Genomic DNA, 57211 nt, shown 5'->3' with positions numbered 1-57211 from the left:
TGGACCTGCTGCTGGTCGGGCAGGCGCAATACCTGGCCAACCTTCAGCTGGTTGATGTTGTTGCCAATGAAGGCGTCCGGGTTCAGCGCCTGGATCGCGATCATGGTCTGCTGGATCGACCCCCCTTGGGTGTTGCGCGCGGCAATCTGCCACAAGGTGTCACGACGCTGGGTGGTGTAGCTGCTGGCCCCGGTTACCGCCGGTGCGACATTGCCCGCCGCCGGCTTGTCGCCTTGGGCCTGGGCCTGGTCGAGCAGCACGCTGTAGTCGCGCAGCAAGCGGCCCTGCGGCCACATCACCTGAACCAGGAACTTCACCACCGAGCCCGGCAGCGGCTGGCTGGAGGTAACCCGTAACACGCTCTTGCCGTTGGGGTTGATCACCGGCGTAAAGGTGAGGTCTTCGAGGTACGTCGGGAACGCCACCCCGGCCTTGCTGAACTCTTCCGGCGGCGCCAGGCTCGGCGCCACTTCGGCGGCGGTGAGGTCGCGCACGTCGAGCAGTTCGATCTCAGCGTCCAGTGGCTGATTCTGTGCCGACTTAAGGGTCAGCTCCCCCAAACCCAAGGCATTCGCCATGCCCGACGACAGCGCGGAGGCTGCAGCCATGGCCAGAACCAGTTTGCGAATTCGAAGCATGACCTCTTCCCTTGTATGAAGCGTCCTGAAACCTGCATGCGGAGCAGGACAATAGTGCTCGCCAGTATCTTTTACGGCATGTGTTTAATCAACAATTGCGCCACTTGCACCGCATTGAGCGCGGCGCCTTTGCGCACGTTGTCAGTAGTTAGCCAGAGGTTGAGCTGCTGGTCTTCATCAACACCGTGCCGTACACGACCAACATAGACCACGTCTTGGCCGACTGCGTCACCTACCGGGGTCGGATAATCATCACGTTCCACCAGCTCGATGCTGTCGGCCGCCTCGAGGGCCTGGTTGATCGCCTGCAGATCGACCGGGCGACGGCTCTGTACCGCCACACTGAAGCTATCGCCAAAAAACACCGGGACTTGAACGCAGCTCACGGAAATCTTCAGTTCAGGCAGGCCCAGCAGCACACGCAGCTCGCTGACTAGGCGGCGTTCCAGCGCTGTATGGCCTTGTTCATCGGCGGCCCCGACCTGGGCCAGCAGGTTGAACGCCACCTGACGGTCGAAGAAGCGCGGCTCCAGCGGCCGCGCATTGAGCAGCTCGGCGGTTTGCCGGGCCAGCTCGGTGACCGCTTCACGGCCTTGCGCAGACACCGCCAGCGCGGCCATCACCTGCACCCGCTCGATGTCCAGCAGGCCCTTGAGTGGCGCCAATGCGACCGCTAAGGCAACTGCAGCCGAACACGGGCTGACAATGCGTGCCGGCAGCGCCAGGCCGGCCAGGCGCTCGGCGTTGGCTTCAGGCACCAGGGCCAACGCGTCGTCCAGCCCGCCGGACAGATCGATGACCGTGCAACCCGCCTGCAGCGCCTTGCCGGCGAAGCTGCGGCTAACCGCGGCGCCGGTAGCGAAGAAGGCCAGCTTGACCTGGGCGAAGTCGAAACTGTCCACTTCGCGCACCTTCAGTTTCTTGCCGGCGAACATCACGCTGCTGCCCGCCGATTCCATGCTGGCCAGCAGGTGCAGGGTAGCGACCGGAAAATCGAGCTCTTCGAGGATCTGCACCAAGGCTTCACCGACGCTGCCGGTGGCGCCAACGACGGCGATATCCAAAGGGTGTGTCATGGAAGGGGTCCTTTTGCTGAAAACGGCGGGGGCGGCACTTTACTCGGATTGTAGGGTTTTGTCTGTGCTGCCCCAAACCTCGCTGTTGCTGTTGCTGTTGCCGTTGCCGTTGCCGTTGATCTTGATCTTGATCTTGATCTTGATCTTGATCTTCGCGACTTCAGGAGGCTGAACGCAGGTCTTGCGGAGGGAGGTGACGGGCATGGATGCCCGTCAAGCGCTGGGCCCCAGGATGGGGCCTGCAGCGCGGTCCTCCCGGGAGCAAGGCCGGAGAGAGGGGACCCCGGAGCGCAGCGTAGGGGCCGGATGATGGGAGCGCAGCGTTTTTTGGTTACTTTTTGTCGCGTTTGACAAAAAGTGACTCGCCGTAAGGGCGAAAAGGTGAGTTAGCGTCGCCATTGCAGCTGGACTATGCGCAATAGAAAAACCAGCGCTATCCCGCTTTCGTTTTTCGCTTTTCGCTTTTCGCTTTTCGGGCATAGGCTTTGACAACAAGGTCAACATTCATTGCCGAAGGTGGCGCTCAGTCACCCTTCCGCCCTTACGGCGGGTCACTTTTTGTCAAACGCGACAAAAAGTAACCAAAAAACGCTGGCTCCCATCATTCGGCCCCTACGCTGCGCTCCGGGGTCCCCTCGCTACGGGCTTGCTCCCGGGAGTACGCGCTGCAGGCCCCATCCATGGGGCCTCAGCGCTTGACGGGCATCCATGCCCGTCACCTCCCTCCGCAAGCCCTTCGCTCGGCCTCCTGAAGTCGCAATCTGTGTTGCCTGAACTATCGCGCGCTTAGAAGCAAAAGCAACAAGCAACAAGCAACACCGAGTCGAGCTGAGCAAGGGCCGAAAATAAAAAACCCGCGCTGTCGCCAGCACGGGTTTTCAGTCAAACCAGAACGATCAACGCTCCAGCAGAATCCGCAACATGCGGCGCAGCGGCTCGGCAGCGCCCCACAGCAGCTGGTCACCCACGGTGAACGCACCCAGGTACTGCGAACCCATGTTCAGCTTGCGCAGGCGGCCAACCGGGATGTTCAGGGTACCGGTAACCTTGGTTGGGCTCAGCTCCTGCATGCTGATTTCACGCTGGTTAGGCACCAGCTTCACCCAAGGGTTGTGCTGGCTGATCATGCCTTCGATGTCGGCGATCGGCACGTCCTTGTTCAGCTTGATGGTCAGTGCCTGGCTGTGGCAACGCATGGCGCCGATGCGCACACAGATGCCGTCGACCGGGATCGGGCTCTTGAAGCGGCCGAGGATCTTGTTGGTTTCGGCCTGGGCCTTCCACTCTTCACGGCTTTGGCCGTTCGGCAATTCCTTGTCGATCCACGGGATCAGGCTGCCTGCCAGCGGCACGCCGAAGTTCTCGGTCGGGAACGCTTCGCCGCGCATGGCCTCGGCAACCTTGCGGTCGATGTCGAGGATGGCACTGGCCGGGTTGGCCAGGTCATCGGCAACGGCAGCATGGGTAGCCCCCATCTGCTTGATCAGCTCGCGCATGTTCTGCGCGCCGGCCCCCGAGGCCGCCTGGTAGGTCATGGCGCTCATCCACTCGACCAGGCCAGCTTCGAACAGGCCACCCAGGCCCATCAGCATCAGGCTGACGGTGCAGTTGCCGCCGATGTAGTTCTTGGTACCGGCATCCAGCTGCTGGTCGATGACCTTGCGGTTGACCGGGTCGAGAATGATGACCGCATCATCCTGCATGCGCAGGGACGAAGCGGCGTCGATCCAGTAACCCTGCCAGCCGGCTTCACGCAGCTTGGGGAAGACCTCGTTGGTGTAGTCGCCGCCCTGGCAGGTCAGGATCACGTCGAGGGTCTTGAGCTCTTCAATCGAATAAGCGTCCTTGAGCGGAGCAGTATCCTTGCCCACGTTCGGGCCTTGGCCACCGACATTGGAGGTGGTGAAGAACACCGGCTCGATAAGGTCGAAATCCTGCTCCTCCAGCATCCGCTGCATGAGCACGGAACCGACCATACCGCGCCAACCGATCAGACCTACACGTTTCATCGCAACTACACCTTTGCTAAAAGTGGGCCGCCACCGGGAATTGTGGGTGGCGGGCCAGAGAGATTACAGATTCCGCAACGCTGCGACTACTGCGTCGCCCATTTCCTGCGTACCAACTTTGCGGCAGCCTTCCGAGAAGATGTCGCCGGTGCGCAAGCCCTGGTCCAGAACTTGGCTCACAGCCTTCTCGATCGCTTCGGCGGCGGCCGACTGATTGAAGCTGTAACGCAGCATCATCGACACCGACAGGATGGTCGCCAGCGGGTTGGCGATACCCAGGCCAGCGATGTCCGGTGCCGAGCCGTGGCAAGGCTCGTACATGCCCTTGTTGTTGGCATCCAGCGACGCCGAAGGCAGCATGCCGATGGAACCGGTCAGCATGGAAGCCTCATCCGACAGAATGTCACCGAACATGTTGTCGGTCACCATCACGTCGAACTGCTTGGGTGCACGCACCAGCTGCATGGCGGCGTTGTCGACGTACATGTGGCTCAGCTCCACATCCGGGTAATCCTTGGCCACCTCTTCGACCACTTCACGCCACAGCTGGCTGGAGGCCAGCACGTTGGCCTTGTCCACCGAGCACAACTTCTTGCCACGTACGCGGGCCATGTCGAAGCCGACACGGGCAATGCGGCGCACTTCGCTTTCGCTGTACGGCAGGGTGTCGTAGGCCTGGCGCTCGCCGCCTTCCAACTCGCGCTGGCCACGCGGGGCACCGAAGTAAATACCGCCAGTCAGTTCGCGGACGATAAGGATGTCCAGGCCCGAGACAATCTCTGGCTTGAGCGAAGAGGCATCGGCCAATTGCGGGTAGAGGATGGCCGGGCGCAGGTTGGCGAACAGGCCCAGTTGCGAACGGATTTTCAGCAAGCCGCGCTCAGGGCGAATGTCACGCTCGATCTTGTCCCACTTCGGCCCGCCCACGGCGCCCAGCAGCACGGCATCGGCTTGGCGCGCACGCTCCAGGGTTTCATCGGCCAGCGGCACACCGTGCTTGTCGATGGCGGCGCCACCAATCACGTCGTGCTCCAGGTTGAAGCCGAGCTGGAACTTGTCGTTGGCCAGCGCCAGCACCTTGACCGCCTCGGCCATGATTTCCGGGCCGATACCGTCACCTGGGAGAATCAGAATCTGCTTGCTCATGCTTTCCTCTATCCATTCACGCAGCGCGGCCAAGTGGGCCACACTGAAAAGTTCTTAACGCTCGGCCCATAACACCAGCACATCGGTGCTGAACGAGCCATCGGCCTCGATCTGGTAATACTGCCGTACTTCTTCACCCATGGCTTGCTGCAAATGGAGGATGGCCACCCGCATCGGCTCGGGGGTACGCATGCGCTCGACCCAGCTGCCGAACTCCAGGCGCAGCGGCTGGCGGCTGTGGCTGCGCACATGCAGGCCGGCCTCGCTGACCTGGCGCTGCCATTCGGCGGCGGAGTAGTCGCGCACGTGGCTGGTGTCACGCAGCACTTCGACCGTTTGCAGGTAGGTGTCGAGCAACGGGCTGCCCGGCGACATCACGTCGATGAAGGCCGCCACACCACCCGGCTTGAGCACCCGACGCACTTCGCGCAGGGCCAGGCCCAGGTCGCTCCAATGGTGGGCCGAGTAGCGGCTGAAGACATAATCGAACGAAGCGTCGGCGAACGGCAGGCGCTCGGCGGCACCACGCTCGGTCATGATATTGGCCAGGCCGCGTTCGGCGGCGGCACTGGCGACCACGTCGAGCATGGCTTGCGAAAGGTCATAAGCGACCACTTCAGCGACCAGCGGGGCGACATGGAAGCTGACATGACCGGCACCGCAGCCCAGGTCTAGCACGCGAGCATTGCCCTGCCCCGCCAGCGCTGCCTGCAGCAGGGCGAACTCGCTGCCCTGGGCGTGCACGGCGCTGCTGAGGTAGGCGCTGGCCTGTTCGCCGAACTGGCGTTGGACCACGTCGGTGTGCTGGGTGCTGGTCATGTGTCAATCCTTTTGGTTTTTTATTGCCTGTACCGGCCTCTTCGCGGGTAAACCCGCTCCTACAGGAGTACGCAACCCTTGCAAGAGGCCAGCAAACGCGACTACATCACTCAGGCATCACGGAACAGCCAAGGCTGTGCGGCGCGGTGCTTGCCTTCGAAGGCCTTGATTGCGTCGCTGTCCTGCAGGGTCAGGCCGATATCGTCCAGGCCATTGAGCAGGCAGTGCTTGCGAAACGCATCGATCTCGAAGTGCAGCACCTTGCCATCCGGGCGGGTCACCGCCTGCGCCTGCAGGTCGATGGTCAGCTGATAACCGGGGTTGGCCTCGACCTGCTTGAACAGCTCGTCGACTTCTTCATCGCTGAGAATAATCGGCAGCAGGCCGTTCTTGAAGCTGTTGTTGAAGAAGATGTCGGCAAAGCTCGGCGCGATCACGCTGCGGAAGCCGTACTCGTCCAGCGCCCAAGGGGCGTGCTCACGGCTGGAGCCGCAACCAAAGTTTTCCCGCGCCAGCAACACGCTGGCCCCCTGGTAGCGTGGGTGATTGAGCACGAATTCCTGATTCAACGGGCGCTTGCTGTTGTCCTGGTAGGGCTGGCCTACGTCCAGGTAACGCCACTCGTCGAACAGGTTGGGGCCAAAGCCGGTGCGCTTGATCGACTTGAGGAACTGCTTGGGGATGATCTGGTCGGTGTCGACGTTGGCACGGTCCAACGGCGCGACAAGGCCACTGTGCTGGGTAAAGGCTTTCATGCTGCACTCCCTTGGATCAACTCGCGGACATCGATGAAGTGGCCGGTTACCGCAGCGGCGGCGGCCATGGCCGGGCTGACCAGGTGGGTACGGCCACCGGCGCCCTGACGGCCTTCGAAGTTGCGGTTGGAGGTGGACGCGCAGTGCTCGCCACTCTCCAGGCGGTCCGGGTTCATCGCCAGGCACATCGAGCAGCCGGGTTCACGCCATTCAAAACCGGCTTCGAGGAAAATCTTGTCCAGGCCTTCACGCTCGGCCTGAGCCTTGACCAGGCCCGAGCCTGGTACGACGATGGCCTGCTTGACGGTAGCGGCCACTTTGCGGCCCTTGGCGATTTCCGCCGCGGCGCGCAGGTCTTCGATACGCGAGTTGGTGCACGAGCCAATGAACACGCGGTCCAGTTGGATATCGGTGATCGCCTGGTTGGCGGTGAGGCCCATGTACTTCAAGGCGCGCTCGATCGAACCACGCTTGACCAGGTCGGCTTCGGCAGCCGGGTCGGGCACGCGCTGGTCGACGGCCAGCACCATCTCGGGCGAGGTGCCCCAGCTGACCTGCGGCTTGATCTGCGCAGCGTCCAGTTCGACCACGGTGTCGAACACGGCGTCGTCATCCGAGACCAAGTCTTTCCACGATTCGACCGCTTGCTTCCACTGCTCGCCCTTCGGCGCGTACGGGCGGCCTTCGACGTATGCAATGGTAGTGGCGTCGGTGGCCACCAGGCCAACGCGGGCGCCGGCCTCGATGGACATGTTGCAGATGGTCATGCGGCCTTCCATCGACAATTCGCGGATGGCGCTGCCCGCGAACTCCATGGCGTGGCCGTTGCCACCGGCGGTGCCGATTTTGCCGATCACGGCCAGGACGATGTCCTTGGCGGTAACGCCGGCAGGCAATTGGCCTTCCACGCGCACCAGCATGTTCTTCATCTTTTTGGCGACCAGGCACTGGGTGGCAAGCACATGCTCCACCTCCGAAGTGCCGATGCCGTGGGCCAAGGCACCGAAGGCGCCATGGGTGGAGGTGTGCGAGTCGCCGCAGACCACGGTCATGCCCGGCAAGGTGGCACCCTGCTCAGGGCTGATGACGTGGACGATGCCTTGGCGTTCGTCGTTCATCTTGAATTCGACGATGCCGTATTCGTCACAGTTCTCGTCGAGGGTCTGCACCTGCAGGCGCGACACCTGGTCGACGATGGCGTCGATACCGCCCTTGCGCTCTGGCGTGGTCGGCACGTTGTGGTCGGGGGTGGCGATATTGGTGTCGATGCGCCACGGTTTGCGGTTGGCCAGGCGCAGGCCTTCGAAGGCCTGGGGCGACGTCACTTCATGAATGATGTGGCGGTCGATGTAGATCAAGGACGAGCCGTCATCGCGGCGCTTGACCTCATGGGCTTCCCAGAGTTTGTCGTAGAGCGTTTTGCCAGCCATCAGACTGTTCCTCATCAGCGTCTTTCTATGCCAAAGACCCCTTGGCTTGTACGGACGATGCTATGGCGATAGATTGAATAACTCAAATTCATAATTTTCATGCTTTGCATAACCATCAGGAATTCAAGCTATGGACCTGGCCAACCTCAGCGCCTTTATCGCCATCGCCGAAACCGGCAGCTTCTCTGGCGCGGGGGAGCGCCTGCACTTGACCCAGCCGGCCATCAGCAAACGCATCGCCGGCCTGGAGCAGCAACTGGACGTGCGCCTGTTCGACCGCCTGGGCCGCGAGGTGACCTTGACTGAGGCCGGGCGCGCCTTGTTGCCACGGGCCTACCAGATTCTCAATGTGCTTGATGATACCCGCCGGGCGCTGACCAATTTGACCGGGGAAGTGAGTGGTCGCCTAACCCTGGCCACCAGCCATCACATCGGCCTGCACCGCCTGCCCCCGCTATTGCGGGCATTCACCCGTCAATACCCAGCGGTGGCGCTGGATATTCAGTTCATGGATTCGGAACAGGCCTACGACGAGATTCTGCATGGCCGCGCCGAAATTGCCGTGATCACCCTGGCGCCCGAGCCGCACCACCTGGTCCAGGCGGTGCCGGTGTGGGACGACGCCCTGGACTTCGTGGCCGCCCCCGAGCACCCGCTGGCCAACAACCAGGCGGTCAGCCTGGCCGACGTTGCCCGCCACCCGGCGGTGTTCCCCGGCGGCAACACCTTTACCCACCATATTGTCCAGCGCCTGTTCGAAAGCCAGGGCCTGACGCCGAACATCGCCATGAGCACCAACTACCTGGAAACCATCAAGATGATGGTGTCGATCGGCCTGGCCTGGAGCGTACTGCCGCGCACCATGCTCGACGAACAGGTTGCACCCATCGCCTTGCCCGGCATACAGCTGTCGCGCCAGCTAGGCTACATTTTGCACACGGAGCGTACGCTATCGAACGCGGCCAGGGCATTCATGGCCCTGCTCGACAGCCACGCAGGGCCCGCCTGACCGGCTGTCAGCCCGGTATTCCAACTCCAAGGACGCGTCACACGCCAAAGGTCTGGTACCGATGCCCAAATCAGCAAAGCGTTTTTTGCGCCTGCCGCGTATATCAGCGGCCGACCCCCAGGCGTCGGAACAGGCCTGGCAGAACGCCCCGCAACTGCTGGCCGCGCTCAACGGCGCGCGCCTGGGTGCCTGGCTGTGGGATATCGAAAGCGGCCGGGTCAGCTGGTCACGCGGCACCCAGGCGCTATTTGGCTTCGACCCGCAGCGCCCGCTACCCGCCGACGTCGACTACCTCGACCTGCTGCCCGAGGAGGACCGCGCCCGCACGCGCCAGGTATTCCAGGCCGTGGTCAACGGCGAACCGGTAGAACAGGCCATGCGCCACCGCATTCGTTGGCCGGACGGCAGCCTGCACTGGCTGGAGATCAACGGCAGCCTGACCCACGACCCGCATGGCCGGCCGCAGATGATCGGGGTAATCCGTGAGATCACCCGCCAGCGCGAGCGGGAAACGGCGCTGATCAATTCGGAAAAACGCTTCGCTACCCTGTTTCACCTCAGCCCCAACGCCATTTTGCTGACCCGCCGGCATGACGGCATGATTTTCGAGGTCAACCAGCATTTCGAGGATATGTTCGGCTGGCCCGGCAGCCAGGTGATCGGCAAGACCAGCCTGGAGCTGGGCCTGTGGGTCAACCCCGAACAGCGCCACCAACTGATGGAGTCGACCCGGACCAACAGCGGCCCGCTGATCCTGGAAGTGCAGTTTCGCGCCACCAGCGGCAAGGTGCATGACGGCATCCTCTGCACCCAGGGTATCGAACTGGAGGGCGTGACCTTCCTCCTCAGCACCTTTATCGATACCACTGAACGCAAACGCGCCGAGCAGGCCCTGAAGGACAGCCAGGAACGCCTGGACCTGGCCCTGGACTCGGCACAGCTGGGCACCTGGGACTGGCATATCCCCAGCGGCATGCTCTATGGCTCGGCCCGCGCTGCGCAGCTGCACGGCCTGCCGCCCACCCCCTTTCACGAATCGTTCGACGCCTTTTTCGAAGGGGTACCGGAGCAGGAGCGCAACGTGATGCGCCAGGCCTATCGCAGCTTGCGTGAAGGGCCGGCCGGCAACTACCAGATCACCTATCGGGTGCAGCTGGAAAATGGCATCTCGCGCTACATCGAAAGCCGTGCCCGGCTGTACCGCGACGACCAGGGCAACCCGCTGCGCATGGCCGGCACCTTGCTCGACATCACCGACCAAGTGGAGCGCGAACAGCGCCTGAGCGCCTCTGAGGAGAAGTTCGCCAGCCTGTTCCAAGTCAGCCCCGACCCCATTTGCGTCACCCGCCAAGACACCGGCCAGTTCATCGAGATCAACCCGGCCTTCACTCAGACCTTTGGTTGGGGCACCGACCAGGTGATCGGCCGCACCGCTGAGGAAATCGGCTTGTGGGCCGAGTCGATCGAGCGCGCGCAACGCATCGAACGGGTAATCCGCGAGCAAGCCCTGAGCAATGTCGCGGTGGTGGTCAATCACCACAATGGCACCCCGCTGACCTGCGTGATTTCCAGCCGCCTTATCACCGTCGACGACCAGCCTTGTAGCGTTACCACCCTGCGCGACATCACCCAGCAGCAGCGGGCCGAGGCGGCGCTGAAGTCCAGCGAGGAGAAGTTCGCCAAGGCCTTCCACTCCAGCCCCGACGCCATCACCATCACCGAACGCCACAGCGGCCGCTACCTGGAAATCAACGACGGCTTCTGCCGCCTGACCGGCTACAGCGCTGCCGAAGTGGTGGGCCACACAGTGTACGAAATTGGCATCTGGGCCGACGACAAGCAGCGCGGCGCCCTGCTGGCCGAGTTGCGCGAGCGCGGCCGGGTGCACCACCGCGAGATGCTCGGGCGCAATAAACGGGGCGATATCCTCACTGTGGAGGTGTCGGTGGAGCCGATTAACCTCAACGAGGTGGATTGCCTGCTGCTGACCGCCCGGGATGTCAGCCAGCTGAAAAATGCCCAAGCGCAGATTCGCCATCTGGCCTATCACGACCCGCTGACCAACCTGCCCAACCGCGCCCTGCTGATGGACCGCCTGAGCCAGCAGATCGCCCTGCTCAAGCGCCACAACCTGCGCGGCGCCCTGCTGTTCCTTGACCTTGACCATTTCAAACACATCAACGACTCGCTGGGCCACCCGGTGGGCGATACGGTGCTGAAAATCATCACCGCCCGCCTGGAAGCCAGCGTGCGCCTGGAAGACACCGTGGCGCGCCTGGGTGGCGATGAGTTCGTGGTCTTGCTCAGCGGCCTGGAAGGCAGCCGCGAGCTGGTCGAAGAAAAGGTTCGCGAACTGGCCGACACCCTGCGTGAACTGCTGGCCGAGCCGATGTCGCTGGATGGCCAGCGCCTGCAGGTGACGCCCAGCATCGGCGTGGCGCTGATCCCTGACCACGGTGCCACCCCAGCCGACCTGCTCAAGCGCGCCGACATCGCCCTGTACCGGGCCAAGGATTCCGGGCGCAACACCACCCAGCTGTTCCACACCACCATGCAAAAGGCCGCCAGCGAGCGCCTGCGCATGGAAAACGACCTGCGCCTGGCCCTGGCCCGCGGCGAACTGGCGCTGCACTTTCAGCCACAGGTGGACGCCCGCGACAACCGTATCGTCGGGGCCGAGGTGCTGCTGCGCTGGCACCACCCACAGCTGGGCCAGCAACCGCCCGCGCAATTCATCCAAGTGCTGGAAGAAAGCGGCCTGATCCTGGAGGTTGGCAGCTGGATTCTCGACGAAGCTTGTGACGCCTGCGCCCGCATGCTGGGCGACGGGCTGATCGACGCCGATGATTTCAGCCTGTGCGTGAACATCAGCCCGCGGCAATTCCGCCAGAACGACTTTGTCGGGCGGGTGCTGCGCAGCCTGGATGACTACCGCCTGCCACGGCAGATGCTGAAGCTGGAAATCACCGAAGGCATCGTTATCCAGAACCTCGAAGATACCATCAGCAAAATGCGTGAGTTGAAGCGTTACGGGGTAAGTTTTGCCATGGATGACTTCGGCACCGGTTATTCCTCGCTGACCTATTTGAAGCGTTTGCCGGTAGATACGCTGAAAATCGACCAGACGTTCGTGCGCGACGCACCGATTGACCCCAACGACGCCGAGATCGTCCGCGCCATCGTCGCCATGGCCCGTAGCCTGGAGCTGACGGTGATTGCCGAAGGGGTGGAGCTGACTGAGCAGCTGGAGTTTTTGGAGCGGCTGGGCTGCCACTTGTATCAGGGCTATCTGCACAGCCGGCCATTGCCGCTACCGGAGTTTCGGCAGATGTTGCTGGAAGCCCCCGCCGATTACTGACGCGAACCCTTTGTCGGAACCCGTGAAGGGCACAAAAAAGGGCACCCGAGGGTGCCCTTTTTCACTTCCGCGCAATCAGTTCAGCGCTGGTTTGTCACCATTGATCGGGATGCGCTTGGCCTTGGCTTCTTCTGGCACGATGCGCAGCAGGTCGATGCTGAGCAGGCCATTGGCCAGGCCGGCGGCCTTCACTTCGATATGGTCAGCCAAGCGGAACGACAGCTTGAAGGCACGCTGCGCGATACCCTGGTGCAGGTAAGTCACTTCAGCGGCGTCATTTTCGCGCTTGCCACCGATCACAGTCAGAACCCCTTTTTCGACCTGTAGGTCAAGGTCCTGCTCCTGGAAACCGGCTGCGGCAACCACGATGCGGTAGTGGTCATCGCCATGCTTTTCCACGTTGTAGGGCGGGTAGCTGCTACCGGCCTCGTTACGTGCTGCGGATTCGAACAGGTCGTTGAAACGGTCGAAACCAACGGAATGGCGGAACAGTGGAGCAAGAGAGAAAGCGGTAGTCATGGTCATAAACTCCTGAGATTCAGCAAGTAAGTCACTACGCGACCCGACTTCGGCATCGCGTACTCAAGAGATAGGGTTGGAGGAAACGCTTTCAAGAGGGATGCAAAAAAAAAATCCAATTTTTTTGCGCCGGATGTGCGGGCCCTTTTGGTGTGTAGGAGCGGGTTTACCCGCGAAAAGGCCCTATCAGGCAACACAAGCTTCAAGCGCCTGCATCTCAACCCCCAGCAACCGGCTGATCCGCACGCAATCATCTTCCCGGCGCAACTCGGCAAACAGCACCACCGCCTCGGGATAACTGCGAGTCAGCATCGCCAGCCACTGCTTCAACCGCCCCGGCGCATACCGTGGCGACAGCTTGGCCTGAGCCTGGCGCCAAAACTCACGCAACAATGGCAGCAGGTCATCCCAACTCATCGGCTGATAGGCCCGCCCGTCACGCGCCGCAGCAATCTGCAAGCCCAGGTCGGGGCGCGAGACCAGCCCGCGGCCCAGCATGATGTCATCGGCACCACTGACCTCACGGCAGCGTCGCCAGTCGTCCACGGTCCATATTTCGCCATTGGCGAACACCGGCACCTTGACCACATCCTGCACCCGCGCCACCCACTCCCAGTGGGCCGGCGGCTTGTAGCCTTCGACCTTGGTCCGCGCATGCACCACCAGGTGCGCCGAGCCGCCCTCGGCTAGCGCGGTGGCGCAGTCCAGCGCGCCATCGGGGCTGTCGAAGCCCAGCCGCATCTTCGCGGTGACCGGGATATGCGCCGGCACGGCGCGGCGCACTTCACGCACAATTGCGTGCAGCAACTCCGGCTCCTTGAGCAGCACCGCACCACCGCGGGACTTGTTCACAGTCTTGGCCGGGCAACCGAAGTTCAGGTCGATCACCGGCGCCCCCAACTCGCAGGCCAGCGCGGCGTTTTCTGCCAGGCACACCGGGTCCGAACCCAACAACTGCACGCGCATGGGCACCCCAGCAGCTGTGCGCGCGCCCTGGCGCAGTTCAGGCGCCAGCTTGTTGAACGAAGACGGCGGCAACAGGCGGTCGCACACACGAATGAACTCGGTGACGCACCAGTCGATACCGCCCACGCGGGTCAGCACGTCGCGTAGGATGTTGTCGACCAGCCCCTCCATGGGGGCCAGGGCAATTTGCATAGCGGGGTCTCGGCGGAAAAAGCGGCAGTCTAGCAAACATTGCCGGTGTTTCAGGCGCCGATCAGCGCCGGGCCGTAACCGTCGAGGAATTCCGCTGGCATGCGCTTGGGCTTGCCGCTGGACAACTCGATGCAAGCAAAGGTGGTTTGAGCGCGCAGCAAGGTCACACCATCACGCGGGCGCTTGAGCTGAAAGCGCCGGGTCATGCGCAGGCGTTGGTCCCAGTGGATGATCCAAGTAGCCAACTGCAGTTCGTCATCCTCGTAGGCGGCAGCCAAATAGTCGATTTCGTGGCGCACCACGGCCATGGCACGATCCAGCCGGCGATACTCGGCAAGGTCCAGGCCCAGGCGCTGGGAATGGCGCCAGGCGCAACGCTCCAACCAAGTGACGTAGACCGCATTGTTAGCGTGGCCGAGGCCGTCGATGTCCTCACTGCCGACGCACAGGTCGATGACGAAGGGTGTTGCCAGGTCCCAGCTCATGTTCGCTTCCTTGGCACAAAAGGGGATTTAGCAGCGACCTGCGGGGCAATGTCCAGCCCCTGTGCTGGATTTACCGGCCTCATCGCCGGCAAGCCATCAGGCGCTTTGCCATGCCGGCGCAGCAGCACGCGCCAGCAATTCGAGCACTGCTTCGCTCAGCCGCGGGTCAGCCAGCACCCGCTGGTGCCCCCCCTCATCCAGCAGCAGCAGCCGGCTATCGAACCAGGCCTTGTGAATAACCTTGGCCTCGCCGGCCGGCACCAGCGCATCATCGGCGGCATGCACCACCAGCCCCGGCAGCTCCAGCTGGTAGCCACTGACATCCAGCCGCGCAATCTGCATGCCCACATCGCGCTCCACCTGGCGAATGAACGCCGCCCTTGCCCGCGTTGGCAACCCCAGGCGATGGGCAAAACCACGCAACACACCGAGTAACTGCGCCGGTGCAGCAATGCTCACCGCCGCCTCCGCACGCAGCCCCATCTGCAAGGCCAGCAGCACACTGGCCCCACCCATCGAATGGCCAATCACCGCACGCAGCGGCGGCAACTCGGCGGCGGCCTCCAACAACGCCCGGGCAAACAGCACCACATGCGCCTGCGCCCCCGGTGAATGGCCATGCCCCGGCCCTTCCAGCGATACCACGGTATGCCCAGCCTGAACCAACGTCTGGATCAAGGCGGCAAACTGGGTCGGGCGGCCTTCCCAGCCGTGCATCAGCAGCACGGTTGGGCCCTGGCCCCAACGCAGGGCAGACAAACCAAAGCGCAGGGTAATGCGCTCGGCGCTGGCCAGCAGCGGTAACTCCCAGTGCCGCGGCGGCAGGTTGCGCGGGGTCATGAACGCACGGCGCATCTTGCCCGCGACATGCTCGGGGGCCAGGCGGCCCAGGGTGCCGTTGACACCACGAATCCAGTTCAGGGTAGTCATTGCCATGCTCCAGGGTTAAAGCACCGCCGACTTGGCGGCGCGCAGAATACGATCAGACAGCTCGCCGGCACCCAGGGCACGGGCCAGCGCCAGGCCTCCGACCATCAAGGCCAGGTCGGCCAAGGCCTTGTCGGCATCCTCGGGGCGGTCAACCATGGCAGCGGTCATCAGCTCGATGTGCTCGGCCAGTACCTCGCGGAAGGCCTCCGGCAGGCGCTGCATCTCACCCAGCGAGTTGGGCAGCGGGCAGGCGTGCACTTCTGCATCGCGGTGCTTGCGCGACAAGTAGAAGGCACTGGCCAGCGCTCGCCGCCCTGCACCATCGAGGCTGGGGTCGACCTGGGCGAGCAAGGCGCGACGCTCACCCAGCAACTGGCGAAACGCTTCGAGCATCAGTTCGTCCTTGCTGTCGAAGTGGGCGTAGAAGCCACCGACGGTCAGGCCGGCCGCTCCCATCACCTGGCTAACGCTGGGCTCGGCCGGGCCGTGCTGGATCAAAGCACTGCGTGCCGCTTCGAGGATGCGTTCGCGGGTTCTGCTCTTTTTGTCGCTCATCAGGCGCTCGCCAATCAAAATATGATGATCGAAATATTATTCCCATCATATTTTTTGGCAAGCAGAATCTGCGACCGTTTGTCGCTGGCGAAATTTTTCGGAAGGGAGAAAAAACAAAAGGCCCATTCAATAATCGAATGAGCCTTTAAAGTCCCGCAAAACGCGGGTAAAAATGGCGTCCCCTAGGGGACTCGAACCCCTGTTACCGCCGTGAAAGGGCGGTGTCCTAGGCCACTAGACGAAGGGGACATAACCTTCGCAAAGATTCGCTTATGCGAACCCTGGCAGAATTGGTGGAGCTAAGCGGGATCGAACCGCTGACCTCCTGCATGCCATGCAGGCGCTCTCCCAGCTGAGCTATAGCCCCGAAACAAAAGACCCATCAGTAAACGACGAGCCTTTTAAGCCCTGCAAAACGCAGGAAAAAGTGGCGTCCCCTAGGGGACTCGAACCCCTGTTACCGCCGTGAAAGGGCGGTGTCCTAGGCCACTAGACGAAGGGGACGTAACCTTCGTGCCGATCCGCTTACGCGAACCGCGGCAAATTGGTGGAGCTAAGCGGGATCGAACCGCTGACCTCCTGCATGCCATGCAGGCGCTCTCCCAGCTGAGCTATAGCCCCAGATTTTTAGCCTCGCGGCCCAGCGACATCCTGAAACATCGCTTGTGAAAAACTGGCGTCCCCTAGGGGACTCGAACCCCTGTTACCGCCGTGAAAGGGCGGTGTCCTAGGCCACTAGACGAAGGGGACGAACCTTCTTACCTTCAAGACCCGGTTGCTGGACCCGGTCTTGCTTATCAGCCTTGGCTGCTAAGCGGAATTTGGTGGAGCTAAGCGGGATCGAACCGCTGACCTCCTGCATGCCATGCAGGCGCTCTCCCAGCTGAGCTATAGCCCCACAATGTCGCTTTGAACCGAATCGCTGGCTGGGTGCCTGGCGTTTCGTTTTCGTTCATCGCTGTGGACGGGGCGCATATTAAGATCGGATTGCAGGGCTGTCAAACGAAATTTCGAAAATATTCAAAAGTTTTTTCACAGATAACAATCACTTACCGCCCTGCCCCAGCAAAACCTGAATGGCCTGCCCTGTAGGGGCGGGTTTACCCGCGAATACGATGGTGCATGTACCACGGCATTCACGGCTGAACCCGCTCCCACAGGTCCAGCTATTGCTTGGGAAAGCTGTCAGGCAATCGAGGCCAGCAGCTTTTCCCACTCTTTGTTTTCTTTCTTCGATACACCACCCAGCAGGTCGAGGGCCTGGCGCAGACGGTAGCGAGTCAGGTCGGGGCCGAGGATTTCCATGGCATCGAGCACCGACACCGAGCTGGCTTGACCAGTGATGGCGGCAAACATCAGCGGCATGGCGTCACGCAGTTTCAGCTCCAGCGCCTCGACCACGGCCTGGATACAGCCGGTGATGCGCTCTTTTTCCCACTGGCGCAGGCTTTCGAGCTTCCACAGAATCAGCTGGATCACCTGGCGTACCTGGTCGGCCGACAGTTTCTTGCTTTCGAACAGCTTGGCGTCCAGTTTCAGCGCGCCTTCGAAGAAGAACCCGCCCAGCGGGGCAACCTGGCTGAAGGTTTCTACCCGGCCCTGCACGTGCGGGGCAATCTTCATCATGTAGTCACTGTTGAACGCCCACTTCTGCAAGCGCGCAGCGAATTCTTCGACCGGCAGCTCGCGCAGCCACTGGCCGTTGAGCCAGGACAGCTTCTCGATGTCGAAGATCGGGCCACCCAGCGAGATACGCGACAGGTCGAAGTGCTCGACCATTTCCGCCAGGGAGAACTTCTCGCGCTCGTCGGGCATCGACCAGCCCATGCGGCCCAGGTAGTTGAGCATGGCCTCGGGCATGAAGCCCATGCGCTCGTAGAAGGTCACCGAGGTCGGGTTCTTGCGCTTGGACAGCTTGGATTTGTCCGGGTTACGCAGCAGCGGCATGTAGCACAGCTTGGGTTGCTCCCAGCCGAAGTACTCGTACAGCTTGATCAGCTTGGGTGCCGACGGCAGCCACTCTTCGCCACGCAGCACGTGGGTGATGCCCATCAGGTGGTCGTCGACCACGTTGGCCAGGAAGTACGTCGGCAGGCCGTCGTTCTTCATCAGCACCTGCATGTCCATGCGGTCCCACGGGATTTCGACATCGCCACGCAGCATGTCCGGCACCACGCAGATGCCTTCACTCGGCACCTTCATGCGGATCACATGCGGCTCGCCAGCGTCCAGGCGGCGCTGCACTTCCTCGGCGCTCAGCAGCAGCGCGCGGCCGTCGTAACGCGGGGTCTCACCGCGGGCTTGCTGCTCGGCGCGCATCTGCTCCAGCTCTTCGGCGGTGCAGAAGCAGTAGAACGCGTGGCCAGCGTCAACCAGCTGCTTGGCGTACTTGGCGTAGATCTCGCCGCGCTCGCTCTGCCGGTACGGGCCGTGCGGGCCGCCGACGTCAGGCCCTTCGTTCCATTCAATGCCGAGCCAGCGCAGGGCGTCGAAGATCTGCTGCTCCGACTCGCGCGTGGAGCGCAGCTGGTCGGTGTCCTCGATGCGCAAAATGAACTCACCGCCGTGCTGCTTGGCAAAGCAGTAGTTGAACAGGGCGATGTAGGCAGTGCCAACATGGGGGTCGCCGGTAGGCGATGGCGCGATACGCGTGCGTACGGTGGTCATGGAGAGTCTCGAACGAAAGATGAAACAAAGGCGGGATGTTAGCAGGTGGCAGGCACCGGGCTCCAGCAATGGCGCGAACGTCACTTGTCTACCGCCCCAGTGCCGCTGTTAAATTTGTTTACATTTCTGGAACGATAGTGCTCATGCCTGCCCAACTCAAACGCCGCCTGCTGGTGTTCTTTACCCTGGTGGCCATCATCGCCCTCGCCTTCCTGGGCCACTGGTACTTCAAGGGGCGCTTCTACGAGAGCACCGACAACGCCTACGTGCAGGGCGAGATCACGCGCATCTCCAGCCAGCTGGGCGCGCGCATCGACGCGGTAGCGGTGGAGGACAACCAGCATGTGAACAAGGGCGACCTGCTGGTGCGCCTGGAAGCCGCCGACTTCGAGCTGGCCGTGCAACGCGCACGCGCCGCCTTGGCCACCCGCGAAGCCGAGCACGTGCAGGCAGAAAGCCGCCTGACCCAGCAGGCCAGCCTGATCGCCGCCGGCCAGGCCCAGGTGGCGGCCAACCAGGCGACCTTCGACCGCTCGCGACTGGACCTGAGCCGCGCCGAAAAGCTGCGCGAGCCAGGTTTCGTCTCTGAAGAACGGGTGACCACCCTGTCAGCTGATAGCCATGTCGCCGGCTCGCAGGTCGACAAGGCCCGCGCTGACCTGCAAAGCCAACGCCAGCAGATCAACGCGCTGACTGCCGAGCTAAAACGCCTGGACGCGCAAATCAGCAACGCCCGCGCCGACCTGGCCCAGGCCGAACTGAACCTGACCCGCTGTGAAATCCGCGCGCCAATCAGCGGCACCATCGGCCAGCGCAATGCGCGTAATGGCCAAGTGGTGCAAGCCGGCGCCTACCTGCTGTCGATCGTGCCGGACGAAGACATCTGGGTGCAGGCCAACTTCAAGGAAACCCAAATCGGCCGCATGCAGCCTGGTCAGCGCGCCGAACTGCTGTTCGACAGCTACCCCGACACACCGATCGAAGGCCGGGTCGACAGCGTGTTCGCCGCTTCTGGGGCGCAGTTCAGCCTGCTGCCGCCCGACAACGCCACCGGCAATTTCACCAAGGTGGTGCAGCGTATCCCGGTGAAACTGACCTTGCGTGCCGACAACCCGCTGCACGGGCGCATCCGCCCCGGTATGTCGGTGACCGCCACCGTCGACCTGCGCAGTGAAGACCAACGCCGCAATGGCCGGTGACGCGCTACTACGGCCCACCGCAGAGCCGAGCCGGCGCGACTGGATCGCGGTGATGAGCGTGATGCTCGGCGCGTTCATGGCGGTGCTGGACATCCAGATCACCAACTCGTCGCTGAAGGATATCCAGGGCGCGCTGTCGGCAACCCTGGAGGAAGGCTCGTGGATTTCCACCTCGTACCTGGTGGCGGAAATCATCATGATCCCGCTGACCGCCTGGCTGGTGCAGCTACTGTCGGCACGGCGCCTGGCGGTGTGGGTGTCCGGTGGTTTCCTGCTGTCGTCGCTGCTGTGCTCGATGGCCTGGAACCTGGAGAGCATGATCCTGTTCCGCGCCCTGCAGGGTTTTACCGGCGGCGCATTGATCCCGCTGGCCTTCACCCTGACCCTGATCAAGCTGCCCGAGCACCACCGCGCCAAGGGCATGGCCATGTTCGCCATGACCGCCACCTTCGCCCCCTCCATCGGCCCTACCCTGGGCGGCTGGCTGACCGAGAACTGGGGCTGGGAGTACATTTTTTATATCAATATCCCGCCCGGGCTGGTGATGATCGCCGGCCTGTTGTACGGGCTGGAGAAAAAGGACGCGCACTGGGAACTGCTGAAAAGCACCGACTACGCCGGCATCGTCAGCCTGGGCCTGGGGCTGGGTTGCCTGCAGGTGTTTCTGGAGGAAGGCCACCGCAAGGACTGGCTGGAGTCGCAGCTGATCGTCGGCCTGGGCACTGTGGCCGTGGTCAGCCTGATCACCTTCATCATCCTGCAGTTTTCCAAACCGCACCCGCTGATCAACCTGCGCATCCTGGGCAACCGCAACTTCGGCTTGTCGAGCATCGCCAGCCTGGGCATGGGTGTGGGCCTGTATGGGTCGATCTACCTGTTGCCGCTGTACCTGGCACAGGTGCAGGGTTACAACGCCTTGCAGATTGGCGAGGTGATCATGTGGATGGGCATCCCGCAGTTGTTCCTGATTCCACTGGTGCCGCAACTGATGAAAGTTGTGTCGCCCAAGGTGCTGTGCGCTCTGGGGTTTTGCCTGTTCGGCGCCGCCAGCTTTGGTTCGGGGGTGCTCAACCCGGATTTTGCCGGGCCGCAGTTCAACCAGATCCAGATCATCCGCGCCCTCGGCCAACCGATGATCATGGTGACCATTTCGCTGATCGCCACGGCGTATATCCAACCGCAAGACGCAGGGTCGGCGTCGAGCTTGTTCAATATCCTGCGCAATTTGGGCGGGGCGATTGGTATTGCGCTGCTGGCCACGCTACTGGATGCGCGCACCAAGGTGTATTTCGATTACCTGCGCGAGTCGGTGGTGCCGAGCAACCCACAGGTGGCGGAGCGGCTGGCACAATTGGCAGAGCGGCTGGGCAGTGACAACGCGGCGTTGGGCAAGTTGAGCGAGATTACCCACCAGCAGGCGTTGATCATGGCTTACAACGATGCCTTCCACTTTGTCGGGATCGGCTTGGCGGTGAGCATGGTGGCGGTGTTGTTGACCCGCAAGTTGCCGGAAGGGTTGAAAGCGGGAGAAGCGCATTGAGGCTATTTCAAATTGTATGCGGCCTTTGGAGGAGCGGGCGCGCCCGCGAACACCGGCGCAGCCGGTGCCAGCCACCGCGTTGAATTCTTCGCGGGCACACCCGCGCCCACAGAGACCGTGCGCCCGGTTCAGCTGGTAATCAACCGCTCGCGCAGTTGGGTAATTTCGTCGCGCAACTGCGCTGCCGCTTCAAACTCCAGGTCACGCGCAAACTGCATCATCTTCTCTTCCAACTGTTTGATGCGCTTGGTGATTTCGCCCGGCGTACGCAGTTCGGCCTCGTAGCGGGCGCTCTCCTCCGCGGCCTTGGCCATGCCCTTGCGCTTCTTGCTGCGCGCGCCGGGCACGGTGGCGCCTTCCAGGATGTCGGTGATGTCCTTGACCACGCCCTTGGGCACGATGCCGTTGGCTTCGTTGAAAGCGATCTGCTTCTCGCGGCGGCGCTCGGTTTCGTCGATGGCGCGCTGCATGGAGCCGGTTATGTTGTCGGCATACAGGATCGCCCGACCATTGAGGTTACGGGCGGCGCGACCGATGGTCTGAATCAAAGAACGCTCGGAGCGCAGGAAGCCTTCTTTGTCGGCATCCAGAATGGCCACCAGTGACAACTCGGGCATATCCAGGCCCTCGCGCAGCAGGTTGATACCCACCAGCACGTCGAAGGTACCCAGGCGCAAGTCGCGGATGATCTCGACGCGCTCCACGGTGTCGATGTCCGAGTGCAGGTAGCGTACCCGCACGTCGTGATCGGCCAGGTAATCGCTGAGGTCCTCAGCCATGCGCTTGGTCAGGGTTGTCGCCAGCACACGCTCGCCTGCCGCGACACGCTTGCGGATTTCGGACAACAAGTCGTCGACCTGGGTCAGCGCCGGGCGAATCTCAACCTGTGGGTCGACCAGACCGGTCGGGCGCACCACCTGCTCCACCACGCGCCCGGCGTGCTCGCCCTCATAGGGGCCTGGGGTGGCGGAGACGAAGATGGTCTGCGGGCTTACATCTTCCCACTCGTCGAAGCGCATCGGCCGGTTGTCTAGCGCCGACGGCAGACGGAAGCCATATTCGACCAGGGTTTCTTTGCGCGAGCGGTCGCCTTTGTACATGGCGCCGACCTGCGGAACGCTGACGTGGGATTCGTCGATCACCAGCAGTGCATCCGCCGGCAGGTAGTCGTACAGGGTGGGCGGCGGCGCCCCAGCCGGGCGCCCGGACAGGTAGCGCGAGTAGTTCTCGATGCCATTGCAGTAGCCCAGCTCCAGGATCATCTCCAGGTCGAAGCGGGTGCGTTGCTCCAGGCGCTGCGCTTCCACCAGCTTGTTGGCCTTGTGCAGGTACTCCAGGCGCTCCTTGAGCTCTTCCTTGATGCCCTCTACCGCTTCCAGCAAGGTTTCCCGCGGGGTGACGTAGTGGCTCTTGGGGTAGAAGGTGAAACGCGGCAGCTTGCGGAAGACCTCGCCGGTGAGCGGGTCGAAGGCAGCGATGTTCTCTACCTCGTCATCGAACAGCTCGATGCGGATGGCCTCGAGGTCCGATTCGGCCGGGAAGATGTCGATGACATCGCCGCGTACGCGGAAGGTGGCGCGGGCGAAGTCCATCTCGTTGCGGGTGTACTGCAGGTCAGCCAAGCGACGCAGCAGCGCGCGCTGGTCGAGCTTGTCGCCGCGGTCCACGTGCAGGACCATTTTCAGGTACGTTTCGGGGCTGCCCAAGCCGTAGATGCACGACACGGTAGTAACGATGATGGCGTCGCGCCGCTCCAGCAGCGCCTTGGTTGCCGAAAGGCGCATCTGCTCGATGTGGTCGTTGATCGAGGCGTCCTTCTCGATGAAGGTGTCCGACGAAGGGACATAGGCTTCGGGCTGGTAGTAGTCGTAGTAGGAAACGAAGTACTCCACCGCGTTATTGGGGAAGAACGCCTTGAATTCGCCATACAGCTGCGCAGCCAGGGTCTTGTTCGGCGCCAGCACCAGGGTCGGGCGCTGCACCTGCTGAATGACATTGGCGATGCTGAACGTCTTGCCCGAGCCCGTCACCCCGAGCAGCGTCTGGTGCGACAACCCCGCCTCGATGCCTTCGACCATCTGGCGGATAGCCTCGGGCTGGTCGCCGGCCGGCTGAAAACGGGTGACGAGCTGGAACTCGGACATGACGGACCTCGCGGTGCTGCAGTAACTGTAAATTTAGCCAGTAGTCTATACCCAAATGCTGCCCCCAGGGGGCGCTTTCAAGGCACAGCTGTGAGCGCTTGTTACGGTGGACCCGGCAATTAGACCAATGGTCGAAAAAAATTTGCGCAAATGACCGGAAAAGCCGCCCCGGAGTGTCGCCGTGACCGATCGGTATCACTATACTGACTCCCCGTTTGTGCACCGCTTCAGTGCATTCGGGCTGGAGCGTGTACGTCCTATCACTCTCCAATCAGAGCCAAGGTAACAATGAGCCTGTTTTCCGCTGTCGAGCTGGCACCCCGCGACCCTATTCTGGGCCTCAACGAAGCATTCAACGCCGACCCACGTACCGACAAGGTCAACCTGGGTGTGGGCGTGTACTGCAATGAGGAAGGCCGCATTCCGCTGCTGCGCGCCGTGATCGAAGCCGAGACCCAGCGCGCCGCCCAGCACGCCTCGCGCGGCTACCTGCCGATCGATGGCATCGCCACCTACGACCAGGCCGTGCAAAAGCTGCTGTTCGGTAACGAGTCGCCGCTGCTGGCCGCTGGCCGCGTGGTGACCGTGCAGGCCGTCGGCGGCACTGGCGCGCTGAAGATCGGCGCCGACTTCCTCAAGCGCATTTCGCCGAACGCCGTGGTTGCCATCAGCGACCCGAGCTGGGAAAACCACCGCGCACTGTTCGAGTCAGCCGGTTTCCCGGTGCAGACCTACCGTTACTACGACGCAGCGACCCATGACGTCAACCGCGCGGGCATGCTCGAAGACCTGAACAACCTGCCGTCCGGCTCGATCGTGGTGCTGCATGCCTGCTGCCACAACCCGACTGGCGTCGACTTGAGCCTGGACGACTGGAAAAACGTCTTGGAAGTGGTCAAGGCCAAGGGCCATGTGCCGTTCCTCGACATGGCCTACCAGGGCTTTGGTGACGGCATCGCCGAAGATGCCTTCGCTGTGCGCCTGTTCGCCGAGTCGGGCCTGGAGTTCTTCGTTTCCAGCTCGTTCTCCAAGTCGTTCTCGCTGTACGGCGAGCGCGTTGGCGCGCTGTCGATCGTCACCGCCTCCAAGGACGAGAGCACCCGCGTGCTGTCGCAGGTCAAGCGCGTTATCCGCACCACCTACTCCAACCCGCCAACCCACGGTGCAACTATCGTAGCCACCGTGCTGAACAGCGCCGAACTGCGCCAGATGTGGGAAACCGAACTGGCCGAAATGCGCGAGCGCATCCACGGCATGCGCAAGCAGATGGTCGAGCTGCTGGCCCAGTACGGCGCCAACCGCGACTTCAGCTTCGTTGGCCGCCAGGTCGGCATGTTCTCCTACTCGGGCCTGACCGTTGAACAGGTCGCCCGCCTGAAGAACGACTTTGGCATCTACGCCTTGGACACTGGCCGCATTGCCGTGGCCGCCCTGAACCAGAGCAACATCCACGTGGTTACCAAGGCCATTGTCGAAGTGCTGTAACTGATTGATTTGCCAGGGGGACGCTTGACTTTCCCCTGGCAATCAGTAAGATACGCGCAGATTCCGCGATAGCTCAGTCGGTAGAGCAAATGACTGTTAATCATTGGGTCCCTGGTTCGAGTCCAGGTCGCGGAGCCAAACATTGAAAAGCCCCCGGTGCGCAAGCACCGGGGGCTTTTTCGTTTCAGGCTGGAGCGATGCAGCAAAAAGCATCAAACGATGCAGCAAGGGTTTCAGCTACTACGCCCGATCGGGTAAAACTCACCCTGGCTCCACACCCCGAGCCACTCCTCACCCGCGATCTCGCGCGGCACCGCCAGCTCCACCAGTTGGTAGAACACATTGCGATGAATCAGCGCCTCAAGGTTGCTGCGCATCAGCACATACGGCGAGGGCTCTTGCGTCACCGGGTCGATCACCACGCGCAGCGGGTTAGCCGGCCCGGCCTCGACCTGGTCGTCGACGTTGCTGGTGAAGCGCAGTACCTGCTGCTCACCCTCCCCCTCCACGTCCAGCGCCACCGCCACGAATGGCGCATCATCGACGCGGATACCCACCTTCTCCACCGGGGTGATAAGAAAGTAATCAGCGCCGTCGCGGCGAATGATGGTGGAAAACAGCCGCACCATTGGCTTGCGCCCTATTGGCGTACCGAGGTAGTACCACGTGCCGTCACGGGCGATACGCATGTCGATGTCGCCGCAGAAATCCGGGTTCCACAGATGCACCGGCGGCAGGCCCTTGGCCTTGGGGATCTGCGCCAGAAGATCATTGGCCTTGCCGGAATCACTCATCACGCTTGCCTCATTCACTCATACCCAGAAGGCTACGAGCGTACTCGCGCATTGGCGCAGCAAGCAAATCCTCCGGGGTGTTGTCGTGGAACGTCAACAAACCGCCACGGCTTTTGATACGCGCGGTGTCGATCAGGTAACGGGTGTTGGTTTCGATCAACATCATCTGCACGACACCAGTGTCCCAACCCAGGCGGTCGACAGCCTGTTCGTCATACCACTCATCGCCATTGCCGATGCGGTCGTCGGTGCGAGCAAAGCGGGTATACAGCACATAGTCGGCGCCTACCGAACGCGCCTGGGCAAGGGTCTCTTCCAGGCCCTGCGGGCCCTGAGCGCGGCGTACCAGCGGGAAATACTCGACGAAGCTCTTGAAAGCTTGCTCGGCCACCACATTTTGCCGCGGCACCGGCCCCTTGCCCGGTGGTACGAATGCGCCTTGGCCGATGAAGATGAACGAATCGGGCTGCAGGCGGATCGACAGAGTGCGACGGGTATCGCTATGGTCCAGCAATCCAGCATCGCTCATGTGATAACGGACGCCTTCGCCCATATCGCTGACATTCATGCAGCCACCCAGCGCTATCAGCGCCAGCAGCAAGACCAGGCTACGCATCTTTCCTCCAATGGCCGGCGACGAAAAACCGGCGAATAGCCGGCGGATGCAGCTTTTGCGCCAGCTTCAGCCACCAATCACCTTCATCACCATTACACCGCCGGAAAACGCCAGTTCCTGCTTGTCGGCCAAGGCCTTGACCAACAAGCGCTGCAAGGCCGGCAGTGCCAGATGGCGTGGCTTTTCCAGCAATTCGCCGACGAAGTGACGATTACCGGATGACAGGCAGCCATGCAGCCAGCCGGTGGAGGACAGGCGCAGCCGTGAGCAACTGCGGCAGAACGGTACGCTTTCGTTAGCGATCACGCCGAAGTGGCCTTTACCAGGGATTTGATAGCGCAAGGCGGTGGCGTCCAGCGGTGCGTCTACCCGGGCATAGGCATGCTTGCCAGCGATCAAGCCAAGCAACGGGTCAAGGCCAACGAACTGCTGCAGGAAGGTGTTGGGGTCACGGGCGAGGTGGCCCATGCGCATGAGCTCGATGAAGCGCAGTTCAAAACCGCGCTCAAGGCAGTAATCCAGCAGCGGCAGCACCTGGTCAAGATTCTGCCCGCGCATCGGCACCATGTTCACCTTGATGTGCATGCCTAAGGCGCTGGCCTGCTCCATACCCGCCAGTACGCTAGCCAGGTCGCCGCCACGGGCAATCCGGCGGAAGGCCTGAGGGTCGAGGGTGTCGAGGGAAACGTTCAGGCGGCGGATGCCCGCTGCTTGCAGCTGAGGCAACTTGCGCGCCAGCAGCTGGCCATTGGTGGTCAGCGAGATGTCGCCCAGGTCAAGCTTGGCCACGGCGACCAGGAAAGCATCCAGCCGCGGGCTGACCAACGGCTCACCGCCGGTGATGCGCAAACGCTCGACTCCAGCGGTTTCAACCAGGTAGGCGACGCCACGGGCCAAGGCCTCCGCCGACAGTTCGTCCTGCGCCGCCACCAGGCGCTTGCCGTCTGGTACGCAGTAGCTGCAGGCGTAATTACAGGCAGCCGTCAGGCTGACGCGCAGGTTGCGAAAACGCCTGCCTTGACGATCGACGATCATGAATGACTCCGACATGGATGGTGGGGCTGGCAAAACCTGACTCATAAATCAGGTTTTTGCAAGCCCCACCACACATTGCCGAGTTCAGTTCAGTAGCGCGCGCCTCCACTCAGTTCGAGGGTTCCGGGTCGCGCTTGCGTTTGTTGCCCATGCGCACACCAATGTCCATCAGGAACTGGAAGAAGCCTTCCTGGTCCTCAAGCACATTGCTCCAGAACGGCGAGTGGTACAGCGCCACGGCGCCATGCACCAGCGCCCAGGCGGCGCAATAGTGGAAATACGGCGGCACGTCTTCGAGTTTGCCTTCGCTGATACGGCCCTTGATCAGCTGCGTTAGGCGATCGAAGTTGGACGCACGGATGCTGTGCAACTGTTCGACCATTTCCGGTACTTGGTTGCCCTTGACCACCTTTTCTTCCAGGCGGTCGAACAGCCGGTAACGTTGGGGGTCGCGCATGCGGAACTCGAAATAGGCGCGCGACAGGGCTTCCTTGTCGCGGTCGACATCAGCCGAATGCAACAGCGCGTTCAGGTCGCGCTCGTAGTCGAGCATCAGGCGCAGGTAGATTTCCGCCTTGGACTTGAAGTGCTTGTAGATCGTGCCTTTGCCGATGCCTACGGCGTCAGCGATCATCTCGACGGTGACGCTGTCTTCGCCCTGTTCCAGGAACAGTTTAAGTGCGGTGTCGAGGATTTCCTGTTCGCGACGGCGAAACTCACGGACCTTACGAGGTTCTTTCTGCATAGGAAGGACTGGATGACAATCGAAGCGGTTTATTATGCCTAACTTGCTGGAAATTGCACGGATCATCCGAGCATGTGTGTGTTTCACGATGCATACAGCCATACGCTGCGGAAGGAATGAAACCTCGGCGTATTCCAAATTTGTTTAAAAAACGACCAATATGCACTGGCACCGCGCCAAACCTGACCAATACTTGAAGTGTTGGCGCGGCGCATCCCCCCGAGTGGCGCGCCGATAAAGGTGCTCAGGGACCGCGTACCTTTGTTTTACTCCTAATGGTCTTAACCCGGATTCCCCCCCCAGAACCCGGGTTTTTTTTGGGCGATAGCAAGGGGCATGGTGCTAAAAATCAAGCTACCCGCGCCAACGGGAACAAGCGCTTGAAGTTGGCGGTGGTCTGCTCAGCCAACTGCTCATAACTGGCCCCGCGCAACGAAGCCACATACTCCGCCACCTCCCGCACATACTGCGGCAAATTCGGCTTGCCTCGGTGCGGAATCGGCGCCAGATACGGCGCATCCGTCTCCACCAGTAAGCGATCGACTGGCACCTGCCGCGCGACTTCACGCAAAGCATCGGCATTGCGGAAGGTCACGATGCCAGACAACGAAATGTAATAGCCCAGGTCGAGCGCTGCCTTAGCCATATCCCAGTCTTCGGTGAAGCAATGCAGCACCCCAGCCTGCGCCAAGTTGGCCTCGCGTAGCAGCGCCAGGGTGTCGGCGCGCGCCGCTCGGGTATGCACGATCACCGGCTTGCCGGTTTGCCGCGACGCCTCGAGGTGCAAGCGGAACGAAGCCTGCTGCAGCTCGGCTGCCTCTGGCTCGTAGTGGTAATCCAACCCCGTCTCTCCAATCGCCACGACATGCGGGTGGGCCAGTTCGTGCAGCAGCCATTCCAGTGCTGGCGCTTCACCCGGGGCCAGGTCCAGCGGGTGCACGCCCACCGAACAGTCAACATCGGCGTACTGCTCGCTCAGCGCCTTCACTGCGCCGGCATTCTCGGCACTGACGCCAATACACAGGAAATGCCCAACCCCGCGCTCGCGCGCCGCCTGCAGGGCAGCATCGAGGGAGCCTTGGTGGGCGCTCAGGTCAAGACGATCAAGGTGGCAATGGGAATCTACGAGCATGGGATAACAGCACACATGAAAAAATGAGGATCAGCGGGCACCGGGCAATTGCAGCCAATGGGCCAGCAGCGATTCAAGCAGTAGGGCGCGGTTGAGGTTAGCCTTGCCCAGCACCTTCTGGCGCTGTTCCAGGATCCACGCCTGCACCTCCAACACCTTGGCTTGGCGGCTTTTCTGTGCAAGGTATTGCACCACCTTGCGCATATCGGCCAAGCCTAGCCCGTCCTCGTCCTGGGTCAATTGGTAGCGCAAAATCAGGTGCGCCCAATCGCAGAACCAGTCGAACAGCAACAACAACGGCACGCCGTTCCAGGCATCGGCCAGTTGGCTGGGCGATTGCTGCTGCTTGAGCAGCTTCTTCACCCCGTCAGTAACCAGTGCGCGCTGCTCGCGCACGCCTTGCGCCTGCAGGCTGACTGCCATCAACGGCGAACCAGCCGCCAATGTCAGCAACTCGTCGCGCTCGGTTTGGTCGCTGTCGGCCAACGCGTCGGCCAGCCAGGCCTGGCTCTGGGCCAGGCTGGGCTGCGGGCAGGCGACCTGCTGGCAGCGGCTCTTGATGGTCGGCAAAAGGCGACTGGGCTGGTGGCTGACCAGCAGCAATACCGTATCGCCGGAAGGTTCTTCGAGGCTTTTCAGCAGGGCGTTGGAAGCATTGACGTTCATCGCCTCCACCGGCTCGATCAGTACCACCTTACGCCCGCCCAGCTGTGCGGTCTGCACCACGAAAGCGACCAGCTCGCGCACCTGGTCGACCTTGATTGGCTTGTCGGCCTCCTCGGGCTCAAGGATGAAGTTGTCCGGGTGGCTGCCGGCCTTGAGCAGCAGGCACGACTTGCACCCGCCGCAGGCCTCCAGGCCTTGCGGCTGCTGGCACAACAGGCGGGCCATCAAGCGCTCGGCCAAGGCTCGCTTGCCGATCCCCTGCGGCCCATGCAGCAAGTAGGCGTGGGCGTGCTGGCCGCGACCGGCCAGTTGCTGCCAAAGGGCCTGCTGCCAGGGGTAGGCCTCAGCCACGGCAACGCTCCACGATGCCGGGCAGCAGTGCATCGATGGCGCGCTGCACGGCTTCCAGGGACTGTGCGGCATCCAGCAGGCTGTAACGCTGCGGCGCGCGCTGGGCACGCTGCAAGTACGCCTGGCGCACGGCCTCGAAGAACGCCTGGCCTTCCTGCTCGAAACGGTCCAGGCGACCGCGGGCAGCGGCGCGAGCCAGGCCCACTTCGACCGGCAGGTCGAAGACCAACGTCAGGTCTGGGCGCAAATCACCCTGGACGAACTGCTCCAGGGTGGCGATACGCTCGACTGGCAAACCGCGCCCGCCGCCTTGATAGGCATAGGTGGCATCGGTAAAACGGTCGCACAACACCACTGCCCCACGGGCCAGCGCCGGTCGGATGACCTGCGCCAGGTGCTGGGCGCGTGCGGCGAACACCAACAGTAGCTCGGTATCGGCCGCCATGCTTTCATCGCTGGGCGCCAGCAGCAGTTCACGCACCTTTTCGGCCAACGGCGTGCCACCGGGTTCACGGGTCAGCACCACGTCCAGGCCTTGCTCGCGCAGGCGCGCGGCCAGGTAGTCGCGGTTGGTGCTCTTGCCCGCGCCTTCCGGCCCTTCCAAAGTAATAAACAAGCCGCTCACAGGCAGTCCTTAATGTTGTTCGTCAGGCATCGGCCGCTCGGCCGCTTGCGCGCCGCCGGCAGGGGCGCCCTGCTCAGGCGCCCCATCGGCCGAGGGCTGTTCGGCAGGCTCGTCTGCCGCAGGCCCCTGGGGCGGGTCGGCCTCTTCGGCCGCCGGCGCCTCTGGCTGCGACTGCGGCGCAGGGCTGGAGCGGTAGTCGGCTCGGCGCTTGAGCTGGAATTCACGCACCGCTGAGTTGTGATCGTCCAGGTCGTCGGAAAACACATGGCTACCATCGCCGCGGGCGACGAAATAAAGGCTGGAGCCGTCGGACGGGTTGAGTGCCGCGTGAATCGCCTCGCGGCCAACCATGGCGATGGGCGTCGGAGGCAAGCCGGTTATGGTGTAGGTGTTGTAGGGCGTCGGTTCGCGCAGGTCGGCGCGGGTAATTTTGCCGTTGTAGCGCTCACCCATGCCGTAGATCACTGTCGGGTCGGTCTGCAGCATCATGCCCAAGCGCAAGCGCCGCACGAAGACGCCGGCAATCTGCCCGCGCTCCTGAGGAATACCGGTTTCCTTTTCCACCAGCGAGGCCATGATCAACGCCTGATACGGGTCGCGGTATGGCAGGTCGGTGGTACGTTCTGCCCACTCTTTGGCCAGCACTTCATCCAGGCGCATGTACGCCTGTTGCAGCAGCTCGACGTCGCTCATGCCGCGCACGAAACGGTAAGTGTCCGGGAAGAAGCGCCCCTCGGGGAACACGCCGGTATGGCCCAGCTTGTCCATCACTTCGGAATCCGACAGGCCGTCCAGGGTGTGCTTGATCTTTTCATGCTTGGCCACGGCCGAGCGCACCTGGCGGAACGTCCAGCCTTCGACCAGGGTCAGGTTGTACTGCACCACATCGGCCCGGCGCCACGCATCGAACAGCTGTTCGACGGTCATGCCGGGGGTCAGGCGGTACTCGCCGGTGTGCAGGGGCGTACCGGCCATGTTAAAGCGCCAGTACAGGCGCAACCAGACGGCGTCGTCGAGCAACCCTTCGCTCTGCATGCGATAGAACATGCGGTTGGGGTTGGTGCCATTGGGCACGTCGAGCAGGCGCTCCTGCGTGACGTGCAGGGGCTGCTCCAGTACCGAGTTGACCTTCCAGGCCGACCAACCCACGGCCAGGCCGGCGAGGATCAAGGCCATTTCCAGCAGCAGCAGGAATTTGCGTCTCACGAATTCAGGTTTCCAGTAACGTACGGGCAACGGCCTGCAGTTTATGGGTGAGCGGGCCCGGCGACCAGTTTAGCGCGGCTATGCCACGCACGGGCCAGATACCGTAGACGCTATTGCAAACAAATACTTCGTCTGCCTGTTCCAGCGCATCGTACGGCAGGTCGCGGACCTGCACCGGGATACCCAGCAACGCTGCCTGTTCCAGCAATGCCGCGCGCATCACACCGGCCACGCCGCAGCGGCTGAGGTCGGCCGTGAGCAACGCACCATCGCGCACCAGGAACAGATTGCTGTACACCCCTTCGATCACCCTGCCCTGCCCGTCACGCATCAGGCCTTCGGCATGTTCGCTGTCCTGCCATTCGGCTCGGGCCAGTACCTGCTCCAGGCGGTTGAGGTGTTTGAGGCCGGCTAGCAGCGGTTGTTCCCCAAGCCGGGTTTGGCAAGGGTACAGCCGCACACCTTGCTCGGCATGCTCGACAGGATAGCTGGGCAATGGGCTGCCCTGCAGGATACGCCGTGGCGCGACACCGGCTAACGGTGCATAGCCGCGCTGGCTGTCGCCACGGGTAAGGATGAGTTTGGCGACGCCATTACCCAGCTGGTTGGCATAGCGCTGTAGCTCGTCGCGCACCAGCCCTAGATCAGCACTGATCGCCAGGCGCTGGCAGCCCAGCGCCAGGCGTGCGAGGTGGCCGTCCAGCAGGCTGGGCCGGCCGCCGCGCACAGCGATGGTCTCGAACAGGCCATCGCCGTAGGCCAGGCCGCGGTTCTGCAGGTTAACTGCAGCCGCCGGCTGGCCATCGACCCAGCTGGGCATCAACCGGCGAACCGGCGGAATACCAGCGAGCCGTTGGTGCCGCCAAAGCCGAACGAGTTGGACAGCACCACGTCAATCGGCATGCTGCGTGCCTGGTGCGGCACGAAGTCGAGGTCGCAACCGTCGTCCGGCTCGTCCAGGTTGATGGTGGGCGGGGCCATCTGGCTGTTGATTGCCAGCACGCTGAAGATCGCTTCCACGGCACCGGCGGCGCCCAGCAGGTGGCCTGTCATCGACTTGGTCGAGCTAACCGCCAGCTTGTAGGCATGCTCACCGAACACGCGCTTGATCGCTGCCACTTCGGCAATGTCGCCAGCGGGGGTCGAGGTGCCGTGGGCGTTGATGTAGCTGACCTCTTCCGGCTGGATACCTGCGTCCCGCAGGGCGTTGGCCATGCAGCGGGCAGCACCTTCACCGGAGTCAGGTGGCGACGTCATATGGTAAGCGTCACCGCTCATGCCGAAACCGACCAACTCGGCATAAATGGTCGCGCCGCGCGCCTTGGCGTGCTCCAGCTCTTCGAGCACCAGGGCCCCAGCACCGTCGGACAGCACGAAGCCGTCACGGCCCTTGTCCCATGGGCGGCTGGCCCGGCTTGGCTCATCATTGCGGGTAGACAGTGCCCGCGAGGCACCGAAACCGCCCATGCCCAGGCCGCAGGCGGCCATTTCGGCGCCACCGGCGATCATCACGTCGGCTTCACCGTAGGCGATGTTGCGCGCGGCCATGCCGATGCAGTGGGTGCCAGTGGTGCAGGCCGTGGCAATGGCGTAGTTCGGCCCTTGCAGGCCTAGGTGGATCGACAGGAACCCGGAGATCATGTTGATGATCGAGCCCGGCACGAAGAACGGCGAGATGCGACGCGGCCCCGCATCGTGCAGGGTGCGGCTGGTTTCTTCGATGTTGGTCAGGCCACCGATACCCGAGCCCATGGCCACACCGATACGCTCACGGTTGGCGTCAGTCACCTCCAGGCCGGCATTACGCACTGCCTGGAAACCGGCCGCCAGGCCGTACTGGATGAACAGGTCAAGCTTGCGGGCCTCTTTGGCCGACAGGTATTGCTCAACCTCGAAGCCTTTCACCGAGCCGCCAAAACGGGTGGAGTAGGCAGACAGGTCCGTGTGTTCAATCGGACCAATGCCACTGCGGCCAGCCAGAATGCCCTGCCAAGTGCTCGGTACATCGGTACCCAGTGGCGACAGCATGCCCATACCGGTGACCACGACGCGTCTACGCGACACAGTACTCTCCTTTTCTAATGACAGAGTTTCTTGCCATTGCACTCAACGCAATGGAATGAAATGGCAACAAGCTCTAGATGCTCGGGGGACGACGCAGACGCCTCGCAAAGAAAAAACCGCACGCCAGCAAAGGCAGTGCGGTTTTTCCCGACAAGTAGCGTCGACTGAAACGTCTTAGGCCTTGTGGCTGTTGACGTAGTCGATAGCGGCTTGAACGGTAGTGATCTTCTCGGCTTCTTCGTCAGGGATTTCGGTCTCGAATTCCTCTTCCAGAGCCATCACCAGCTCAACGGTGTCAAGCGAATCGGCACCCAGGTCATCGACGAAGGACTTCTCAACAGTCACTTCTTCTTCTTTAACGCCCAGTTGCTCGGCGACGATTTTCTTGACGCGTTCTTCGATGGTGCTCATACCTAGTTTTCACTCCTAATGGACATATGTCAGGCAGCTGGCCGGTGGCTAATTTTATAGAAAGACGTTGGCTTTTCAAGCTAAACGCACCTTCCGACTAGCCACCCTACCCGCTGCCTGGAATCTGGTTGCAGCTTTATAACGGATTTTAGGCTCGCAGTATGACTCTTTTTTTACGAAATCCGTCACATTGAGTTGCAGTATTACATGTACATCCCGCCGTTGACCGGCACGGTAGCACCGGTTACGTAGGCTGCGCCGTCTGAGGCTAGGAACGAAACCACCTTGGCAATTTCGTCGGCCTGACCCAGGCGGCCCAGCGGGATCTGGGTCTGCAGGGCTTCGCGCTGCGCTTCTGGCAGCTCGCGGGTCATGTCGGTGTCGATGAAGCCCGGGGTCACCGAGTTGACGGTGATGCCGCGCGAGCCCACTTCACGCGCCAGGGCGCGGCTGAAGCCTTCCAGGCCGGCCTTGGCGGCCGCATAGTTGGCCTGGCCAGCGTTACCCATGGCACCGACGACCGAGCCGATGCTGATGATACGACCCCAACGTGCCTTGGTCATGCCACGCAGCACGCCCTTGGACAGACGGTAGAGGCTGTTCAGGTTGGTGTCGATCACGTCGAACCACTCGTCGTCCTTCATGCGCAGCATGAGGTTGTCGCGCGTGATGCCAGCATTGTTGACCAGGATGGCAGGCGCGCCAAACTGCGCGCCGATGGCAGCCAGAACAGCCTCAACCGATTCCGCGCTGGTCACGTTCAGCTCCATGCCGGTACCGGTGATGCCATGCTCTTTGAGGGTGGCAGCGATCCGCTCGGCACCGGAGGCCGACGTGGCAGTGCCGATCACGGTCGCGCCCTGGCGGCCCAGCTCGAGGGCGATGGCCTGGCCAATACCACGGCTAGCGCCGGTGACCAGTGCAACTTTACCTTGCAGGCTCATGCAAGCTTCTCCAAATCAGGCCAGTGCCGCGCGGGTGGCGGCAACGGCGTCAGGGGTATTGAGGTTGTAGGTGGTCACGCCGTCGGCGCAACGCTTGTTCAGGCCAGCCAGGACCTTGCCAGGGCCGCACTCGACCAGGTTGACCGCGCCGTTCGCCGCCAGGGTCTGCACACACTCGACCCAGCGCACCGGCTGGTACAACTGCGCCAGCAGGTCATGCTTGAGGGCATCAAGGCCAGCGGCAACGGCAGCGCTGACGTTCTGCACCAGCGGAATTTGCGGGGCGTGCCATTCGATGGCATTGACCGCCTCGGCAAAGCGCTCGGCAGCCGGCTTCATCAAGGCGCAGTGCGACGGCACGCTGACTGCCAGCGGCAGGGCACGCTTGGCACCTTTGGCCTTGCACAGCTCCATGGCGCGGTCTACCGCAGCCTTGTTACCGGCGATGACCACCTGGCCTGGCGAGTTGAAGTTGACAGCGCTGACCACTTGGTCTTCAGCCGCTTCGGCGCAGATTTCCACGACCACAGCGTCATCCAGGCCGAGAATGGCGGCCATGGCACCGTGACCGGCAGGCACCGCTTCTTGCATCAGTTGGCCGCGGCGCTCGACCAGGCGAACGGCGTCTTTCAGGCTGATGCTGCCAGCGGCAACCAGGGCGCTGTATTCACCCAGGCTGTGCCCCGAAACGAAGGCGGGCTTGGCACCGCCCTCTTCCAGCCACAAACGCCACAGCGCGATCGACGCGGTGAGGATCGCCGGCTGGGTCTTGTCGGTCTGGTTGAGTTGCTCTTCCGGGCCTTCCTGAACCAACTTCCACAGGTCGTAGCCGAGTGCTGCGGAGGCTTCCTTGAAGGTCTCGATGATCACTGGCTTCTCGGCGCCGAGCTCGGCGAGCATGCCCAGCGACTGGGAACCTTGACCGGGAAAGACGAATGCGAGAGATGCAGACATTGAACAAGCCCTTATGATCTTGTCGTCGGATAGGGTGCGCCAGACCCAGGGCCAGGCGCGGAATCTGAAAGCTTGGATGAAGACGCAGACCAAGCGGTCACATTTAAGCACTTCATCGGCGATATGCCTAAGTTCTTTGTGTGCCTGTGCCGGCCTCTTCGCGGGCAAGCCCGCTCCTACAGGATTGCCACAGGCTAAAGCAGCAGGTCCTCCAAGCGCCCATGCAAACGCTGCGGCAGGTTTTCCTGAATCTCGATTAACGCCCGCTGGATGGCACTCTGAAAGCCCTGCGCCCCCGCCGAGCCATGGCTCTTGATGACGATGCCCTGCAACCCCAGAAAGCTAGCGCCATTGTGCCGCGCCGGCGCCAGGTCGGCCTGCAGGCGCTTGAGCAAGGGCATGGCCACGGCCCCTGCCGCCCGCGCCAATATCCCCCCTTTGAACAACTGCTCGATGCGCGTGCCGATCATGGTCGCCAACCCCTCGCTCGACTTGAGCAGGATGTTGCCGACAAACCCGTCACACACCACTACGTCAGCCTCACCGCGGTACAACCCGTCGCCCTCGACAAAGCCCACGTAATTGAGCCCTCGAGCGTTCTGCAACAGGCTGGCTGCCAGCTTGACCTGCTGGTTACCCTTGATGTCTTCGGTGCCGATGTTCAGCAGCGCCACGCGCGGCCGATGCACGCCCAAGGCCTGGGCAGCCACCGAACCCATCACGGCGAACTGGTAGAGGTTTTCGGCACTGCAGTCGACATTAGCGCCCAAGTCGAGCAACTGGCAGTAGCCAGCCTGGGTCGGAATCGCCGCCACCATGGCTGGCCGATCGATACCCGGCAAGGTCTTGAGCACGAAACGCGACAGCGCCATCAACGCCCCGGTATTCCCGGCACTGACGCAGGCCTGAGCCTTGCCGTCGCGCACCAGTTCGAGCGCAATGCGCATCGACGAGTCCGGCTTGCCACGCAACGCCTGTGATGGCCGCTCGTCCATGCCGATCACCTCGCTGGCAGCCACAATGTGCAGGCGCGCGCGATCCGCAGCCGAAAGGCCACTGACAAGATCTTCAAGGAGGGAGGGTTGACCGACGAGGGTCAGGTGAAGCGAGGGTGTAGCCGAAAGGCAGGCAATGCTAGCCTGGACAATGCTGCGGGGACCGAAGTCCCCGCCCATTGCGTCGATCGCGATGACCTGAGCGGACAAGGATTACTCGTCAGCGCCCTTGTCGACCACTTTGCGACCACGGTATACGCCTTCTGGCGAAACGTGGTGGCGCAGGTGAACTTCACCAGTAGTTTTCTCTACCGACAGCGCGTTTTCCGACAGGGCGTCGTGCGAACGGCGCATGTCACGGGCAGAGCGGGATTTTTTGTTCTGCTGAACAGCCATAATTGATTAACTCCTAAACGTTTGGGTCACGCTTTAACTGCGCCAAAACACTGAACGGGTTGGACCGCGATACCTCGTCCTTGCTCGATTCGGGCTCGTCTGCGCCCGCCGGCTGCTGGCATTCTTCCGGATGGTGAGCAGGCACGATTGGCAAGGCGAGCAGAAGCTCCTCCTCGGCCAGTGCCTGCAGATCCAAAGGATCTTCGCCCAGTTCCAGCACGTCATAGCCTTTCGGCAACGACTGGGTATTCGCACCCTCCTTCACCACAGCGTATGTACATTCGCTATGGATTGGCAGGGTGACCAGCTCAAGACAACGCTGGCAAACCATTTTGACCTCGACGTCAAGCTCGCTGTGGATAACCACCACGTGCTGTTCATCTCGTTCAAAATCGAACTTCGCCTGCACCGTACCGACATTGTCGGAAAGCGGGTCGCAGAGTCTTTCCAAATCAGCGAGTTGCAACGAACCATTAATGGTTACGCCACGATCGGCTAATTTGCGCGGGTCAACGTGAGGTGGAATCGGGTCATTCAACATAGGCGCAGCATTCTAGGGATGCCCCCCGCCCCTGTCAAAGGAAATTCGGCGGCATCGTGCGTGATAGAATTGGTTCAACCGAACCCGGAGTCTATCATGCTTCCTTTGCTACTGGCTTCCAGCTCTGCTTATCGCCGCGAACTGCTCACGCGTCTGCGCCTGCCTTTCACCTGGGCAAGCCCCGATATAGACGAGCGGCGCCTGGATGACGAACCCGCCGTAGAGCTGGTGCGCCGGCTTGCCAGGCAAAAGGCCGAGGCACTGGCAGGCAGCCATCGTGGGCATTTGATCATCGGTTCGGACCAGGTCGCCGTACTGGGTGAGCAGGTGCTGGGCAAGCCGCATACCTTCGAGCGGGCCTGCGAACAACTACTGGAATGCAGTGGCCAGCAGGTGAGCTTTTTGACCGGCCTGGCACTGCTGAACAGCACCACTGGGCAATGCCAGGTGGACTGCGTGCCATTTACCGTGACCCTGCGCGAGCTGAGCCGCGAGCGCGTGGAGCGCTATGTGGCTGCAGAACAACCGCTGGATTGCGCCGGGAGCTTCAAGGCGGAAGGGCTGGGGGTAAGTTTGTTCCAGAGCACCCACGGGTGCGATGCGACCAGCCTGATAGGGCTGCCATTGATTCGACTGGTGGATATGCTGACCAAGGAAGGGGTGGTAATCCCCTAGCCTGGCTAACGATTTGTGCCACTCGTGAGATCCAGCGCCGCGCAGGCGACGCTCGATCTCACAGGCACCACACAACGCGCGACGCCCCTCAGCGCAACTGAGGCCCCTGGAACCCCATCCACATCGCCAGGCGCTCGGCCACACTGGCCCCTACGCGCTTGGAGAAGCGATCCAGCGGTGATTCCTGCACAGTGAAATCCACCAACTCCTTCTCGCCAACGATCTCACGCGCCACATAGCTGGCACTGCCCAGCCCATCCACCAGGCCCAGCTCCTTGGCCTGCTCACCCGACCACACCAAGCCGCTGAACAGCTCCGGATGCTCCTTGTCCTTCAGGCGCTCGCCACGCCCCTGCTTGACCATGGCGATGAATTGGTTGTGCGTGGTATCCAGCACCCCCTGCCAGAACCGCGTCTCTTCCGGCTTTTCTGGCGAGAACGGATCAAGGAAGGCCTTGTGCTCGCCCGAGGTGTACAAGCGGCGCTCCACGCCTAGCTTCTGCATGGAGCCGACAAAGCCATAACCGGCAGCCGTTACCCCAATCGAGCCCACCAGGCTAGCCTTGTCGGCATAGATTTCGTCCGCCGCACTGGCAATGTAGTAGGCGCCAGAAGCACCCAGGTCGGCGATCACCGCATACAGCTTGATGGCCGGGTACTCGGCACGCAGGCGGCGGATTTCGTCGTACACGTAACCTGACTGCACCGGGCTGCCGCCCGGGCTGTTGATGCGCATCACCACAGCCTTGGTCTTGCTGTCCTTGAACGCCTCGCGCAGGCTCTTGACGATGTTGTCGGCGCTGGCGGGCTCCTGGTCAGCAATCACCCCGCGCACCTCGACCAGCGCGGTATGGCTGGCGCTGCGCGATGCCGCCTTGTCCATGTCCATCAGCGGGGTGAACAACGCCAGGATGCCAAACAGGTAGATAAAGGTCAGCAGCTTGAAAAAGATCCCCCAGCGTCGCGCCCGGCGCTGCTCCTGCACACCCGCCAGCAAGGTCTTCTCCAACAGCCTCCAGCTTTTGCGCTCTTCGCGCTCCTCCGGTTCGGCCTCAGGGGCTTTCCATTCGTCTGCCATGCTCACCTACCTTGGAAATGGAATTGCAGAACCGCCCAGCCACTCGCGCAACTGGGAAAAATGATCGATGCACACCTGCGGACCAAACTCGGCCAGCGCTTGCAGCGACATGGCACCATAGCCCACAGCCACCGAATGCATGCCAGCATTACTGGCCATCTGCAGGTCGAAGGCCGAATCCCCAACCATCAGCGCACGCCCCGCCTCGACACCGCAATGGCCGAGGATTTCCTCGAGCATCAACGGGTGCGGCTTGCCGCGGGTCTCGTCGGCGGCGCGAGTGATGTCGAAGAACTGCTCCCAGCCATTGGCTTTGAGCACCCGATCCAACCCCCGACGCGCCTTGCCGGTAGCGACCGCCAGGCGATATCCCTGGGCACGAAAGGCATCCAGCGACTCGACCACACCCTCGAACAACGGCGAGGGCTGCTGGTCCAGGGCCATGTAGATATCGGCATAGTGCTGACGAAAACGCTCGACCTGTGCAGGCGCCAAGTGCGGGTACAAGGTATGGATCGCCTCACCTAGAGCCAGGCCAATGATGCCCTTGACCGCACTCTCGCTGCTTTGCGCCTCACCCGCACGCTCTGCCGCAGCATTCATGGCCTCGACAATACGCCCGATGGAGTCGGCCAGGGTGCCATCCCAGTCGAAAATCAACAGCTCATAGCCTTTTTTCATCACTCAGGACGCACTCAGCCGTTCAATGGTTTTCGCCCACACCTCATCCACAGGCGCCTCGAGCTTAAGCTCGCCACCGTCCGGCAACGGCACGGTCAGGGCATAGGCATGCAAAAACAGCCGCTTGCCACCCAGGTCGCGAATTTCGCGACTGAAGTCTTCGTCACCGTATTTGCTATCGCCGGCAATCATGTGCCCGGCATGCAGGGTGTGCACACGAATCTGGTGGGTACGACCAGTGATCGGCCGCGCCTCGACAATGGTGGCGAACTCGCCAAAGCGGCGCAGTACGCGGAACAGGGTTAGTGCCTCCTTGCCCTCGTCGTTCACTTCGACCATGCGCTCACCGGAACGCAGGTTGCTCTTGAGCAACGGGGCGTTAACCTGCTTCTTCGCGGTCGGCCAGTGGCCACGCACCAGCGCCATGTAGCGTTTGTCGACACCATCGCCACGCAGGGCGGCATGCAAGTGGCGCAGCATGCTGCGCTTCTTGGCGATCATCAGCAGGCCGGAGGTGTCGCGGTCCAGGCGGTGCACCAGCTCCAGCTCCTTGGCGTCCGGGCGCAGTTGGCGCAGCGCCTCGATCACCCCAAAGCTAAGGCCGCTACCACCATGCACGGCGATGCCGGCTGGCTTGTTCATCACGATCAGCGCCTTGTCTTCGTAGACAATCGCGGCCTCAAGGCGCTGCAGCAGGCCCTGGGCCACCGGCGCCGGCGCGTCACGCTCGGGCAGGCGGACGGGCGGTACCCGCACGATGTCGCCGGCCTGGATCTTGTATTCCGGCTTGACGCGCCCCTTGTTGACCCGTACTTCACCCTTGCGCAGGATGCGGTAGACCAAGGTCTTGGGCACGCCCTTGAGGGCCGTGATGAGGAAATTATCGATGCGTTGGCCGGCAAGCTCCGGCGCGACTTCGATCAGCTGTACGCCGGAAGTCGGAGGGGTATTGGTCGTCATGGCGGGATCATAACAATTTTTTATGGAATTGAAGCACTTAATCATTGCTGCTATAGTCGCGAACGCCGCCAAAAGCGGCAGGCCAGCGAAACCAGGCTCTGAGCCGGTCCCTGACCTTCGCAATTCTCCAGGACGCGAGGCCGTCCTACGGGGTTTTCGCCAGTTTACCGAATTGCCTGGAATCGCCACCAGCGCCGTGTAGAGAAGACCGAAAAAAAACGACAAGTGCGGTGTTTCACCTGCTTACCCGATTCTTTTCGCTGCACCTCTGCCCGCCCCGTCGCTTCCACGCAACGCCCGGCGAATGCTTCGGAAATACCTGCCTTGGACATGAATGGCGCCAGCGCCGAACCTGCGCTGGCGAAAAATGCAACCCGTTGCGGATTCAGCGCGCGGCAGCACCCGAATTATCAGGGATACGTGCAGGGTGGAGATGCACAGCCCTCGGACCGTGTAGCACCGCGTCCGGCCACCAGCCCACTGACGGCTGGCGAGCGGATAAGGTCCTGAACAGATGCCTCCGGGCGTCCACGGCTGACGGTTGATTCCTCCTCCTGACTGAGTGCACAAGGCCCGCTTGGTTGATTCGGATTCCAATTCGAAGCCACCGGGGCCTTGTTGGCACCGCAGCAAACAGGACGCGTCGTCGCGACAACGGCAGGCTGGGCAACCGGCTGGTGCCGAACGTCGCTCGACACGGGGGTGGCCCAGCCACCCTTTGCGCACCTTGGCACCGACCATGAGACGTCGTGTGTGCCGAACGCCGTTTCCGGCAGCCCGGAAACCGACGGTACAACATGAAAAGAATGCTGATTAACGCAACTCAACCCGAAGAGTTGCGTGTAGCCCTGGTGGACGGCCAACGTCTCTACGACCTGGACATCGAGTCCGGCGCGCGCGAGCAGAAAAAGGCCAACATCTACAAAGGCAAGATCACCCGCATCGAACCCAGCCTCGAAGCCGCCTTCGTCGACTTCGGTTCCGAACGTCACGGCTTCCTGCCGCTGAAAGAAATTTCCCGCGAGTACTTCAAGAAGGCTCCTGAAGGCCGGGTCAACATCAAGGAAGTGCTGAGCGAAGGCCAGGAAGTCATCGTTCAGGTCGAGAAGGAAGAGCGCGGCAACAAAGGCGCCGCCCTCACCACCTTCATCAGCCTGGCCGGCCGCTACCTGGTGCTGATGCCCAACAACCCACGTGCCGGTGGCATCTCGCGCCGCATCGAAGGCGAAGAGCGCAACGAACTGCGCGAAGCCCTCAACGGCCTGACCGTACCGGGCGACATGGGCCTGATCGTGCGCACTGCCGGCCTTGGCCGCAGCAGCGAAGAAATGCAGTGGGACCTCGACTACCTGCTGCAGCTGTGGACCGCCATCAAGGAAGCGTCCCTGGACCGCGCCGCGCCCTTCCTGATCTACCAGGAAAGCAACGTCATCATCCGCGCCATCCGCGACTACCTGCGCCAGGACATCGGCGAAGTGCTGATCGACAGCATCGACGCCCAGGAAGAAGCCCTGACCTTCATCCGCCAGGTGATGCCGCAGTACGCCAGCAAGGTCAAGCTGTACGAAGACAGCGTACCGCTGTTCAACCGCTTCCAGATCGAAAGCCAGATCGAAACCGCCTTCCAGCGCGTGGTCGACCTGCCGTCCGGCGGCTCGATCGTAATCGACCCGACCGAAGCCCTGGTGTCCATCGACATCAACTCGGCGCGCGCCACCAAGGGCAGCGACATCGAAGAAACCGCCCTGCAGACCAACCTGGAAGCGGCCGAGGAAATCGCCCGCCAGCTGCGCCTGCGTGACATCGGTGGCCTGATCGTCATCGACTTCATCGACATGACCCCGGCAAAAAACCAGCGTGCCGTTGAAGAGCGCGTGCGCGAGTGCCTGGAAGCCGACCGTGCCCGCGTTCAAGTCGGCCGCATCTCGCGTTTCGGCCTGCTGGAAATGTCCCGTCAGCGCCTGCGCCCCTCGCTGGGTGAAAGCAGCGGCATCGTCTGCCCACGCTGCTCTGGCACCGGCATCATCCGTGACGTCGAGTCGCTGTCGCTGGCCATCCTGCGCCTGATCGAAGAAGAAGCCCTGAAGGACCGCACCGCCGAGGTACGCGCTCAGGTGCCAATCCCGGTAGCGGCATTCCTGCTGAACGAAAAGCGCAACTCGATCACCAAGATCGAAATGCGCACCCGTGCGCGCATCATCATCCTGCCGAACGATCACCTGGAAACCCCGCACTTCGAAGTCCAGCGCCTGCGCGACGATAACCCGGAAGTGCTGAACAACCAGTCCAGCTACGAAATTGCTGCCACTGAGACCGAAGAAGCGCCGCAGCCGACCGCTACCCGCACCCTGGTTCGCCAAGAAGCCGCGGTCAAGACCGCCCCGGCCCGCGCGAACGCGCCAGTGCCGGCTACCGTTGAAGAGCCGCAACCCGCCGCACCGGTTGCCCCAGCCCCGAGCGCCCCGGAGCCAAGCCTGTTCAAGGGCTTGGTGAAGTCGCTGGTCAGCCTGTTCGCAGGCAAAGAAGAACCTGTCGCCGCGCCGGTCGCCCCGGCTGCCGAAAAACCGGCCGCCGAGCGCAGCCCGCGTAACGAAGAGCGCCGTAACGGCCGCCAGCAGAGCCGCAACCGCAACGGCCGCCGTGACGAAGAACGCAAGCCGCGTGAAGAGCGTGCCGAGCGCGCCCCACGCGAAGAGCGCCAGCCACGCGAGGAACGTGCGCCACGTGAAGAACGCGCACCACGCGAAGAGCGTGCACCGCGGGAAGAGCGTGCACCGCGCGAAGAGCGCGCACCTCGCCCGCCACGCGAAGACCGTCGCGGCAACCGTGGCGAAGAGCGCGTGCGCGAACTGCGCGAGCCACTGGACGCCACCCCTGCCGAGCGTGAAGAGCGTCAACCGCGTGAGGAACGTGTAGCCCGTGAAGAACGCGCGCCACGTGAAGAACGTGCACCGCGCGAAGAGCGCGCACCTCGCGAAGAACGCGCGCCACGTGAAGAGCGCGCTCCGCGCGAAGAACGTGCACCGCGTGAAGAGCGCGCCCCTCGCGAAGAGCGTGCCCCACGTGAAGAGCGTGCTCCACGCGAAGAACGCGCCCCTCGCCCAGCACGCGAAGAGCGCCAGCCACGCCCAGCCGAAGAAGCGGCCGAACAGGCTGCCGAACTGACCGAAGAGCAACTGCCAAACGATGAGCTGCTGCAGGACGATCAGGAAGGCACCGATGGCGAGCGCCCTCGCCGCCGCTCCCGCGGCCAGCGTCGTCGCAGCAACCGTCGTGAGCGCCAGCGCAACGCCAATGGCGAGCTGATCGATGGCAGCGAAGAAGATGGCAACGACGAGCAGCCACAACAGCACCAGGCCACCGAGCTGGGTGCCGAACTGGCCGCCGGCCTGGCTGTGACTGCCGCTGTCGCCAGCAGCAACATCAGTGCCGATGCCGAGGCCCAAGCCAACCAGCAAGCCGAACTTGCTACCGCCGAAGTCGCCGCTGTAGAAACCGACAACAGCGAAGCCGCCCAGCCGGTCGAGCAGGTTGAAGCTTTCGCCAAGGCTGAAGCAGTGGCCGTGGCGCCAGTAGTCGAGCAGCCGGTCAGCGAGCCTGTGGCCGTGGTCGAGGCTACTGCCGAGCCAGTGGCCGAAGTCGCTTCGCAACCTGTAGTCGCAGAGGCATCTGCTGCCGAACCGGCTGTGCTGGCAGAAGCGCTGGTTACCGAAGCACCGGTAGAAGCACCTGCCGTCGAGGCCGGTGAAATCGAGCAGGCTCCGGCCGTGGTCGAAGCCGCACCGGCTGCCGAGCAAGCTGCTCCGGTTGTCGAAGCCCAGCCCGAAGTAGTGGCCGAGCCTGCCCCTGTGGTCGTCGAGCCGGCAGCGGTCGAAGCCCCGGTAGCCGAAGAGCCTGCCACGGTCATGCTGGCCAACGGCCGCGCACCGAACGACCCGCGTGAAGTGCGCCGCCGCAAGCGTGAAGCCGAGGCTGCCGCCAAAGCTGCACAGGAAGCTGCCGCAGCCACCGAGGAGCCCGCCCTGGCAACCGCCGATGAGCACAAGCCTCATCACGGTTGATAGCCAAGGCTGAATGAAAAAGCCCCGCCAGTGCAAACTGGCGGGGCTTTTTCTTGGTTGCCTTCAAATGCTGGCAGTGCTGTTGCTGTTGTGGGAGCGGGCGTGCCCGCGAACACCGGCGTAGCCGGTGCCAGCTACCGCGCTAGGTTCTTCGCGAGCCAGCCCGCTCCCACAGGTACCGCATGAGCGTGATGAATCAGTAGAGGTTCGGCTCCATCTCCAGCTCAACCCCGAACCGCGCGAGGATATCAGCCTGGATCTGCCGCGCCAGCGCATGCATCTGCGCCCCGCTCGCCTGGCCATAATTGACCAGCACCAGCGACTGTAAACGATGCACCCCGGCGTCACCCTCCCGATGGCCCTTCCAGCCCGCCTGCTCGATCAACCAGCCCGCCGCCAGTTTCACCTGGCCATTGGCCTGCGGATAAGCCACCAGCCCAGGGTATTGCGCACGAATACCCTCAACCTGTTCAGCCGACACCACCGGGTTCTTGAAGAAGCTCCCGGCATTGCCGAGCTCCGCCGGGTCTGGCAGTTTTTCGCGCCGAATACTGCAGATCGCCGCGCTGATCGCCTGCGCGGTCGGCTCGGTCACCCCCTGCTCCAACAGGCGCTGACGCACCGGGCCGTAGTCCAGGTGAGCCTGCAGGGTATGGTTCAGAGCGAAGCGCACACGCAAGATCAACCAACGGCCGGGGTTGCGTTTGAACACGCTGTCGCGGTAACCGAAGGCACACTCGGCTAGGCTGAAATCACGCAGCGCGCCGGTTTCGCGGTCGAGGGCGGTCAGGCCAGCGAACACGTCCTTGATCTCCACCCCATACGCGCCCACGTTCTGCATCGGCGCGGCGCCCACGGTACCAGGGATCAGGCTGAGGTTCTCCAGCCCGCAGTAGCCTTGCGCCAGTGCCCACTGCACGAACGGGTGCCAGGGCTCACCGGCCTCGGCCTCGACCACAATGCGTTCACCGTCGTCGCTAAGCACACGCCGGCCACGGCTGGCCATGTGCAGCACCAGTGCGTCGATATCGCGGGTTAGCAGCAGGTTGCTGCCGCCGCCAATCACCAACACCGGCAGGCCGCGCTGCTGAGCCTTGGCCAGCGCCTGGCGCACCTCCTGGTCATCATGCGCCTGGCTGAAATAGCGCGCCTTCACCTCGATGCCGAAGGTGTTGTAAGGCTTGAGCGATACCTGTTCCTGCCACTGCCCTGTCATAGCCGCCCCTTGATTTCCAGCACCAGCGCCTGGCACGCCGCCTCGACCAAGTCGAGCACCTGCTCGAAACCGTCGGCACCGCCGTAGTACGGGTCTGGCACTTCATCCAGCGCCGCACCGTAGCGGCGCAGGAACAAGTCGAGCTCCCCCACTGCCGTATGCGGGCGCAAGGCGCGCAGGTGGCTGAGGTTACTCTCGTCCATGGCCAGGATCAGGTCGTACTCGGCAAAATGCGCCGCCTTGACCTGCTGAGCGCGCTGCTGCGACAGGTCGTAACCGCGCGCCAGCGCTGCCTTGCAGGTGCGGCTGTCAGGCGCCTTGCCGATGTGCCAGTCGCCGGTACCGGCCGACGCCACCTGCACGCGGTCGGCAAGCCCGGCAGCCTGCAACTGCTGGCGCAGCACGCCTTCGGCGGTGGGCGAGCGACAAATATTGCCCAGGCACACGAACAGGACGCGCATCAGGCCTCCAGCAAGCGCCGTACGCGCTCCAGGTCTTCAGGGGTATCAACGCCCACCGCAGGCGCCTCGATGGCATCTTCGACGTGAATGCGCACGCCGTGCCACAGGGCCCGCAGTTGCTCCAGGGCTTCAGTCTGCTCGAGCCAGCACGGCCCCCAACTGACGAAGTCGTGGAGGAAACCGACGCGGTAGGCGTACATGCCGATGTGGCGGCGGTAAGGCACGCCTTGCGGCAGCTGGCTGCGGTCGTTGGCGAAGCTATCGCGGGCCCATGGCAACGGCGCACGGCTGAAGGTCAGGGCCAGGCCATTGTTGTCACTGACGACTTTTACCGCATTGGGGTTGAACACGGTTTCCGGCTCATGGATAAGCTCGGCCAGGGTCGCGATGCCAGCTTCCGGGTGGGCAGCCAGGTTAGCGGCCACTTGGTCGATGATCACCGGTGGAATCAGCGGTTCGTCACCCTGCACATTGACCACGATGGCATCGGCAGGCAGGTCGAGTTGAGCCGCCACCTCGGCCAGGCGATCGGTGCCCGACTCGTGATCGACACGGGTCATCAGCACTTCAGCGCCAAATGCCTGGCAAGCCTCGAAGATGCTGACATCGTCGGTGGCAATGACCACCCGGCCGGCGCCGCTTTTGCGCGCCTGCTCCCAAACATGCTGGACCATCGGCTTGCCGGCAATCGTCAGCAGCGGCTTGCCCGGCAAGCGCGTGGAACGCAGGCGGGCGGGGATCACCACGGTGTAGTTCAGGTTCATTTGTCCAGGCGCTCGTCGTCGGTCAGGGTGCGTGCCTCGCTTTCCAGCATGACCGGGATACCATCACGGATCGGGTACGCCAGGCCTGCGCCCTTGCTGATCAGCTCGGTCTTGTCGGCACTGAGCTTGAGAGGGCCCTTGGTGATCGGGCACGCCAGGATGTCGAGCAGTTTGGTGTCCATGGAAGCTTCCTTGAGGCCGGTTGGCCAAAAATTGAAAGTGCGCTCAGGGCTTTGCGCGCCCCGGCAGCAAGCGTTGCAGCTGGCTGTCGAACCAGGCGCTAAAGGCCGGCGATGGCTGCGCCTCGACGGCCAGGTACCACCAGTCGGCGGCGGCGAAGGCACGGCATTTGACCGCATCCTTTTCTGTCATCACCAACGGCAATGGCGGGTTGAACGTAAGGTGCTCGGCGCTGAACTGGGCATGGTCGGCGAAGGGATGCGGCACCGGCTGCCAGTTTAGCCCCTGCAGCGTATTGAAGAAACGTTGCGGGTTACCGATACCGGCCACCGCATGCAGGCGCTGGCCTGAAGGGAATAGGTCCAGGCTACGGCGTTCGCCGCTGCGCAAATTGACCAGCGCGGACGGCTGCAGGCGAAAGCCGAAGCCATCGGCGCCGTCTTCGCTGGCGCCATTGAACAGCACCGCGTCAGCGTCGTGCAGGCGCTCGGCGGGTTCGCGCAAGGGCCCGGCCGGCAGGCAGCGCCGATTGCCCAGGCCGCGGGCGGCGTCGATCAGCACCAGCTCCAGGTCGCGGGCCAGGCGATAGTGCTGCATACCGTCGTCGCACAGGATCAAGTCGAGGGGTTCGCTGGCCAGTAGCGCCTGCACGGCACGGGAGCGGTCGGGGTCGATCATCAGCGGCACACCGGTGCGTTGCACGATCAGCAGCGGCTCGTCGCCCGCCTGCTCGGCACGCTGGTCGGCCTGCACCCGCCAGGGCAGCTGCGCAGGCCGGGCGCCGTAGCCACGGCTCACCACGCCCACCTTCAGCCCCTGCTGGCGGCAGTGCTCAATCAGCCAGAGAATCATCGGCGTCTTGCCGGTGCCGCCCACAGTAATGTTACCCACCACGATGACCGGTACTGGGGCCCGGTAGCTGGCGCTTTCGCCCGAGAGAAAACGCGCCCGCTTGCGCATCACCACGCGGCGGTACAGCGCCTCCAGCGGGCGCAGCAGCGCCAGGGCCGGGTGCCCGGCGTACCAGGCAGCGAGCAAGCGGTCGGCGAAGGCCATCAAGGCGTGCCCTGGGCCGCCTCGACGGTGGTCATGCGCAACTGGCTGAAACCGAGCTTGCCGGCGGCATCCATTGCGGTGACCACCGCCTGGTGCGGGGTCTTGCCATCGGCACTGATGGCCAGCGGCAGCTTGTTGTCGCCGCCCGACTCCCGTTCGATCGCTTCGCTCAGGGTGGCCAGGTCACTTTTAGGCAGCAGGTGGTTGTTCACCGAGTACACGCCTTCGGCACTGATGGTGATTTCCACCAGCTTGCCCTGGTCGGCCGGTGCCGGCTCGGCGCTGGCGGCCTCGGGCAGCTCGACGCGCAGCTGGGTCTCGCGGGTGAAGGTGGTGGTGACCACGAAGAACAGCAGCAGGACGAACACCACGTCAATCAGCGACGCCAGGTTGATGTCGACGTTTTCCCGCTGGCGATTGCGCCGGAACTTCACGCCTTGCCTCCGGCCACTTCCACTTCACGGTCGCCCTGGATCACTTCCACCAGCTTGATCGCTTCCTGCTCCATGCCCACCACCAGCTCATCGATGCGGCGCAGCAGGAAGCGGTGGAAGAACACCGCCGGGATACCAATCATCAGGCCGGCTGCGGTGGTGACCAGGGCCTTGGAGATACCCCCGGCCAGCACCGCGGCGTTGGCGGTCATCTGCGACCCCATGAAGGCACTGAAGATGTCGATCATGCCCAGCACGGTACCCAGCAAGCCCAGCAACGGGGCCATGGCGGCGATGGTGCCGAGGGTGCTGATGTAGCGCTCCAGTTCGTGGATCACGCGCGAGGCGGCCTCCTCGATGCACTCTTTCATGATTTCGCGGCCATGGCGCGAGTTGGCAAGGCCAGCAGCGAGGATTTCGCCCAGTGGCGAATCGGCGCGCAGGGCCTTGAGCTTGTCACTGGTCAGCTGTTTGTCCTTGATCCACATCCATACCTGGCCTAGCAGGTGCGGCGGGGTGACACGACTGGCGCGCAGGGTCCACAGGCGCTCGACGACGATAGCCATGGCAACGATGGAACTCAGAATGATCGGCAGCATCATCCAACCACCGGACTTGACCAATTCCCACACAGTAAACGCCCCTTCGGAAAAAGGCCGCCACTCTACCATAGGCGCGCCGGGGGCTCATCTGCCGGAGGTCAGGGAATTGGCGTTGGGGGCGGACGGGTATGGCTTGGATTGGTATCGGGGCTGGCAGGGGTATGCCCTGGATGCATCAAGGCCTACAGGTGCATGCCTTGGTTGGCATCAAGGCCTACAGGTGCATGCCTTGGATGCATCAAGGCCTACAGGTGCATGCCTTGGTTGGCATCAAGGCCTACAGGTGCATGCCTTGGGTTTTGCAGGGCCTGTGAGATCGAGCGCCGCCCGCGCGGCGCTTCGCGGCACAAGGCCGCTCCCACATCTGTTTCGGGCCAGTCTCTCCTGGGCCTTCACCGCTGTCCGCCTTGTTTGTTCCCTTCGATATCAAGGGTTGTACATCAGCACCTCTGTTACCTGCCATGCACCAAGGGGCGCGCGCCTCAGTCACAGGAATAACTGGCCCGAAGTTTCGGGCCAGTCTCTCCTGGGCCTTCACCGCTGTCCGCCTTGTTTGTTCCCTTCGATATCAAGGGTTGTACATCAGCACCTCTGTTACCTGCCATGCACCAAGGGGCGCGCGCCTCAGTCACAGGAATAACTGGCCCGAAGTTTCGGGCCAGTCTCTCCTGGGCCTTCACCGCTGTCCGCCTTGTTTGTTCCCTTCGATATCAAGGGTTGTACATCAGCACCTCTGTTACCTGCCATGCACCAAGGGGCGCGCGCCTCAGTCACAGGAATAACTGGCCCGAAGTTTCGGGCCAGTCTCTCCTGGGCCTTCACCGCTGTCCGCCTTGTTTGTTCCCTTCGATATCAAGGGTTGTACATCAGCACCTCTGTTACCTGCCATGCACCAAGGGGCGCGCGCCTCAGTCACAGGAATAACTGGCCCGAAGTTTCGGGCCAGTCTCTCCTGGGCCTTCACCGCTGTCCGCCTTGTTTGTTCCCTTCGATATCAAGGGTTGTACATCAGCACCTCTGTTACCTGCCATGCACCAAGGGGCGCGCGCCTCAGTCACAGGAATAACTGGCCCGAAGTTTCGGGCCAGTCTCTCCTGGGCCTTCACCGCTGTCCGCCTTGTTTGTTCCCTTCGATATCAAGGGTTGTACATCAGCACCTCTGTTACCTGCCATGCACCAAGGGGCGCGCGCCTCAGTCACAGGAATAACTGGCCCGAAGTTTCGGGCCAGTCTCTCCTGGGCCTTCACCGCTGTCCGCCTTGTTTGTTCCCTTCGATATCAAGGGTTGTACATCAGCACCTCTGTTACCTGCCATGCACCAAGGGGCGCGCGCCTCAGTCACAGGAATAACTGGCCCGAAGTTTCGGGCCAGTCTCTCCTGGGCCTTCACCGCTGTCCGCCTTGTTTGTTCCCTTCGATATCAAGGGTTGTACATCAGCACCTCTGTTACCTGCCATGCACCAAGGGGCGCGCGCCTCAGTCACAGGAATAACTGGCCCGAAGTTTCGGGCCAGTCTCTCCTGGGCCTTCACCGCTGTCCGCCTTGTTTGTTCCCTTCGATATCAAGGGTTGTACATCAGCACCTCTGTTACCTGCCATGCACCAAGGGGCGCGCGCCTCAGTCACAGGAATAACTGGCCCGAAACAGATGTGGGAGCGGCCTTGTGCCGCGAAGCGCCGCGCGGGCGGCGCTCGATCTCACAGGCGCTGAAAATGCAGTGGCGAGCACCTTTCAGCCGCCCTACCTCAATCCGCACCCACCCGCCAAAACCGCCGCTGCCCCCGCACACCCTCTACGTCCCCATAACGCCCCAACACCAACCGCAGCGCCCCCTGCTCCGCCGTGTCATGCATCACCACCCCATGCCGCCGATAACGCTCGACCACCTGCGCATGCGGGTGCCCGAAGCTGTTATTGCGCCCCCGCGATACCAGTACCCCGCGCGGCGCCGTGGCGCGAATAAAGGCCTCGGTGGAGGAACTGCGGCTGCCATGGTGCGGCGCCTGCAGCCAATCGACACGCGGCATTTCAGTGGCCGCCAACCAAGCCCGCTCGGCCCCGGCTTCCATATCACCCGCCAGCAGCAACCGCTCACCCTGCGCCTCGACCAGCAGCACGCAGGAACGGTCATTGCTGCTCTGCCCATCGGCCCAGCGCCACAGCGAAAAACGCACGCCATCCCACATCCATCGCTCGTCACTGGCACACGGCTGAAGCTGGACATCATCCAACGCCTCACCACCCAACACCCGCCCGACCGGCAAGCCACGCTGGATGGCCGCAGCACCACCGGCATGATCAGCATGAGCATGGCTAACCACCATCAGGTCCAGGCCACTCACCCCAAGCTTGCGCAGGGTTGGCAGCACCACCCGCTCGCCCAGGTCAGTGTCACCCTTCGCCGGCCCAGCGTCGTACAGCACGTTGTGATGCCGGGTGCGCAACAGCACCGCCAGCCCCTGGCCGACATCCAGCTGCCAGACCTCGACCTGCCCGTAAGGCACCGGCTCCCTGGGTGCCCACAAGGCCAGCAGCATTACACCACCTAACCCGCGCAGCGGCACGCCGCGGGGTAGCAGCACCAGCAGCGCGCCCAGGCAGACCAGCAACCAGGCCCACAGGGGCAGCGCCGACGGCAGCCACGCCGGGCGCTGTTGCGCTACCAGCGCCAAACCTCGGAACAAAACTTCCAGCAGCCCGCCCGCCAGCCACAACAGCACCTCCCCTGCACCGCCCAGCGGCAACAGCAATGTCCCCAACAGCGCCAACGGCAGCACCGCCAGGCTGATCCACGGCACTGCCACCAGGTTGGCCAGCGGCGCGCTCAGGCTCACCGGCAGGCCTGTGGCCAGCAACACCGGTAACAAACCGGTAGCCATCACCCATTGCGCCCGCGTCCAGGCCTGCCACGGCCGCCAGCCGCCCAAGCGGGCCCTGAAGCAATAGATAAGCGTGGCCACGGCAGTAAACGACAGCCAGAAACCCGGTAGCAGTGCCGCCAACGGCTCGACCAGCAACACGGCGACCAGCGCCAGCAGCAGGGGTAGAAAGGCGCCCAGATGGCGAAAGCGCAGGCGCCAAAGCAACACCACAGCCAGCATCAGGCAGGCCCGTTGCACCGGCACGCCGGCACCGGCCAGCCAGCCGTAAGCCAGCGCGGCACTCATGCCCAGAGCGCAAGCCCAAGGCAACCACGGCAGCCGGGCCGGCCACAGCCCCCAGCGCGCCAGCCCGGCGACCAGGCCATACAGCAAACCCGCCACCAAGCCGATGTGCTGCCCAGAAATCACCAGCAGGTGCACCGTACCGGTGGCCTGCAAGGTCTGCCAGTCCTCCCGGGCCAGGCCCGCGCCGTCGCCAAGCACCAGTGCCACCAGTGCTGCCTGCCGGCCATGGGCCTCGACTGCCAGCAAACGCTGACGCAGCGCATCGCGCCAACCCGCAGTTACCGGTGCCAGCAATTGCCCGGCCTTGACCGTACCGCTGGCGCCCACCCGCCGCGCCAGCAGTTGTGCTTCCCGGTCGGGGCCATGGGGGTTAAGCAACCCGGCCGGGCGCTGCAAGGTCACCGCCAGGCGCCACTGCTCACCCGCGCGTAGCGGCGGCCCACCGAACCAGCTTAGTTGCAGGCGCTGCGGCAGTTCGCCGCGCCGCGAGCGCGCCTCTTGCAGCTCGAAGCGCACCCCTTGCGCCGTACGGGTCGGCAAGCCAACCACCCGGCCCTCCAGCCATAAGGTACGGCCATCCAGCCCGGCAGCCAGGCGATCATCCAGGGCCCACTGCGCAGAGGTGCAGGCCCAGCACAAGCCCAGCAGAAAACAGCCCAGCGGCCACAGCCGGGTGAATAGGCAGACGCAACCGGCTACCGCCAGCAGCACCAGCCATCCGACCGATGGCAATGCAGGTAGCCAGCCCAGGCACAACAGCCCGAGCGCGAGCGCAAACATCCCTGTGCGCATAAGGTAGAGCTCCAGAAGCGAAATCACCTTCTGAGGCATAGCCCAATTGCCGGCAGCGCTTGCTCAACAATTGTCACAAACTCTAAACGAGGCTGAACCGGAATAAGGGCATACTGCCAGGATCAACGCCCGGGGAGCCTACATGCCGCGCCGACTTTTCAAACGCTACATGCCGGATCCGACCAGCATTCGCGAACACAAGTCCTTACGCTTTTTCGGCAAACTGCTACACGACCCGAACCTCTGGCACCTCAACCGCCATTCGGTGGCACGCGCCATGGGCGTGGGCCTATTCGCGGCGCTGATTCCCATCCCCATGCAAATGCTGCTGGCGGCGGCGCTGGCAATCCCGGTACGCGGCAACCTGCCGATCGCCGTCAGCCTGGTATGGTTGACCAACCCGCTGACCATGCCGCCAGTGTTCTTCGTTACCTACATGACCGGCGCCTGGCTGATGCAGGTCCCACCGCGCACCCTCCCCGACGAACTGACCTTCGCATGGATCAGCGACCAGCTGGCCACGCTGTGGCAGCCATTTTTGCTGGGGTCGGTGGTGTGCGGGGTGGTGCTCGGCATCGTCGCCTACTTCACCACCCTGCTGTACTGGCGCTGGTGGATTGGCCGGCAGTGGCGCCGGCGCAAGCTCCGCTGTTCATGCACGCATGCCGCGGCCGCTGACCAGCAGGCGAACGCACAGCAGGTAGAGCACCGCAGTGGCAACCAGCATGAAGGTGATCGCCGTACCAATACTGATATCCGACACCCCTAGGATGCCGTAGCGGAACGAGTTGACCATGTGCAGCACCGGGTTGGCCAACGATACGGTCTGCCAAAACGGCGGCAGCAGGTTGATCGAGTAGAACACCCCGCCCAAGTAGGTCAGCGGCGTCAGCACGAAGGTCGGGATGATCGATATATCGTCGAAGTTGCGCGCGAACACCGCGTTGACGAAGCCCAGCAGCGAAAAGATGGTGGCGGTCAGCAGCACCACCACCACGGTCACGCCCAGGTGGTGCACCTGCAAGTGGGTGAAGAACATCGACAGGATGGTCACGATCACCCCCACCATCAGGCCGCGCAACACACCGCCCAGCACATAGCCGACCAGAATGATGTGTGGCGATACCGGCGACACCATCAGCTCCTCGATCGAGCGCTGGAACTTGCTACCGAAGAAGCTCGACACCACGTTGCCATAGGAGTTGGTGATCACCGACATCATGATCAGCCCCGGCACGATGTACTCCATGTAGGTGAAGCCGCCCATGTCGCCGATCTGCCGGCCAATCAGGTTACCGAAGATGACGAAGTACAGGACCATGGTGATGGCCGGCGGCAGCAGGGTCTGCGGCCAAATGCGCAAAAAACGCCGCACTTCGCGGTAGACGATGGTGTTCAGGGCGACCCAGTTGGTGCGCAGTTCCACACTCATACGGCCACCTTCGACAGGTTTTTTTCCACCAGGGACACGAACAGCTCCTCGAGTCGGTTGGTTTTGTTGCGCAGGCTCTGCACCTCGATGTTCTGCAGCGCCAGCTGGCCGAACAGCGCGGTAATGCCGACGTCCTTGTCCACTTGCACTTCCAGGGTGTGCGGGGTCAGCAGCCGGCACGGGTAACCTTGCAATACCGGCGCCGTGGCCAGGTCCTGCTTGAGGTCGAGGACGAAGGTTTCGACGTGCAGCTTGCCCAGCAACTGGCGCATGCTGGTGTTCTCTACGATGGTGCCGTGGTCGATGATGCCGATGTTACGGCACAGCTGCTCAGCCTCTTCCAGGTAGTGGGTGGTGAGGATGATGGTGATGCCCTTCTGGTTCAGCTCGGTGAGAAAACTCCACATCGAACGGCGCAGCTCGATGTCCACGCCGGCGGTGGGCTCGTCGAGGATCAGCAGGCGCGGCTCGTGGATCAGTGCGCGGGCAATCATCAGGCGGCGTTTCATGCCACCGGACAGCGAACGTGACGGCACATCGCGCTTGTCCCACAGGCCTAGCTGGGTCAGGTACTGCTCGGCGCGCGCCTTGGCGATCTTCGGCGGGATGCCGTAGTAACCGGCCTGGGTCACGACAATGTCGAAGCACTTCTCGAACTGGTTGAAGTTGAACTCCTGCGGCACCACGCCCAGGCAGCGCTTGAGCGCCGCCGGCTCGCGGTCCAGGTCATGGCCGAACACATTGACCGTGCCGCTGGTCTTGTTCACCAAGGTGGAGAGGATACCGATGGTGGTGGACTTGCCGGCACCGTTGGGGCCGAGCAAGGCGAAAAAGTCACCTTCAGCCACGTCCAGGTCGATGCCCTTGAGGGCCTGGAAGCCGTTGCCGTAGGTCTTGGTCAGCTGTCGGATGGACAGGGCGGAACTCATAGCGGGTCACTTACCGAGGAAAATGGTGCGGGACACGCCAGGCATAGTCACTGGCGCAGTGAGTGCGGCCAATGGTGCAAGGCCAGGCCGCACAAGTACAGTCATGTGTATTGATAATGACTATCGAAGTAGCCGTGGTGTTCGATCAGGTCAGCGCGGTCATCACCGCTGCCTGGTAGGCCGGGCGGGCCTTGAGGCGCTGGTACCAGGCTTCCAGGTGGCGCATGGCCGGGCGCTCGATGGGCATTTCGAACCAGGCATAGATAAAGCTACCCAGTGGGATGTCGCCCATGCCGATCTGGTCACCGGACAGGTACGGCTGTTT

53 protein-coding genes and 7 tRNA genes (2 of these 60 cut by a window edge) are annotated in these 57211 nt (G+C 62.8%); 9 read left to right on the top strand and 51 right to left on the bottom strand.

The features are described 5' to 3' along the window. From DV532_RS07505 to leuC, 8 genes are all read right to left on the bottom strand, one after another. Positions 1–638: the 5' portion of a FimV/HubP family polar landmark protein gene (locus tag DV532_RS07505; RefSeq protein WP_056806216.1), read on the bottom strand. Its footprint begins 2080 nt before the window's first position; the window shows 638 of its 2718 coding nt (coding positions 1–638); it begins with the start codon at positions 636–638; its stop codon lies beyond the left edge, outside the window. Between the two features lie 71 nt (positions 639–709). After that, positions 710–1714, bottom strand: coding sequence for an aspartate-semialdehyde dehydrogenase (locus DV532_RS07500; RefSeq protein ID WP_056806213.1), 1005 nt, complete (start codon positions 1712–1714; stop codon positions 710–712). 39 nt (positions 1715–1753) lie between these two features. Continuing rightward, positions 1754–1918, bottom strand: a complete 165-nt coding sequence (locus DV532_RS30190) for a hypothetical protein (RefSeq protein ID WP_156676012.1) — start codon at positions 1916–1918, stop codon at positions 1754–1756. 692 nt (positions 1919–2610) lie between these two features. Continuing rightward, positions 2611–3723, bottom strand: coding sequence for an aspartate-semialdehyde dehydrogenase (gene asd / locus DV532_RS07485; protein WP_056797343.1), 1113 nt, complete (start codon positions 3721–3723; stop codon positions 2611–2613). Between the two features lie 63 nt (positions 3724–3786). Then, entirely contained in the window at positions 3787–4869 is a 1083-nt protein-coding gene (gene leuB, locus DV532_RS07480) for a 3-isopropylmalate dehydrogenase (protein WP_056797339.1), read from the bottom strand. Positions 4870–4923: 54 nt separating this feature from the next. Beyond that, entirely contained in the window at positions 4924–5688 is a 765-nt protein-coding gene (locus DV532_RS07475; protein WP_056797335.1) for a class I SAM-dependent methyltransferase, read from the bottom strand. A gap of 110 nt (positions 5689–5798) precedes the next feature. Further along, positions 5799–6443 carry a 3-isopropylmalate dehydratase small subunit gene (gene leuD, locus DV532_RS07470; protein ID WP_056797332.1) on the bottom strand — a complete coding sequence of 215 codons (645 nt, stop codon included), beginning with the start codon at positions 6441–6443 and terminating at the stop codon, positions 5799–5801. Further along, the gene (leuC, locus tag DV532_RS07465) at positions 6440–7873 is read right to left on the bottom strand and encodes a 3-isopropylmalate dehydratase large subunit (RefSeq protein ID WP_056797330.1); all 1434 of its coding nucleotides are present in this window, start codon (positions 7871–7873) and stop codon (positions 6440–6442) included. The genes leuD and leuC overlap by 4 nt, the downstream gene beginning before the upstream one ends. Positions 7874–8003: 130 nt before the next feature. On the opposite strand from leuC, the gene DV532_RS07460 reads away from it, so the two are divergent. Both DV532_RS07460 and DV532_RS07455 read left to right on the top strand, forming a co-directional pair. Continuing rightward, entirely contained in the window at positions 8004–8882 is an 879-nt protein-coding gene (locus tag DV532_RS07460) for a LysR family transcriptional regulator (protein WP_056797322.1), read from the top strand. A 61-nt stretch (positions 8883–8943) separates the two neighbouring features. Beyond that, positions 8944–12240, top strand: coding sequence for a PAS domain S-box protein (locus DV532_RS07455; protein WP_056797319.1), 3297 nt, complete (start codon positions 8944–8946; stop codon positions 12238–12240). Between the two features lie 75 nt (positions 12241–12315). On the opposite strand, the gene DV532_RS07450 is transcribed toward DV532_RS07455, so the two are convergent. The 12 genes from DV532_RS07450 to gltX form a co-directional block, all read right to left on the bottom strand. After that, positions 12316–12759, bottom strand: a complete 444-nt coding sequence (locus DV532_RS07450; protein WP_056797316.1) for an Hsp20 family protein — start codon at positions 12757–12759, stop codon at positions 12316–12318. A gap of 186 nt (positions 12760–12945) precedes the next feature. After that, positions 12946–13917, bottom strand: coding sequence for a tRNA-dihydrouridine synthase (locus tag DV532_RS07445; protein WP_056797312.1), 972 nt, complete (start codon positions 13915–13917; stop codon positions 12946–12948). A 50-nt stretch (positions 13918–13967) separates the two neighbouring features. Further along, positions 13968–14402, bottom strand: coding sequence for a thioesterase family protein (locus DV532_RS07440; protein ID WP_056797309.1), 435 nt, complete (start codon positions 14400–14402; stop codon positions 13968–13970). A 96-nt stretch (positions 14403–14498) separates the two neighbouring features. Beyond that, positions 14499–15332 carry an alpha/beta fold hydrolase gene (locus tag DV532_RS07435; protein ID WP_056797306.1) on the bottom strand — a complete coding sequence of 278 codons (834 nt, stop codon included), beginning with the start codon at positions 15330–15332 and terminating at the stop codon, positions 14499–14501. Between the two features lie 15 nt (positions 15333–15347). Continuing rightward, positions 15348–15887, bottom strand: a complete 540-nt coding sequence (locus DV532_RS07430; RefSeq protein WP_056797303.1) for a TetR/AcrR family transcriptional regulator — start codon at positions 15885–15887, stop codon at positions 15348–15350. A 173-nt stretch (positions 15888–16060) separates the two neighbouring features. Continuing rightward, positions 16061–16136 (bottom strand) — tRNA-Glu (locus DV532_RS07425). Positions 16137–16178: 42 nt separating this feature from the next. Then, positions 16179–16254 (bottom strand) — tRNA-Ala (locus tag DV532_RS07420). Positions 16255–16315: 61 nt separating this feature from the next. Further along, positions 16316–16391 (bottom strand) — tRNA-Glu (locus tag DV532_RS07415). A 41-nt stretch (positions 16392–16432) separates the two neighbouring features. Next, positions 16433–16508, bottom strand: a tRNA-Ala gene (locus DV532_RS07410). A gap of 53 nt (positions 16509–16561) precedes the next feature. After that, a tRNA-Glu gene (locus DV532_RS07405) sits at positions 16562–16637 on the bottom strand. A 72-nt stretch (positions 16638–16709) separates the two neighbouring features. Then, positions 16710–16785 (bottom strand) — tRNA-Ala (locus DV532_RS07400). Positions 16786–17072: 287 nt separating this feature from the next. Beyond that, positions 17073–18554 carry a glutamate--tRNA ligase gene (gltX, locus tag DV532_RS07395; protein ID WP_056797299.1) on the bottom strand — a complete coding sequence of 494 codons (1482 nt, stop codon included), beginning with the start codon at positions 18552–18554 and terminating at the stop codon, positions 17073–17075. 143 nt (positions 18555–18697) lie between these two features. Between gltX and DV532_RS07390 the strand changes: the two genes are divergently transcribed. Beyond that, entirely contained in the window at positions 18698–19753 is a 1056-nt protein-coding gene (locus tag DV532_RS07390) for an HlyD family secretion protein (protein ID WP_056797298.1), read from the top strand. Positions 19754–19802: 49 nt separating this feature from the next. After that, the gene (locus DV532_RS07385) at positions 19803–21293 is read left to right on the top strand and encodes an MDR family MFS transporter (protein WP_177339525.1); all 1491 of its coding nucleotides are present in this window, start codon (positions 19803–19805) and stop codon (positions 21291–21293) included. 128 nt (positions 21294–21421) lie between these two features. On the opposite strand, the gene uvrB is transcribed toward DV532_RS07385, so the two are convergent. Further along, entirely contained in the window at positions 21422–23437 is a 2016-nt protein-coding gene (gene uvrB, locus DV532_RS07380) for an excinuclease ABC subunit UvrB (RefSeq protein WP_056797290.1), read from the bottom strand. Between the two features lie 288 nt (positions 23438–23725). Between uvrB and DV532_RS07375 the strand changes: the two genes are divergently transcribed. Beyond that, positions 23726–24922: an amino acid aminotransferase gene (locus DV532_RS07375; protein WP_056797288.1), complete on the top strand. Its 1197-nt coding sequence runs from the start codon at positions 23726–23728 to the stop codon at positions 24920–24922. A gap of 62 nt (positions 24923–24984) precedes the next feature. Continuing rightward, a tRNA-Asn gene (locus DV532_RS07370) sits at positions 24985–25060 on the top strand. Positions 25061–25155: 95 nt separating this feature from the next. Here the strand turns inward: DV532_RS07370 and DV532_RS07365 are convergent. The 16 genes from DV532_RS07365 to DV532_RS07290 form a co-directional block, all read right to left on the bottom strand. Further along, positions 25156–25716, bottom strand: coding sequence for a DUF1285 domain-containing protein (locus DV532_RS07365; protein ID WP_056797285.1), 561 nt, complete (start codon positions 25714–25716; stop codon positions 25156–25158). A 10-nt stretch (positions 25717–25726) separates the two neighbouring features. Further along, complete coding sequence (locus DV532_RS07360; RefSeq protein ID WP_056797282.1) at positions 25727–26332, bottom strand: DUF4823 domain-containing protein; 606 nt, start codon at positions 26330–26332, stop codon at positions 25727–25729. 66 nt (positions 26333–26398) lie between these two features. Next, complete coding sequence (locus DV532_RS07355; RefSeq protein WP_056797279.1) at positions 26399–27367, bottom strand: GTP 3',8-cyclase MoaA; 969 nt, start codon at positions 27365–27367, stop codon at positions 26399–26401. A 109-nt stretch (positions 27368–27476) separates the two neighbouring features. Next, a complete protein-coding gene (locus tag DV532_RS07350; protein WP_003260720.1) occupies positions 27477–28112 on the bottom strand; it encodes a TetR/AcrR family transcriptional regulator in 636 nt (211 codons plus the stop codon). Between the two features lie 349 nt (positions 28113–28461). After that, positions 28462–29244 carry a TatD family hydrolase gene (locus DV532_RS07345; RefSeq protein ID WP_056797277.1) on the bottom strand — a complete coding sequence of 261 codons (783 nt, stop codon included), beginning with the start codon at positions 29242–29244 and terminating at the stop codon, positions 28462–28464. Positions 29245–29274: 30 nt separating this feature from the next. Next, on the bottom strand, positions 29275–30261 hold the full coding sequence (locus DV532_RS07340) for a DNA polymerase III subunit delta' (RefSeq protein WP_056797274.1): 987 nt from the start codon (positions 30259–30261) through the stop codon (positions 29275–29277). Continuing rightward, positions 30254–30886 (bottom strand): dTMP kinase, encoded by a 633-nt coding sequence (tmk, locus tag DV532_RS07335; protein WP_056797271.1) that lies wholly within the window; start codon positions 30884–30886, stop codon positions 30254–30256. Before tmk ends, DV532_RS07340 begins: the two co-directional genes overlap by 8 nt. Positions 30887–30895: 9 nt before the next feature. Continuing rightward, positions 30896–32092, bottom strand: a complete 1197-nt coding sequence (mltG, locus tag DV532_RS07330) for an endolytic transglycosylase MltG (RefSeq protein WP_056797268.1) — start codon at positions 32090–32092, stop codon at positions 30896–30898. Positions 32093–32096: 4 nt separating this feature from the next. Then, complete coding sequence (gene pabC / locus DV532_RS07325; protein ID WP_056797265.1) at positions 32097–32912, bottom strand: aminodeoxychorismate lyase; 816 nt, start codon at positions 32910–32912, stop codon at positions 32097–32099. Next, positions 32912–34156 carry a beta-ketoacyl-ACP synthase II gene (gene fabF / locus DV532_RS07320; protein ID WP_056797262.1) on the bottom strand — a complete coding sequence of 415 codons (1245 nt, stop codon included), beginning with the start codon at positions 34154–34156 and terminating at the stop codon, positions 32912–32914. Before fabF ends, pabC begins: the two co-directional genes overlap by 1 nt. 174 nt (positions 34157–34330) lie before the next feature. Beyond that, positions 34331–34567, bottom strand: a complete 237-nt coding sequence (gene acpP, locus DV532_RS07315; RefSeq protein WP_056797258.1) for an acyl carrier protein — start codon at positions 34565–34567, stop codon at positions 34331–34333. 203 nt (positions 34568–34770) lie between these two features. Then, the gene (gene fabG / locus DV532_RS07310) at positions 34771–35511 is read right to left on the bottom strand and encodes a 3-oxoacyl-ACP reductase FabG (protein ID WP_056797255.1); all 741 of its coding nucleotides are present in this window, start codon (positions 35509–35511) and stop codon (positions 34771–34773) included. 15 nt (positions 35512–35526) lie between these two features. Next, positions 35527–36465, bottom strand: coding sequence for an ACP S-malonyltransferase (fabD, locus tag DV532_RS07305; RefSeq protein WP_082476769.1), 939 nt, complete (start codon positions 36463–36465; stop codon positions 35527–35529). Between the two features lie 194 nt (positions 36466–36659). Beyond that, positions 36660–37670, bottom strand: a complete 1011-nt coding sequence (gene plsX / locus DV532_RS07300; protein ID WP_082476768.1) for a phosphate acyltransferase PlsX — start codon at positions 37668–37670, stop codon at positions 36660–36662. Between the two features lie 3 nt (positions 37671–37673). Beyond that, entirely contained in the window at positions 37674–37856 is a 183-nt protein-coding gene (rpmF, locus tag DV532_RS07295) for a 50S ribosomal protein L32 (protein WP_003247154.1), read from the bottom strand. 13 nt (positions 37857–37869) lie between these two features. Further along, entirely contained in the window at positions 37870–38397 is a 528-nt protein-coding gene (locus tag DV532_RS07290; RefSeq protein WP_082476767.1) for a YceD family protein, read from the bottom strand. 96 nt (positions 38398–38493) lie between these two features. Here DV532_RS07290 and DV532_RS07285 point away from each other — a divergent pair, with 96 nt between their 5' ends. Beyond that, positions 38494–39072 (top strand): nucleoside triphosphate pyrophosphatase, encoded by a 579-nt coding sequence (locus DV532_RS07285; RefSeq protein ID WP_056797244.1) that lies wholly within the window; start codon positions 38494–38496, stop codon positions 39070–39072. Between the two features lie 88 nt (positions 39073–39160). Here the strand turns inward: DV532_RS07285 and DV532_RS07280 are convergent, their stop codons facing one another. From DV532_RS07280 to rluC, 3 genes are read right to left on the bottom strand one after another with little or no spacing between them, the layout of a single operon-like run. Continuing rightward, positions 39161–40150 carry a S49 family peptidase gene (locus tag DV532_RS07280; RefSeq protein WP_056797241.1) on the bottom strand — a complete coding sequence of 330 codons (990 nt, stop codon included), beginning with the start codon at positions 40148–40150 and terminating at the stop codon, positions 39161–39163. A gap of 6 nt (positions 40151–40156) precedes the next feature. Then, complete coding sequence (locus tag DV532_RS07275) at positions 40157–40831, bottom strand: HAD family hydrolase (RefSeq protein WP_056797240.1); 675 nt, start codon at positions 40829–40831, stop codon at positions 40157–40159. 3 nt (positions 40832–40834) lie between these two features. Continuing rightward, on the bottom strand, positions 40835–41791 hold the full coding sequence (gene rluC, locus DV532_RS07270) for a 23S rRNA pseudouridine(955/2504/2580) synthase RluC (RefSeq protein WP_056797237.1): 957 nt from the start codon (positions 41789–41791) through the stop codon (positions 40835–40837). Between the two features lie 797 nt (positions 41792–42588). On the opposite strand from rluC, the gene rne reads away from it, so the two are divergent. Further along, complete coding sequence (gene rne, locus DV532_RS07260; RefSeq protein ID WP_056797234.1) at positions 42589–45852, top strand: ribonuclease E; 3264 nt, start codon at positions 42589–42591, stop codon at positions 45850–45852. 196 nt (positions 45853–46048) lie between these two features. On the opposite strand, the gene murB is transcribed toward rne, so the two are convergent. The 8 genes from murB to DV532_RS07215 all read right to left on the bottom strand — a co-directional run bounded on the left by murB (position 46049) and on the right by DV532_RS07215 (position 54525). Next, entirely contained in the window at positions 46049–47068 is a 1020-nt protein-coding gene (gene murB, locus DV532_RS07250) for a UDP-N-acetylmuramate dehydrogenase (protein ID WP_056797231.1), read from the bottom strand. Then, positions 47065–47529 (bottom strand): low molecular weight protein-tyrosine-phosphatase, encoded by a 465-nt coding sequence (locus tag DV532_RS07245; RefSeq protein ID WP_056797228.1) that lies wholly within the window; start codon positions 47527–47529, stop codon positions 47065–47067. Before DV532_RS07245 ends, murB begins: the two co-directional genes overlap by 4 nt. Continuing rightward, positions 47529–48293, bottom strand: coding sequence for a 3-deoxy-manno-octulosonate cytidylyltransferase (kdsB, locus tag DV532_RS07240; RefSeq protein WP_056797225.1), 765 nt, complete (start codon positions 48291–48293; stop codon positions 47529–47531). Before kdsB ends, DV532_RS07245 begins: the two co-directional genes overlap by 1 nt. Next, complete coding sequence (locus DV532_RS07235) at positions 48290–48475, bottom strand: Trm112 family protein (protein WP_003247142.1); 186 nt, start codon at positions 48473–48475, stop codon at positions 48290–48292. Before DV532_RS07235 ends, kdsB begins: the two co-directional genes overlap by 4 nt. Positions 48476–48518: 43 nt before the next feature. Continuing rightward, the gene (gene lpxK, locus DV532_RS07230; RefSeq protein ID WP_056797222.1) at positions 48519–49529 is read right to left on the bottom strand and encodes a tetraacyldisaccharide 4'-kinase; all 1011 of its coding nucleotides are present in this window, start codon (positions 49527–49529) and stop codon (positions 48519–48521) included. Beyond that, positions 49529–49963: a biopolymer transporter ExbD gene (locus DV532_RS07225; RefSeq protein ID WP_056797219.1), complete on the bottom strand. Its 435-nt coding sequence runs from the start codon at positions 49961–49963 to the stop codon at positions 49529–49531. Before DV532_RS07225 ends, lpxK begins: the two co-directional genes overlap by 1 nt. Beyond that, positions 49960–50595 carry a MotA/TolQ/ExbB proton channel family protein gene (locus DV532_RS07220; protein ID WP_027596066.1) on the bottom strand — a complete coding sequence of 212 codons (636 nt, stop codon included), beginning with the start codon at positions 50593–50595 and terminating at the stop codon, positions 49960–49962. The genes DV532_RS07225 and DV532_RS07220 overlap by 4 nt, the downstream gene beginning before the upstream one ends. Before the next feature lie 1716 nt (positions 50596–52311). Further along, positions 52312–54525: a DNA internalization-related competence protein ComEC/Rec2 gene (locus DV532_RS07215; RefSeq protein WP_056797346.1), complete on the bottom strand. Its 2214-nt coding sequence runs from the start codon at positions 54523–54525 to the stop codon at positions 52312–52314. 142 nt (positions 54526–54667) lie between these two features. Here DV532_RS07215 and DV532_RS07210 point away from each other — a divergent pair, with 142 nt between their 5' ends. Next, positions 54668–55294, top strand: a complete 627-nt coding sequence (locus DV532_RS07210; protein ID WP_120715315.1) for a DUF2062 domain-containing protein — start codon at positions 54668–54670, stop codon at positions 55292–55294. On the opposite strand, the gene DV532_RS07205 is transcribed toward DV532_RS07210, so the two are convergent. The 3 genes from DV532_RS07205 to DV532_RS07195 form a co-directional block, all read right to left on the bottom strand. Then, positions 55178–55957, bottom strand: coding sequence for an ABC transporter permease (locus DV532_RS07205; RefSeq protein ID WP_056797348.1), 780 nt, complete (start codon positions 55955–55957; stop codon positions 55178–55180). The two genes, DV532_RS07210 and DV532_RS07205, sit on opposite strands and share 117 nt — an antisense overlap. Further along, on the bottom strand, positions 55954–56886 hold the full coding sequence (locus DV532_RS07200; protein ID WP_056797350.1) for an ABC transporter ATP-binding protein: 933 nt from the start codon (positions 56884–56886) through the stop codon (positions 55954–55956). The genes DV532_RS07205 and DV532_RS07200 overlap by 4 nt, the downstream gene beginning before the upstream one ends. Before the next feature lie 145 nt (positions 56887–57031). After that, positions 57032–57211 carry the 3' end of a glutathione S-transferase gene (locus DV532_RS07195; RefSeq protein WP_056797353.1) on the bottom strand. It continues 444 nt past the right edge of the window, so the window shows 180 of its 624 coding nt (coding positions 445–624); its start codon lies beyond the right edge, outside the window; it ends in the stop codon at positions 57032–57034.

Source organism: Pseudomonas sp. Leaf58, from assembly GCF_003627215.1.
In the GTDB taxonomy this organism is placed as follows: domain Bacteria; phylum Pseudomonadota; class Gammaproteobacteria; order Pseudomonadales; family Pseudomonadaceae; genus Aquipseudomonas.
Note: the sequence above shows the minus strand (reverse complement) of the source record. Positions and strands in the feature narration are given on the sequence as shown.

Bases quoted from the DNA above. Each gene is read 5' to 3' on its own strand.
- gltX (WP_056797299.1), bottom strand. From the start codon at position 18,554: ATGACCACCGTACGCACGCGTATCGCGCCATCGCCTACCGGCGACCCC.
- DV532_RS07460 (WP_056797322.1), top strand. From the start codon at position 8,004: ATGGACCTGGCCAACCTCAGCGCCTTTATCGCCATCGCCGAAACCGGC.
- murB (WP_056797231.1), bottom strand. From the start codon at position 47,068: ATGACAGGGCAGTGGCAGGAACAGGTATCGCTCAAGCCTTACAACACC.
- DV532_RS07350 (WP_003260720.1), bottom strand. From the start codon at position 28,112: ATGCAGAAAGAACCTCGTAAGGTCCGTGAGTTTCGCCGTCGCGAACAG.
- lpxK (WP_056797222.1), bottom strand. From the start codon at position 49,529: ATGGCCTTCGCCGACCGCTTGCTCGCTGCCTGGTACGCCGGGCACCCG.
- DV532_RS07500 (WP_056806213.1), bottom strand. From the start codon at position 1,714: ATGACACACCCTTTGGATATCGCCGTCGTTGGCGCCACCGGCAGCGTC.
- pabC (WP_056797265.1), bottom strand. From the start codon at position 32,912: ATGCCCAGCTGGGTCGATGGCCAGCCGGCGGCTGCAGTTAACCTGCAG.
- leuD (WP_056797332.1), bottom strand. From the start codon at position 6,443: ATGAAAGCCTTTACCCAGCACAGTGGCCTTGTCGCGCCGTTGGACCGT.
- DV532_RS07450 (WP_056797316.1), bottom strand. From the start codon at position 12,759: ATGACTACCGCTTTCTCTCTTGCTCCACTGTTCCGCCATTCCGTTGGT.
- DV532_RS07235 (WP_003247142.1), bottom strand. From the start codon at position 48,475: ATGGACACCAAACTGCTCGACATCCTGGCGTGCCCGATCACCAAGGGC.
- DV532_RS07455 (WP_056797319.1), top strand. From the start codon at position 8,944: ATGCCCAAATCAGCAAAGCGTTTTTTGCGCCTGCCGCGTATATCAGCG.
- DV532_RS07200 (WP_056797350.1), bottom strand. From the start codon at position 56,886: ATGAGTTCCGCCCTGTCCATCCGACAGCTGACCAAGACCTACGGCAAC.
- DV532_RS30190 (WP_156676012.1), bottom strand. From the start codon at position 1,918: ATGCCCGTCACCTCCCTCCGCAAGACCTGCGTTCAGCCTCCTGAAGTC.
- leuB (WP_056797339.1), bottom strand. From the start codon at position 4,869: ATGAGCAAGCAGATTCTGATTCTCCCAGGTGACGGTATCGGCCCGGAA.
- uvrB (WP_056797290.1), bottom strand. From the start codon at position 23,437: ATGTCCGAGTTCCAGCTCGTCACCCGTTTTCAGCCGGCCGGCGACCAG.
- DV532_RS07275 (WP_056797240.1), bottom strand. From the start codon at position 40,831: ATGAAAAAAGGCTATGAGCTGTTGATTTTCGACTGGGATGGCACCCTG.
- DV532_RS07345 (WP_056797277.1), bottom strand. From the start codon at position 29,244: ATGCTCGTAGATTCCCATTGCCACCTTGATCGTCTTGACCTGAGCGCC.
- leuC (WP_056797330.1), bottom strand. From the start codon at position 7,873: ATGGCTGGCAAAACGCTCTACGACAAACTCTGGGAAGCCCATGAGGTC.
- DV532_RS07475 (WP_056797335.1), bottom strand. From the start codon at position 5,688: ATGACCAGCACCCAGCACACCGACGTGGTCCAACGCCAGTTCGGCGAA.
- DV532_RS07280 (WP_056797241.1), bottom strand. From the start codon at position 40,150: ATGGCAGACGAATGGAAAGCCCCTGAGGCCGAACCGGAGGAGCGCGAA.
- DV532_RS07365 (WP_056797285.1), bottom strand. From the start codon at position 25,716: ATGAGTGATTCCGGCAAGGCCAATGATCTTCTGGCGCAGATCCCCAAG.
- fabG (WP_056797255.1), bottom strand. From the start codon at position 35,511: ATGAGCCTGCAAGGTAAAGTTGCACTGGTCACCGGCGCTAGCCGTGGT.
- DV532_RS07245 (WP_056797228.1), bottom strand. From the start codon at position 47,529: ATGCGCGTCCTGTTCGTGTGCCTGGGCAATATTTGTCGCTCGCCCACC.
- DV532_RS07290 (WP_082476767.1), bottom strand. From the start codon at position 38,397: ATGTTGAATGACCCGATTCCACCTCACGTTGACCCGCGCAAATTAGCC.
- acpP (WP_056797258.1), bottom strand. From the start codon at position 34,567: ATGAGCACCATCGAAGAACGCGTCAAGAAAATCGTCGCCGAGCAACTG.
- DV532_RS07430 (WP_056797303.1), bottom strand. From the start codon at position 15,887: ATGAGCGACAAAAAGAGCAGAACCCGCGAACGCATCCTCGAAGCGGCA.
- DV532_RS07445 (WP_056797312.1), bottom strand. From the start codon at position 13,917: ATGCAAATTGCCCTGGCCCCCATGGAGGGGCTGGTCGACAACATCCTA.
- rne (WP_056797234.1), top strand. From the start codon at position 42,589: ATGAAAAGAATGCTGATTAACGCAACTCAACCCGAAGAGTTGCGTGTA.
- DV532_RS07375 (WP_056797288.1), top strand. From the start codon at position 23,726: ATGAGCCTGTTTTCCGCTGTCGAGCTGGCACCCCGCGACCCTATTCTG.
- DV532_RS07360 (WP_056797282.1), bottom strand. From the start codon at position 26,332: ATGCGTAGCCTGGTCTTGCTGCTGGCGCTGATAGCGCTGGGTGGCTGC.
- DV532_RS07435 (WP_056797306.1), bottom strand. From the start codon at position 15,332: ATGACTACCCTGAACTGGATTCGTGGTGTCAACGGCACCCTGGGCCGC.
- DV532_RS07285 (WP_056797244.1), top strand. From the start codon at position 38,494: ATGCTTCCTTTGCTACTGGCTTCCAGCTCTGCTTATCGCCGCGAACTG.
- DV532_RS07355 (WP_056797279.1), bottom strand. From the start codon at position 27,367: ATGATCGTCGATCGTCAAGGCAGGCGTTTTCGCAACCTGCGCGTCAGC.
- DV532_RS07210 (WP_120715315.1), top strand. From the start codon at position 54,668: ATGCCGCGCCGACTTTTCAAACGCTACATGCCGGATCCGACCAGCATT.
- DV532_RS07205 (WP_056797348.1), bottom strand. From the start codon at position 55,957: ATGAGTGTGGAACTGCGCACCAACTGGGTCGCCCTGAACACCATCGTC.
- DV532_RS07390 (WP_056797298.1), top strand. From the start codon at position 18,698: ATGCCTGCCCAACTCAAACGCCGCCTGCTGGTGTTCTTTACCCTGGTG.
- rluC (WP_056797237.1), bottom strand. From the start codon at position 41,791: ATGACGACCAATACCCCTCCGACTTCCGGCGTACAGCTGATCGAAGTC.
- DV532_RS07440 (WP_056797309.1), bottom strand. From the start codon at position 14,402: ATGAGCTGGGACCTGGCAACACCCTTCGTCATCGACCTGTGCGTCGGC.
- asd (WP_056797343.1), bottom strand. From the start codon at position 3,723: ATGAAACGTGTAGGTCTGATCGGTTGGCGCGGTATGGTCGGTTCCGTG.
- fabD (WP_082476769.1), bottom strand. From the start codon at position 36,465: ATGTCTGCATCTCTCGCATTCGTCTTTCCCGGTCAAGGTTCCCAGTCG.
- kdsB (WP_056797225.1), bottom strand. From the start codon at position 48,293: ATGAACCTGAACTACACCGTGGTGATCCCCGCCCGCCTGCGTTCCACG.
- DV532_RS07215 (WP_056797346.1), bottom strand. From the start codon at position 54,525: ATGCGCACAGGGATGTTTGCGCTCGCGCTCGGGCTGTTGTGCCTGGGC.
- rpmF (WP_003247154.1), bottom strand. From the start codon at position 37,856: ATGGCTGTTCAGCAGAACAAAAAATCCCGCTCTGCCCGTGACATGCGC.